The sequence below is a fragment of the Amorphoplanes friuliensis DSM 7358 genome, from assembly GCF_000494755.1.
GTDB lineage: Bacteria > Actinomycetota > Actinomycetes > Mycobacteriales > Micromonosporaceae > Actinoplanes > Actinoplanes friuliensis.
In genome coordinates this window covers 5,001,313-5,054,899 of record NC_022657.1, presented here as the reverse complement: position 1 = coordinate 5,054,899, position 53,587 = coordinate 5,001,313, and the positions used below count along the sequence as shown (strand labels likewise).

The 53,587-nt window shown below is 70.5% G+C and carries 61 protein-coding genes and 2 pseudogenes (1 of these 63 cut by a window edge); 21 read left to right on the top strand and 42 right to left on the bottom strand.

Annotated features, from left to right (window positions below; all coding sequences use genetic code 11):
• Positions 1 to 7: 7 nt before the first annotated feature.
• Positions 8 to 850 (top strand): glycosyltransferase family 2 protein, encoded by an 843-nt coding sequence (locus tag AFR_RS23545; RefSeq protein ID WP_023363517.1) that lies wholly within the window; start codon positions 8 to 10, stop codon positions 848 to 850.
• Here the strand turns inward: AFR_RS23545 and AFR_RS23540 are convergent.
• Positions 847 to 1,236 carry an ATP-binding protein gene (locus AFR_RS23540; protein WP_023363515.1) on the bottom strand — a complete coding sequence of 130 codons (390 nt, stop codon included), beginning with the start codon at positions 1,234 to 1,236 and terminating at the stop codon, positions 847 to 849. The genes AFR_RS23545 and AFR_RS23540 overlap by 4 nt on opposite strands.
• A 159-nt stretch (positions 1,237 to 1,395) precedes the next feature.
• Between AFR_RS23540 and AFR_RS23535 the strand changes: the two genes are divergently transcribed.
• A complete protein-coding gene (locus tag AFR_RS23535; RefSeq protein ID WP_023363513.1) occupies positions 1,396 to 1,761 on the top strand; it encodes an STAS domain-containing protein in 366 nt (121 codons plus the stop codon).
• On the opposite strand, the pseudogene AFR_RS47965 reads toward AFR_RS23535, so the two are convergent.
• The 6 genes and pseudogenes from AFR_RS47965 to AFR_RS23515 form a co-directional block, all read right to left on the bottom strand.
• Positions 1,736 to 2,305: pseudogene (locus AFR_RS47965) on the bottom strand (transposase); the annotation flags it as partial. The gene AFR_RS23535 and the pseudogene AFR_RS47965 overlap by 26 nt on opposite strands.
• Positions 2,306 to 2,536: 231 nt before the next feature.
• Positions 2,537 to 2,716 (bottom strand): annotated as a pseudogene (locus AFR_RS47310) (transposase); the annotation flags it as partial.
• Between the two features lie 154 nt (positions 2,717 to 2,870).
• Entirely contained in the window at positions 2,871 to 3,074 is a 204-nt protein-coding gene (locus AFR_RS23530; RefSeq protein ID WP_023363508.1) for a hypothetical protein, read from the bottom strand.
• A 75-nt stretch (positions 3,075 to 3,149) separates the two neighbouring features.
• A complete protein-coding gene (locus AFR_RS23525) occupies positions 3,150 to 3,737 on the bottom strand; it encodes a hypothetical protein (RefSeq protein WP_023363506.1) in 588 nt (195 codons plus the stop codon).
• Positions 3,738 to 3,864: 127 nt separating this feature from the next.
• Positions 3,865 to 5,997 carry an SEC-C domain-containing protein gene (locus AFR_RS23520; RefSeq protein ID WP_023363504.1) on the bottom strand — a complete coding sequence of 711 codons (2,133 nt, stop codon included), beginning with the start codon at positions 5,995 to 5,997 and terminating at the stop codon, positions 3,865 to 3,867.
• Positions 5,997 to 6,365 (bottom strand): hypothetical protein, encoded by a 369-nt coding sequence (locus AFR_RS23515; protein ID WP_023363503.1) that lies wholly within the window; start codon positions 6,363 to 6,365, stop codon positions 5,997 to 5,999. The genes AFR_RS23520 and AFR_RS23515 overlap by 1 nt, the downstream gene beginning before the upstream one ends.
• Before the next feature lie 223 nt (positions 6,366 to 6,588).
• On the opposite strand from AFR_RS23515, the gene AFR_RS23510 reads away from it, so the two are divergent.
• Positions 6,589 to 6,771, top strand: a complete 183-nt coding sequence (locus AFR_RS23510; protein WP_023363501.1) for a hypothetical protein — start codon at positions 6,589 to 6,591, stop codon at positions 6,769 to 6,771.
• Between the two features lie 58 nt (positions 6,772 to 6,829).
• Here the strand turns inward: AFR_RS23510 and AFR_RS23505 are convergent, their stop codons facing one another.
• From AFR_RS23505 to AFR_RS23485, 5 genes are all read right to left on the bottom strand, one after another.
• Entirely contained in the window at positions 6,830 to 7,054 is a 225-nt protein-coding gene (locus AFR_RS23505) for a hypothetical protein (protein WP_023363499.1), read from the bottom strand.
• A 129-nt stretch (positions 7,055 to 7,183) separates the two neighbouring features.
• Positions 7,184 to 7,864 (bottom strand): SDR family oxidoreductase, encoded by a 681-nt coding sequence (locus AFR_RS23500; RefSeq protein WP_041841073.1) that lies wholly within the window; start codon positions 7,862 to 7,864, stop codon positions 7,184 to 7,186.
• A gap of 19 nt (positions 7,865 to 7,883) precedes the next feature.
• Positions 7,884 to 9,173, bottom strand: a complete 1,290-nt coding sequence (locus AFR_RS23495; protein ID WP_023363495.1) for a glycosyltransferase family 2 protein — start codon at positions 9,171 to 9,173, stop codon at positions 7,884 to 7,886.
• Positions 9,167 to 10,156, bottom strand: coding sequence for a glycosyltransferase family protein (locus AFR_RS23490; RefSeq protein ID WP_023363491.1), 990 nt, complete (start codon positions 10,154 to 10,156; stop codon positions 9,167 to 9,169). Before AFR_RS23490 ends, AFR_RS23495 begins: the two co-directional genes overlap by 7 nt.
• Complete coding sequence (locus AFR_RS23485; protein ID WP_023363489.1) at positions 10,153 to 11,067, bottom strand: WcbI family polysaccharide biosynthesis putative acetyltransferase; 915 nt, start codon at positions 11,065 to 11,067, stop codon at positions 10,153 to 10,155. The genes AFR_RS23490 and AFR_RS23485 overlap by 4 nt, the downstream gene beginning before the upstream one ends.
• Before the next feature lie 171 nt (positions 11,068 to 11,238).
• Between AFR_RS23485 and AFR_RS48465 the strand changes: the two genes are divergently transcribed.
• Genes AFR_RS48465 through AFR_RS23465 form a run of 4 tightly spaced genes read left to right on the top strand, consistent with a single transcriptional unit; the run spans position 11,239 to position 15,258 of the window.
• The gene (locus AFR_RS48465; protein ID WP_023363486.1) at positions 11,239 to 12,327 is read left to right on the top strand and encodes a glycosyltransferase family protein; all 1,089 of its coding nucleotides are present in this window, start codon (positions 11,239 to 11,241) and stop codon (positions 12,325 to 12,327) included.
• A complete protein-coding gene (locus AFR_RS23475) occupies positions 12,324 to 13,469 on the top strand; it encodes a glycosyltransferase (protein WP_023363484.1) in 1,146 nt (381 codons plus the stop codon). Before AFR_RS48465 ends, AFR_RS23475 begins: the two co-directional genes overlap by 4 nt.
• Positions 13,460 to 14,437 (top strand): glycosyltransferase, encoded by a 978-nt coding sequence (locus AFR_RS23470; RefSeq protein ID WP_052359441.1) that lies wholly within the window; start codon positions 13,460 to 13,462, stop codon positions 14,435 to 14,437. Before AFR_RS23475 ends, AFR_RS23470 begins: the two co-directional genes overlap by 10 nt.
• Positions 14,434 to 15,258: a glycosyltransferase family 2 protein gene (locus tag AFR_RS23465; protein WP_023363480.1), complete on the top strand. Its 825-nt coding sequence runs from the start codon at positions 14,434 to 14,436 to the stop codon at positions 15,256 to 15,258. The genes AFR_RS23470 and AFR_RS23465 overlap by 4 nt, the downstream gene beginning before the upstream one ends.
• Here the strand turns inward: AFR_RS23465 and AFR_RS23460 are convergent.
• The gene (locus AFR_RS23460) at positions 15,236 to 16,114 is read right to left on the bottom strand and encodes a hypothetical protein (protein WP_041841072.1); all 879 of its coding nucleotides are present in this window, start codon (positions 16,112 to 16,114) and stop codon (positions 15,236 to 15,238) included. The two genes, AFR_RS23465 and AFR_RS23460, sit on opposite strands and share 23 nt — an antisense overlap.
• A 57-nt stretch (positions 16,115 to 16,171) precedes the next feature.
• Positions 16,172 to 16,969: an SDR family NAD(P)-dependent oxidoreductase gene (locus tag AFR_RS23455; RefSeq protein ID WP_023363476.1), complete on the bottom strand. Its 798-nt coding sequence runs from the start codon at positions 16,967 to 16,969 to the stop codon at positions 16,172 to 16,174.
• Between the two features lie 56 nt (positions 16,970 to 17,025).
• On the opposite strand from AFR_RS23455, the gene AFR_RS23450 reads away from it, so the two are divergent.
• The gene (locus AFR_RS23450; RefSeq protein WP_023363474.1) at positions 17,026 to 19,017 is read left to right on the top strand and encodes an acyl-CoA dehydrogenase family protein; all 1,992 of its coding nucleotides are present in this window, start codon (positions 17,026 to 17,028) and stop codon (positions 19,015 to 19,017) included.
• Here the strand turns inward: AFR_RS23450 and AFR_RS23445 are convergent.
• Genes AFR_RS23445 through ku form a run of 5 tightly spaced genes read right to left on the bottom strand, consistent with a single transcriptional unit; the run spans position 18,978 to position 23,863 of the window.
• A complete protein-coding gene (locus AFR_RS23445) occupies positions 18,978 to 20,591 on the bottom strand; it encodes a phospholipase D-like domain-containing protein (protein ID WP_023363470.1) in 1,614 nt (537 codons plus the stop codon). The genes AFR_RS23450 and AFR_RS23445 overlap by 40 nt on opposite strands.
• A 21-nt stretch (positions 20,592 to 20,612) precedes the next feature.
• Complete coding sequence (locus AFR_RS23440) at positions 20,613 to 21,431, bottom strand: MBL fold metallo-hydrolase (protein WP_023363467.1); 819 nt, start codon at positions 21,429 to 21,431, stop codon at positions 20,613 to 20,615.
• A 41-nt stretch (positions 21,432 to 21,472) separates the two neighbouring features.
• Positions 21,473 to 22,369: a TIGR03619 family F420-dependent LLM class oxidoreductase gene (locus AFR_RS23435; RefSeq protein ID WP_023363465.1), complete on the bottom strand. Its 897-nt coding sequence runs from the start codon at positions 22,367 to 22,369 to the stop codon at positions 21,473 to 21,475.
• A gap of 22 nt (positions 22,370 to 22,391) precedes the next feature.
• On the bottom strand, positions 22,392 to 22,859 hold the full coding sequence (locus AFR_RS23430; protein ID WP_041841071.1) for a hypothetical protein: 468 nt from the start codon (positions 22,857 to 22,859) through the stop codon (positions 22,392 to 22,394).
• Between the two features lie 17 nt (positions 22,860 to 22,876).
• The gene (ku, locus tag AFR_RS23425; RefSeq protein ID WP_023363461.1) at positions 22,877 to 23,863 is read right to left on the bottom strand and encodes a non-homologous end joining protein Ku; all 987 of its coding nucleotides are present in this window, start codon (positions 23,861 to 23,863) and stop codon (positions 22,877 to 22,879) included.
• A gap of 73 nt (positions 23,864 to 23,936) precedes the next feature.
• Between ku and AFR_RS23420 the strand changes: the two genes are divergently transcribed.
• Complete coding sequence (locus tag AFR_RS23420; protein WP_023363459.1) at positions 23,937 to 24,212, top strand: hypothetical protein; 276 nt, start codon at positions 23,937 to 23,939, stop codon at positions 24,210 to 24,212.
• On the opposite strand, the gene AFR_RS23415 is transcribed toward AFR_RS23420, so the two are convergent.
• The 9 genes from AFR_RS23415 to AFR_RS43835 all read right to left on the bottom strand — a co-directional run bounded on the left by AFR_RS23415 (position 24,199) and on the right by AFR_RS43835 (position 31,595).
• Positions 24,199 to 25,572, bottom strand: coding sequence for a PQQ-dependent sugar dehydrogenase (locus AFR_RS23415; protein ID WP_041841070.1), 1,374 nt, complete (start codon positions 25,570 to 25,572; stop codon positions 24,199 to 24,201). The two genes, AFR_RS23420 and AFR_RS23415, sit on opposite strands and share 14 nt — an antisense overlap.
• A gap of 42 nt (positions 25,573 to 25,614) precedes the next feature.
• Entirely contained in the window at positions 25,615 to 26,109 is a 495-nt protein-coding gene (locus tag AFR_RS23410; protein WP_023363455.1) for an SRPBCC family protein, read from the bottom strand.
• The gene (locus AFR_RS23405) at positions 26,106 to 26,483 is read right to left on the bottom strand and encodes a metalloregulator ArsR/SmtB family transcription factor (protein ID WP_023363453.1); all 378 of its coding nucleotides are present in this window, start codon (positions 26,481 to 26,483) and stop codon (positions 26,106 to 26,108) included. The genes AFR_RS23410 and AFR_RS23405 overlap by 4 nt, the downstream gene beginning before the upstream one ends.
• Positions 26,484 to 26,504: 21 nt before the next feature.
• Positions 26,505 to 27,125, bottom strand: coding sequence for a DUF3592 domain-containing protein (locus tag AFR_RS23400; protein WP_158510564.1), 621 nt, complete (start codon positions 27,123 to 27,125; stop codon positions 26,505 to 26,507).
• A gap of 151 nt (positions 27,126 to 27,276) precedes the next feature.
• A complete protein-coding gene (dhaK, locus tag AFR_RS23395; RefSeq protein ID WP_023363446.1) occupies positions 27,277 to 28,272 on the bottom strand; it encodes a dihydroxyacetone kinase subunit DhaK in 996 nt (331 codons plus the stop codon).
• Complete coding sequence (gene dhaL / locus AFR_RS23390) at positions 28,269 to 28,919, bottom strand: dihydroxyacetone kinase subunit DhaL (RefSeq protein ID WP_023363444.1); 651 nt, start codon at positions 28,917 to 28,919, stop codon at positions 28,269 to 28,271. The genes dhaK and dhaL overlap by 4 nt, the downstream gene beginning before the upstream one ends.
• A complete protein-coding gene (locus AFR_RS23385) occupies positions 28,916 to 29,683 on the bottom strand; it encodes an HAD-IA family hydrolase (protein WP_023363442.1) in 768 nt (255 codons plus the stop codon). The genes dhaL and AFR_RS23385 overlap by 4 nt, the downstream gene beginning before the upstream one ends.
• The gene (locus tag AFR_RS23380) at positions 29,680 to 30,540 is read right to left on the bottom strand and encodes a class II fructose-bisphosphate aldolase (protein WP_023363440.1); all 861 of its coding nucleotides are present in this window, start codon (positions 30,538 to 30,540) and stop codon (positions 29,680 to 29,682) included. The genes AFR_RS23385 and AFR_RS23380 overlap by 4 nt, the downstream gene beginning before the upstream one ends.
• A gap of 8 nt (positions 30,541 to 30,548) precedes the next feature.
• Positions 30,549 to 31,595 (bottom strand): LuxR C-terminal-related transcriptional regulator, encoded by a 1,047-nt coding sequence (locus AFR_RS43835; RefSeq protein ID WP_023363438.1) that lies wholly within the window; start codon positions 31,593 to 31,595, stop codon positions 30,549 to 30,551.
• Between the two features lie 195 nt (positions 31,596 to 31,790).
• Between AFR_RS43835 and AFR_RS23370 the strand changes: the two genes are divergently transcribed.
• Genes AFR_RS23370 through AFR_RS43830 form a run of 4 tightly spaced genes read left to right on the top strand, consistent with a single transcriptional unit; the run spans position 31,791 to position 35,617 of the window.
• On the top strand, positions 31,791 to 32,441 hold the full coding sequence (locus tag AFR_RS23370) for a hypothetical protein (protein WP_023363436.1): 651 nt from the start codon (positions 31,791 to 31,793) through the stop codon (positions 32,439 to 32,441).
• Positions 32,434 to 32,790 (top strand): hypothetical protein, encoded by a 357-nt coding sequence (locus AFR_RS23365; RefSeq protein ID WP_023363434.1) that lies wholly within the window; start codon positions 32,434 to 32,436, stop codon positions 32,788 to 32,790. Before AFR_RS23370 ends, AFR_RS23365 begins: the two co-directional genes overlap by 8 nt.
• A 26-nt stretch (positions 32,791 to 32,816) precedes the next feature.
• Entirely contained in the window at positions 32,817 to 33,677 is an 861-nt protein-coding gene (locus AFR_RS23360; protein WP_023363430.1) for a hypothetical protein, read from the top strand.
• 2 nt (positions 33,678 to 33,679) lie between these two features.
• On the top strand, positions 33,680 to 35,617 hold the full coding sequence (locus tag AFR_RS43830) for a S8 family serine peptidase (RefSeq protein ID WP_023363426.1): 1,938 nt from the start codon (positions 33,680 to 33,682) through the stop codon (positions 35,615 to 35,617).
• Here the strand turns inward: AFR_RS43830 and AFR_RS45325 are convergent.
• The 3 genes from AFR_RS45325 to AFR_RS23340 all read right to left on the bottom strand — a co-directional run bounded on the left by AFR_RS45325 (position 35,513) and on the right by AFR_RS23340 (position 38,998).
• A complete protein-coding gene (locus tag AFR_RS45325) occupies positions 35,513 to 35,788 on the bottom strand; it encodes a hypothetical protein (RefSeq protein WP_041841069.1) in 276 nt (91 codons plus the stop codon). The genes AFR_RS43830 and AFR_RS45325 overlap by 105 nt on opposite strands.
• 277 nt (positions 35,789 to 36,065) lie before the next feature.
• The gene (locus AFR_RS23345) at positions 36,066 to 38,090 is read right to left on the bottom strand and encodes a heavy metal translocating P-type ATPase (protein ID WP_023363422.1); all 2,025 of its coding nucleotides are present in this window, start codon (positions 38,088 to 38,090) and stop codon (positions 36,066 to 36,068) included.
• 23 nt (positions 38,091 to 38,113) lie between these two features.
• Complete coding sequence (locus AFR_RS23340) at positions 38,114 to 38,998, bottom strand: helix-turn-helix transcriptional regulator (RefSeq protein WP_023363420.1); 885 nt, start codon at positions 38,996 to 38,998, stop codon at positions 38,114 to 38,116.
• Between the two features lie 135 nt (positions 38,999 to 39,133).
• On the opposite strand from AFR_RS23340, the gene AFR_RS23335 reads away from it, so the two are divergent.
• Entirely contained in the window at positions 39,134 to 40,054 is a 921-nt protein-coding gene (locus AFR_RS23335) for an oxidoreductase (protein WP_023363418.1), read from the top strand.
• On the opposite strand, the gene AFR_RS23330 is transcribed toward AFR_RS23335, so the two are convergent.
• Positions 40,041 to 40,886 (bottom strand): ABC transporter permease, encoded by an 846-nt coding sequence (locus AFR_RS23330; protein WP_023363416.1) that lies wholly within the window; start codon positions 40,884 to 40,886, stop codon positions 40,041 to 40,043. The two genes, AFR_RS23335 and AFR_RS23330, sit on opposite strands and share 14 nt — an antisense overlap.
• A 98-nt stretch (positions 40,887 to 40,984) precedes the next feature.
• Between AFR_RS23330 and AFR_RS23325 the strand changes: the two genes are divergently transcribed.
• Entirely contained in the window at positions 40,985 to 41,686 is a 702-nt protein-coding gene (locus AFR_RS23325) for a VOC family protein (RefSeq protein ID WP_023363414.1), read from the top strand.
• On the opposite strand, the gene AFR_RS23320 is transcribed toward AFR_RS23325, so the two are convergent.
• The 3 genes from AFR_RS23320 to AFR_RS23310 are packed head-to-tail and all read right to left on the bottom strand — an operon-like array spanning position 41,683 to position 44,535.
• Positions 41,683 to 43,404, bottom strand: coding sequence for an acyl-CoA dehydrogenase family protein (locus AFR_RS23320; protein ID WP_023363413.1), 1,722 nt, complete (start codon positions 43,402 to 43,404; stop codon positions 41,683 to 41,685). The two genes, AFR_RS23325 and AFR_RS23320, sit on opposite strands and share 4 nt — an antisense overlap.
• A 35-nt stretch (positions 43,405 to 43,439) precedes the next feature.
• Positions 43,440 to 43,985, bottom strand: a complete 546-nt coding sequence (locus AFR_RS23315; RefSeq protein WP_023363412.1) for a PadR family transcriptional regulator — start codon at positions 43,983 to 43,985, stop codon at positions 43,440 to 43,442.
• 46 nt (positions 43,986 to 44,031) lie between these two features.
• Positions 44,032 to 44,535 (bottom strand): MarR family winged helix-turn-helix transcriptional regulator, encoded by a 504-nt coding sequence (locus AFR_RS23310; RefSeq protein WP_023363411.1) that lies wholly within the window; start codon positions 44,533 to 44,535, stop codon positions 44,032 to 44,034.
• Positions 44,536 to 44,649: 114 nt separating this feature from the next.
• On the opposite strand from AFR_RS23310, the gene AFR_RS23305 reads away from it, so the two are divergent.
• A complete protein-coding gene (locus tag AFR_RS23305) occupies positions 44,650 to 45,303 on the top strand; it encodes an FMN-dependent NADH-azoreductase (protein ID WP_023363410.1) in 654 nt (217 codons plus the stop codon).
• A 24-nt stretch (positions 45,304 to 45,327) separates the two neighbouring features.
• Here the strand turns inward: AFR_RS23305 and AFR_RS46830 are convergent, their stop codons facing one another.
• From AFR_RS46830 to AFR_RS23285, 5 genes are all read right to left on the bottom strand, one after another.
• The gene (locus AFR_RS46830) at positions 45,328 to 45,498 is read right to left on the bottom strand and encodes a hypothetical protein (RefSeq protein ID WP_158510563.1); all 171 of its coding nucleotides are present in this window, start codon (positions 45,496 to 45,498) and stop codon (positions 45,328 to 45,330) included.
• 427 nt (positions 45,499 to 45,925) lie between these two features.
• Complete coding sequence (locus tag AFR_RS23300; protein ID WP_023363409.1) at positions 45,926 to 47,065, bottom strand: alpha/beta hydrolase family protein; 1,140 nt, start codon at positions 47,063 to 47,065, stop codon at positions 45,926 to 45,928.
• 2 nt (positions 47,066 to 47,067) lie between these two features.
• On the bottom strand, positions 47,068 to 47,400 hold the full coding sequence (locus tag AFR_RS23295) for a transcriptional regulator (protein WP_023363408.1): 333 nt from the start codon (positions 47,398 to 47,400) through the stop codon (positions 47,068 to 47,070).
• Positions 47,397 to 48,071 carry a hypothetical protein gene (locus AFR_RS23290; RefSeq protein WP_023363407.1) on the bottom strand — a complete coding sequence of 225 codons (675 nt, stop codon included), beginning with the start codon at positions 48,069 to 48,071 and terminating at the stop codon, positions 47,397 to 47,399. The genes AFR_RS23295 and AFR_RS23290 overlap by 4 nt, the downstream gene beginning before the upstream one ends.
• Positions 48,072 to 48,114: 43 nt before the next feature.
• A complete protein-coding gene (locus AFR_RS23285) occupies positions 48,115 to 48,729 on the bottom strand; it encodes a malonic semialdehyde reductase (RefSeq protein ID WP_023363406.1) in 615 nt (204 codons plus the stop codon).
• 96 nt (positions 48,730 to 48,825) lie between these two features.
• Here AFR_RS23285 and AFR_RS23280 point away from each other — a divergent pair, with 96 nt between their 5' ends.
• Complete coding sequence (locus tag AFR_RS23280) at positions 48,826 to 49,296, top strand: MarR family winged helix-turn-helix transcriptional regulator (protein ID WP_023363405.1); 471 nt, start codon at positions 48,826 to 48,828, stop codon at positions 49,294 to 49,296.
• Here AFR_RS23280 and AFR_RS23275 read toward each other — a convergent pair.
• Both AFR_RS23275 and AFR_RS23270 read right to left on the bottom strand, forming a co-directional pair.
• Positions 49,282 to 50,151: an LLM class flavin-dependent oxidoreductase gene (locus AFR_RS23275; RefSeq protein ID WP_041841068.1), complete on the bottom strand. Its 870-nt coding sequence runs from the start codon at positions 50,149 to 50,151 to the stop codon at positions 49,282 to 49,284. The two genes, AFR_RS23280 and AFR_RS23275, sit on opposite strands and share 15 nt — an antisense overlap.
• Complete coding sequence (locus tag AFR_RS23270) at positions 50,148 to 51,005, bottom strand: alpha/beta hydrolase family protein (RefSeq protein WP_052359792.1); 858 nt, start codon at positions 51,003 to 51,005, stop codon at positions 50,148 to 50,150. The genes AFR_RS23275 and AFR_RS23270 overlap by 4 nt, the downstream gene beginning before the upstream one ends.
• Before the next feature lie 122 nt (positions 51,006 to 51,127).
• On the opposite strand from AFR_RS23270, the gene AFR_RS23265 reads away from it, so the two are divergent.
• From AFR_RS23265 to AFR_RS45315, 4 genes are all read left to right on the top strand, one after another.
• Positions 51,128 to 51,697: a TetR/AcrR family transcriptional regulator gene (locus AFR_RS23265; RefSeq protein WP_023363402.1), complete on the top strand. Its 570-nt coding sequence runs from the start codon at positions 51,128 to 51,130 to the stop codon at positions 51,695 to 51,697.
• Positions 51,698 to 51,702: 5 nt separating this feature from the next.
• A complete protein-coding gene (locus tag AFR_RS23260) occupies positions 51,703 to 52,035 on the top strand; it encodes a glyoxalase superfamily protein (RefSeq protein ID WP_023363401.1) in 333 nt (110 codons plus the stop codon).
• Between the two features lie 501 nt (positions 52,036 to 52,536).
• Positions 52,537 to 52,797 (top strand): DUF4160 domain-containing protein, encoded by a 261-nt coding sequence (locus AFR_RS48715; protein ID WP_084298114.1) that lies wholly within the window; start codon positions 52,537 to 52,539, stop codon positions 52,795 to 52,797.
• A 12-nt stretch (positions 52,798 to 52,809) separates the two neighbouring features.
• Positions 52,810 to 53,587: the 5' portion of an MrcB family domain-containing protein gene (locus tag AFR_RS45315; RefSeq protein WP_084298113.1), read on the top strand. It continues 179 nt past the right edge of the window; the window shows 778 of its 957 coding nt (coding positions 1–778); its start codon is at positions 52,810 to 52,812; its stop codon lies beyond the right edge, outside the window.

Sequence of the window (53,587 nt, the reverse complement as noted above, 5' to 3'; positions counted from 1 at the left end):
CAGCACCGTGACGCTCCTTCCCGACGCCGGCATGGCCCAGGAGACCGACGAGGTCACCGTGGTCGTCGCCACCCGCAACCGCCCCGACCGGCTCCGGGAGACCGTGCCACGGCACCGGGCCCCGGTCGTGGTGATCGACAACGGCTCGGACCACCCGCTCACCGTCGACGGTGCCCGGGTGATCCGGCTGGAGGAGAACCTCGGGGCCGCGGCACGCAACATCGGCGTCGAGCAGGCCCGGACCCCGTACGTCGCGTTCGCCGACGACGACTCGTACTGGGCGCCGGGCATGCTCGCGGCGGCAGTGGAGCTGTTCCGGTCCCATCCGCGGACGGCGCTGCTCACGGCCCAGGTGCGGGTCGGCGCGGAGAACAGGCTCGACCCGGTCTCGGCCGGCATGGCAACGGCACCGCTGGGCACCCCGCCCGGCGGTGCCGGCCCGTCGGTCCTGGGCTTCCTCTCGTGCGCCACCGTCGTCCGCCGGGACGCGTTCCTGGCGGTCGGCGGTTTCGAACCACGCCTGGTCGTCTACGGCGAGGAGGCGCTGCTGGCCATGGACCTCGCCGCGGCCGGCTGGCACCTGAGCTACACACCGGACCTCGTGGTGCACCACTTCCCGGAACCGGCCGGCCGGGACGTCTCCGCGCGGCACCGGCGCGAGATCCGCAACCGGATGCTGACCGCGGTGCTGCGCCGGCCGCCCGCCGTGATCGCTCGAGAGGTCGTCGCCGCGGTGCGCACTCAGCCCTCAGTGGTGGCGGGCCTCGTCCCGGACGTGCCGTGGGCGCTCCGGCACCGCCGCCGCCTGCCCCGCGAGGTCGAGACAGCCCTGCGGACTCTCGGCAACTAACTGCGGGCGCTCGCCTGACTGGTCAGCGGCACATCGGCCCAGACGATCTTGCCGACCCCGTCCGGGCGGGCGCCCCAATCCCGCGAAACCGCGGCGACCAGCAACAACCCCCGGCCGCCGATACGGCGCGGATCCGGCCCGTACGCGCGAGGAAGCGCACTGCTGCTGTCGGCAACCTCGACACGGACGGCGTCGCCGCAGCGGTGCAGCACCAGCTCACCCCCGTCACCGGTGTGCTGGACAACGTTCTCGACCAGCTCGGTGATCACCAGCAGCGTGTCGTCGACCAGGTCGGGGGTCTGCCAGCGGTCGAGGACCTCCCGTGCGTGCTGCCTGAGGCCCGCATAGTCGGTTCGGTGCGCAAAGGACAACCGCAACGAATCCACGGCAGTCTCCTACCCTGCGCCCCACCAACTATGCCGCCTTCCCTCCTTTCGGGAGAGAAAAATCATGAGACGGCGGCGGACGGAGACGAAACCGCGGTCTAGCATGGTGGTGGGTCAAGCCAAGTGCCCGTCGTGTCCCGCCGACGTGAGGCCCTTCCCATGCTGTCTTCCCCGCACCGCACCGTCGTCGCGGCCGTCGTCGGCCTCGACGACGTGGTGATCGCCACCGTCTACACGCACACCGAAACCGACGACCAGGCCCCGGACCTGCACGTCATCACCGTCGACGGCGACGTCGACCGCGACACCGCCCCCTACCTGGAACGCGCCCTGGTAAGAGGCCTGTCCGTCGGCCAGCGGGTGTGCTGCGACCTCAGCCGCGCCGACTTCTTCGGCTCGGCCGGCGCAAAGGTCCTCTTCACCGCGGCCGCCACCGGCGGCGCCTTCCGGGTCCGCGGAGCCCGCGGCATCACCCGCCTGGTCCTGGACGCGGTCGGCTTCAACCGCACCCTGCTCGTCGACTAGGCCGTGCCCTGCCGATCATCGGAGCCAGATCAGAGCGGTAGAGAGCGGCCCGTTTGGCGTAGCGGGTGGCTAATGGTCGCCATTGCTTGAGTCGGTCGAAGCAGCGCTCCACCACGTTGCCGGTAGACCTGTTTGTCGAACTCGGGTGGTCGTCCGCCGTGGCTGCCTTTGGCGGCTCGGCGGGCGACCTGGCCGGACCCGTTCGGGGATGGTGTGGGCAATGCCGCGGCGGCGTAGTCCGCATCGGGTGGGGTCGTGGGCGTAGGCCTTGTCCGCGATCAGCATGTCGGGTCTCTTGCGGGGCCGGCCCGGACCACCGTGGTGCACTCGGATCGCGTCCAGCAGCACGAACGGCTGAGGGTTGTCACCAGATCGGCCGGGCGTGAGCCAAGATTGGCCGCGGCCGTCGACGGCGAGATGAATCTTGGTGGTCGGGCCGCCCCTCGAGCGACCCAGCGCTTCACCATCCGCCGCTGGGAACCACGCTGATGATCCATTCGACCGGTTGACCGTCGTCATGGACCTGGACCTGGACCTGGACCCGGATCCGTTCCTAGGTCCCGTCATCGGTGGAGTGCTACCCAGCACGTACCGAGCCAGTCGTCCGGCCGGCGAGCCGCGGCAGGAACGAGTCCGGTCAGCGGGTCCGCCCCCGCCCCGGCGGCTGCGGCGAGCTCGGTGTCCCAGCCAGGGCCCGCACGGCGTCAGGAAGGCCCAACCTCATTGAAGTTGGGTTCTGCTGAGCCTTTTGCGGGCCCTGGCGCTTGGCCGGCCCCCACTGCCGTAGCCGTTCGTGGCAGGTCTTCCATGGGCCGTAGCCGTTTCGGTAGGTCCCGCCGCGGCGCCCCAGTTCCACAAGATCCGTTGATCACCTGCCGGTGATCCGCCATCGCCCTGACCTGCGGCTCGACTCCGGCAACAGCGGCTCGATCACCGCCCACGTCTTGTCGGTCAGCTCACCTCGCCCAACACCGGGCACATCAACCAGGAACCGATCAACCGATCGGCAGTACAAGGCCCAGGGGCCTCTCCTGCCGATCTTGACGGCCTGCTCTGCGAGGCGAAACCTGGACCTCGCTGCGACCTTGCCAAGATCGGCAGGACAGGCCCTAAGCGGGATCCTCCTCGACGACCCCCATGTTCTCGGGGCGGTTGGCGCGGGTCTCGTTGATGCCGGCGTTGCTGCTGCCGTGGGACGGTGTGTCGCCGGTCGGCTTCTCGTCGGTGGTGAAGGAACCGGTCTCCGGGCTGCCGGTGATGTGCTGGTCGGCACTGCTGCCGGCGTTCCGGACAACCTTGTCGTCGCTGCTCATGCCAGGTCTCCCTCGTCGGACGGTCTACCCCGCCCTAGTACCCAGCGCCGAGCCGCTAACTCCTCACCGGCCCGGCTACAGGCAGGGCGGGGTGTACCGGTGGATACGCAGGCCCCGGAAACTGAGCTCGTTCGCGGTCTTGCCCACGAAGACCAGGCCACGCGCCTCGCTGAGCGCCGACGCGAACGAGTGCGCGGGTGCGCCCAGTTCGGGGACCGCCCCCCACGCCTGCGGCCGGAAGCTGAAGAACCGGGTCACCGTCCGTCCCTGCGTCGACGGCACGGCGGTGGCCCACTGGGCGCCGCCGCTCCAGTGCGAAGCCGGACGCAGCTGCACGTACAGGTCCTCGGTCGCGCTGTAGGTGAGCCAGAAGCCCTTCGAGTCCGCCAGGTCGACCTGCGCCTCGAACTCGTTCGCGAGCCACACGACCACCACGTGCCACTCGGCGTTGACGAAGTCGACCTTCGCGGTGTAGCGGTCACCGTGACGGTTGGGCAGGAGCAGACTGCCCGTCGCCGGCACGGTGGTCCCCTCACCGCTGGCGAGCCACTGCTGCAGCCGATCGATCGACGGCGTCGCGCACTCGGCCGGCCTCGCAGCGGGCCGGGCCGGGGTCGCCACCGCGGCGGCCGGCGTCAGGACCAGGCACGCGGCCGACGCCACCAGGGAAAACCGTACTGCCACCGTCAGTCTGGACACTCCGGACTCCCCGCCTCGGCTCAGTAAACCTTGTTAAAGGTTGGCCTGCGGACGCATCGATGTCAATCTCTGGATGCGACACCGTTTCCGCTCACCCGCGTCCGGAAGCCGCGGGCACCGGTGCATGGCAGTCGCCGTACGCTCGTCCGGAACCACAGGTGCACGGATCGGCGCGGGCACGGAGCCTCAGCTGCGGTGCGGCGTACGCGACGAAGGCCAGGCCGAGCGGATCACCCTCCGCGAGCAGCGAGAGCCGCGCGCTGAGCAGGGATTCGGCGATGGTGCGCCTCCCGGTCACGAACGCGTCCAGGAACTGCTGTCCGAACCGCGCACCGAGCCGCGCATCCGTGGTGATCTCGGTGCCGACGACACCGGAGGCCTTCGCCGTACGGATGAAGGCGTCGACGAAGTTCATCGCGTGCCGGGGCTGCACGGCGGTGGTGCCGCAGCCGTTCAGCACCACCAGTGGACGGCTCCGGCGCCAGTAGACGTTGCCGGTGGCGATCTGCTCGTACTGGATCCCGAGGGATTTGCGCGGTCCGACAACGAGGGCCGGGATGCCGTTCGTCTCCGAACCGTGGCAGAAAAGGTAGACGAGATGGGGTTCGAGAGCAGTGTCGCGCATCGCCTCCAGCAACCGGCCCGCGGTGGTGCAGCGGTGCACGAAGCCGGCGCCCCCGAGCGCCTCCACCCAGGCGACGTGGCCGCCCAGGTCGGTGAAGTCGTCGGCGACACCGAGAATCATCCGTGGCCGTTCCTCGGCGTCGATGAAGTGAGTGGCTTCGACGTCGGCCGACGGTGCGACCCCGGCTGCGTCGCCGACGCTGAACGCGGACGCCTGCGGAAGGGTGACCCCGTGCCGGAAACCCCAGAATCCGCTCGGGCACACCACGGTCTCGGCGTGCTCCACGGCACCGAGGAAACAGGGCTGCCGGGACAGATCCGCACCAGTCCGGATGGCGTCGAGGGCCTCAGGACAGACACGCCATTCCCGTACGGGCACCGTCGTGTCCAGGTCGTAGTCGTAGAAGAGCCCGGCCGGAACGGTGAACGACGCGTCCACCTTGTTGGCGAATTCCACCATCCCCGGTCGGCGCATCAGGTCCTGCAGTTCCTTGATCCGTGAGCGCGACACGTCGGGCAGCGCCGGGGCTGCGCCGTCGGCCACGCGACCGGCCACGTGCGCCCACAGCCGGTGCCCGGAGATCGCCAGCTGGATCAGATCGTCGCTGAACGACCGTGCCGTCCGCGGCCGGCCGTACTTGAACCCGGCGCCGTCCCGATACTCCGGCGCACCCCAGGCGACCGTGGTGAGTGTTCGGCGCGCGCGGTCGATGTGGTCCTGGATCTGGTGTTCGCTGACGGACACGGTCGCCGTCAGCGCTTCACCGCCGAAGAATCGGAAGCTGTGGGTGCCACGACCGTTGTTGTTCGCGAAGACCGACAGCTGGAGGGGCTGGATCTGAGCGAGCGCCGCCGGCTCGAAATCGGTGTCGACCGCGTAGTCGACGACGACCTGCAGGGCGTCCTCTCGTTCGGCAGCGCCCGCTTCGACCGTCACCGACAGGACGCGTGACTGGAGAAGAGTGCCGCGGCAGTACACGTTGCACCGCAGGCGGTGGATTCCGGGCTCCTCCGGGGTCCGGATCGGGAACAACAGACGATCGGGCGCGGCGAGGCCGACGGTGGGCGGGCGGCCCGGGGTGATCCGCCCGTCGCTCCCGAGAGTCAGCGTGCCGACGTTTGTCCCCGGAGTGAGGATCAGCTCTCCGGGATAGTCGAACAGGGCGACGGTGATCGCATCGCCGGCCACGGCTTCGTCGGGGAGCCGCAGCGCCCGCGGGACATCGTCGAGGGCACCCTCGACGGGCGTGGCCTCGATCGCGAACCAGAAGAGGTAGGCGCGGCCGGGCTCCAGGCAGCGATCCCGGCTCGAGGGCTGCAACGGGAGTTCGGGCCGGGCGAGGCCGGTGCTGACAATACGACCGGGCTCCTCGTCGTCAGTTCGCCCGAGAGCCTCCAGGATCGCTTCGACGAGCGCATCCCGCCTCTCGGCCGAGGTGGGACCTTCGAACTCGACGGGGAGTTCGGCCCCGATCTCGACGCTGACACCCGGTGAATGCTGCCGGTGTGACAACCAGCCTTTGACAGCTGTGACTGCTCCCAGCGCCGCCATGGCCACGACGGGAAAGAAGGTCAGAAGTTTGTCCAGCAGGTCCAGCACTAGAGGCCCTGGCTGCCGCTGTCACCACTGACCATCGGGAAGCTTCCGTCGGTCTTCTCGTCCGTGCCCAGCGCGGGCCGGCGCCCGTCGAGGAAGTAGGCCATGGACCAGCCCTTCGAGCGGTTGATCAGAATGAAAATCACCAGAAGCAGGAAGTAGCCGAAGAACCCGGCCGCCAGACCGATCCCGTACAGAGCGAACATCACCGTCTGCTCCGGGAACAGCGACAGGACCGCGGCGCCGCCGAGAGCGCCGATGATCGACAGCAGGTCGGCGATCTTCACCACGTCGCGGTGCCGGTTGACGAAGTAGGTGTTCCAGCCGATCACGGCGCCGAAGGCAAAAGCACCCCATTCGAGCAGTGTCACAGAGGCTCCGAACTCGTGTGGTCGTCTGGTCCGAGGGTGGACCAGAGACTCTAGTGCAGCTGACGAGCGCCACATCGGACAAGCGGCAGCTCGCCGCCCGGCAGCTCTCGGGTGGTGAGGCATCCGTTACCGAAAGGTTCACGTGGAGGGAGGCGGGGTGTGGCGTTCTGCTGGCCGGGCGGCGCCACGATCGATGCCCCTCCCTCGTACGGAAACGACGGTCATGATTGCCCTACCGATCCTTCTCCTCGCGGCGGTGATCGGAGTTTTTCTCGCTGCGGCCGACGGTCCCTACGAGCACGACAAGGTACGCCTCGAGCGGGTCAGCGTGGTGCTGATCGCGGCGGCCGCGGTGATCGCGGCGGCGGGTGTGGTGGTTGTCGTCCGTGACTGGGTGCCCGGCTGAACCCGGGAACACGACAGCGCCCGCCCCGGAGGACAGGCGCTGTGGATGCCGCGGTGTGTCAGGCGGAGATCGCGGCGAGGTCCGCGATGGCGCTGGCGGTGCGGAAGTACTTGTTACCGGCCAGGTCGCCGATGGTCTTGATGTTGAAGGCCTTCTGCAGCAGCTCGGCGTCGCTGTCGCTGACACCGGCCAGTGCGGCGACCGGTGCGTTGACGAGCTCCGAGGGGGTGCTGGACTCGTACGCCTTGTCGAGGACCTTGTCGAGGTTTGCGGAGACTGCCATAGGGAGTTCCTTCCGTCCGTCGGATCCCGCGGCCGTGGTGGCCAGGCGGCCCATCGAGGGTTGCACATCCATGATCGTGAGCGCCGGGCGGGCTTCCGTATTGAGGGGCCGTGTCGGAATCGCGCCGATCTACAGCGACGTCACGCCGCGGACGCGGTGACCGACCGCGATCGATTCGCCGGAGATGGCGCCGGCCAGGGGTGAGACCAGGAAGGTGATGAGGTCGGCGATCTGCCGGGGGCTCGACTCGCCGCCGCGGCCGGGCTCGACAGCGGCCGCCGGGGTCTCGGAGACGATCCCGGGGTTGACCGTGTTGACGGTGATGCCGGTCCCGGCGACCGAGTCGGCGAGATTCTTGGCGGTGATGATCAGGGCGGCGTTGCGGACCGAGCCCGTCACGTTGCCCGTGAGGAAGGCGTTCTGGCCGCTCACGCCGACGATCCGGCCGTACCCGGCACGGCTCATGATCGGCAGTGCCGCGTTGGCCAGGCGCAGGAAGGACATCGCCTTCGCGTCGATCGCGCCGAGAACCTGTTCCGGGTCGGCGTTGCGGGACGCGTCCAGGGTCTGGGCGCTGGGTGCCGCCGCGATGACCACGGCGTCGAGCCTGCCGTGCTGCTCCAGCACACCGTCGAAGGCCGCCTGCACCGAGTCCGGATCCTGGGCGTCGAGGACGATGCCGTCCTCGGCGTGCCGTGAGGCGGCGAGGGTGGTGGCACCTTCCTCGCGGAGCCGTTCGACGACGGCCCGGCCGATCAGCCCCGTGCCGCCCACGACCACGACGACCCGTCCCTCAAGCTCAAGATCCACGTGACCGACGGTACCAGCCTCAGGCCCAGCCTCCGAGATAGCCGGCCAGGCCCGGGTCGGCACCGAGGACCGTAAGGTCGGCGTCCGGGAGGACGGTGGTCTCGAAGACGTCCTTGCCCCAGGCCGCGCGACGGGCGGCGGCGCGAGCGGAGTCGACGCGCAGCAGGGGCGCCTCGGCCGGTCCGAGCAGCACGGTCCCGACAGCACCGGCGCCGACCGTCGACACCGCGTCCCGGAGCAGGTCGGCGGCCCGGTCGGCGCGGACGGCCGCCGGCACGTCGATCACCACGCGGGTACGCGGGTCGAGCAGCGACGACGCGGTCGTGACCCGCTGATCCGCGCTGAAAACGCCCTTGAAGTCGCCGGGAACCTGCACCACTGCCTCGGGCAGGGCGGCGAGCAGCGAATCCACGCAGACGAACGCCGCCGCCGGTGACAGTGCCGCGGCGAGCCTGATCACGACGTCGGGGCTTGCGCTGCGCAGGCCGTGCCCGCGGGATCCGGCGACCGGGATGTGGTCGGCGAGGAGCAGCGTCTCGCCGTCCTTGCGCGCCCGGCGCTCCGGGTCGTCGGTGCCGCGACCGGCCCAGTCCGGCCCGTCGTGCCAGGCCACCGCGTCACGGACGTGGGCGAGGATCGCGCCGCCGAGCCAGGCCCGGTACGTCCACTCCCAGTCCTCACCCCCGTACGCGCGGAACTGTTCGTCGAATCCGCCGGTGCGCTCGAAGAACCAGCGGGAGCAGGCGAACGCGGCGCCGATCACGTACCGGTAGGCCCGGTCGTCGGCGTCGAGCAGGTTGCGGGTCTGCCGGTACGCGTCGATCAGCCACTGTGGTTCGGGCAGCTCAGCGGCCGGCCCGGCGTGTTCGACAGGGGTGTCGGCGGGCAGCCCGGCGAGCGCCGCGTGCCGCCGCCGGCCCACGACGACGGCCTCGGGCGCGAGCGCCGGAAGCCGGGCCATGCGGGTGAGGTACTCGGGCTCGGGCGAGGTGTCGGCGTCGAGGAAGCAGAGCACCTCGCCGGTCGCGGCCGACGCGCCGAGGTTGCGGGCCGCCGCAGCCCGGAACCCGTCGTCGGCCTGGCGCAGGAGCTGGACCCCGTCCGGCACGCGGGGCGGTTCGGGGGATCCGTCGTCGACGACGATCACCTGCGTCCGGCCGGCGGGATGCGTCTGGCGGCGCAGCGCTGCGAGCGTACGGTCGAGCTCCGCCTGCTGCCGGTAATGCACGACGATGACCGAGACGGTGGGTGGCTCGGTGGGTTCGAGCCCGTCGAGGAGGTCCCACCGGTTGCCGGGGACGGTCACCATGCGACGTCCTCGGTCCACCAGCGGAGGTAGGAGGCGGCGGTGTCGTCGAGGTGTGGACGCGTGACCGCGTCCGCCGCCAGCCAGGTCGACGCCGGGTCGGCGAGGGCGTCGGCGATCGCCGGCGCGACCTGTCCGGGGGCGACCAGGTGCACGGTCTCGGGGCGCAGCGCCGCCATCTCCCGGGCGTAACGCCCGTCGGCGACGAGCGGCCGGCGACCCGCCGCGATCCAGGTGGCCAGCGAACCGGAGGCCGAGAAGTGCCGGTGCGCCACGACGGGCACCGCCACCGACCTGCAGCGCGCGATGAGCTCGTCGTCGGGGACGTAACCGGTCACGTTCACCTCGACTCCCTGGGCCGACGCCTGTTCGGTGAGGCTCGACAGGTCGGCCTCGTGACCTGCGGACGCGCCGCCGAGCACGGTCACGCACGGGCGGTCGGAGAGGGTGGCAACTGCTTCCACGACCTCGGCGTGGCCCTTGCCCGGATAGAAGAACCCCAGCACGGCGACGTCGGGAGTGCCTGCGCTCGGCCGCGGTCCCGGCGGCGCGGGCGTGACGGGTAGCGGTACGACACCGAGTGCGTGCGGCGCGATACCCGCTTCCGCCAGGTGCGCGGCCTCGTGCCGGCTGTTGACGACAACGCCCCGCGCGACCCGGGCGATCCGCGCGTAACAGTCGGTCCGGCGCGGCAGGTTCCGCGGGCCGTCGGAGGCCTGCGGTACGTCATGCAGCGTGACGGTCAACGCGGTCCGCGCCGCGATCCGTTCGACCGTCGCGGCCGCCTCCTCGGGCGACCCGGCCCAGAGCCGGTCGGTGAAGTGCAGGTGGGCCCGTGCCGGTGGCCGATCGCCGAACAGGTCGTCCGCGGCCATCCGCAGCCGGAGACCGGTTGTCGCCTCGACGGCCGTGGCCAGGTCACGGGCCGCGACGGTCACTCCGTGACGCTCGGTGGCCGTGACGGCGAGAGCGGGCAGCCCGCTCATGCGAGACCCAGGATCCGGAAAGCATCCGCGTGCCGCAGCAGGCCGGCCTGGACCGCGTCCGGGTGGCGGGAGTACCAGGCGAGGTGAGCCTCACGGACGGCGCCGGTCTCGATGATCTTGCCGTCGACAACCCAGTACGGCCGTTCGTCCCCGTCGAGCCCCCACGTCTCGAGGACCGCTGCCTCGCGGGGCGCGTGGACGGAGTCGAGGAGCGGCCGGCCCGGATCGACCGGGTGTTCCGGCAGGCCGAGCGCCGCGCGGACGCGGGCGGCCAGTGCCGAGAAGACGAGGTTGCCGGGATGGTTCAGCGTGCGCATCAGCGTGAACGCCGGTGCCGTAAAAAGGTCCGAGATGACCACGGTGCCGTGGGCTGCCTCTCGTGTGCGGAGTTGGGTCAGGGAATGGTCGGCGATCGCCCGAACCGTCGTCGGGTCGAGTTCGGTGCGGGTGGTGAGCCCCGCGGCCTCGGCCAGCACGCGGAGATCGTGGTAGCCGACGATCGGCGGCGCGAGGCCCGGATCGGACGGGGGACGCACGATCGCGTGTGTCGGGTACAGCCCGGCGAACCGGATCACCGGCACCCGTACCGTCCGGCCACCGGTGGCGATGCGACCCGCGAGCTGGGCCGTACCGAGGGGGAGGCCGTGGTAGTCGTCGCGGATCGGCTGAGAGATCAGCAGTGTCGTCCGGGCCAGCCAGCGGTCGAGGTGCGGAAGGTCACCGGTGACCAGTTCGTGCACGGCCGGCATCCGGACGGTCCGCAGCCCGGCGCCGTCAAGCATGATCCGCAGCGACTCCGCCTGGCAGTTGCCGACCACCAGCGCGACGTCCCCGTCGCCGGTCGGTTCGTCCAGGCCGTAGAACACACCGAAGTGCCTGGTCCGCGGGTCGGGCCCCGCCGTCTCGATCATGATCCCGGCGGAATGCCCCCTCGCCGGTCCCGCTACACCACCCCCGACGAAGTGTTTGTGTCGGCAAACTCTCTGTGAATCTTGGCCGGAAGTGGGCACTCTCCCTCCGGCGCGTACCCGTGGTCCGCGCAGGTATTCGTACCGATCCACCGACATTGTGAAGAGGCATCGATGACGCTCGCCGTACCCGCACCCCGAGTGGCCTCGATCCCGTCCGCCCACCCGTACGTGCGGCACACCCTGGCCGGTTCCGGCGCCGAGCTGCTGGCCGATCCGCCGCCGCCCGGCGCCTCGGACGGTCGCTGGTGGCCGCCGGTCATGTGCGACGCCGCGTGGGTACGAGCACAGCACGACCGCTTCGACGTCATGCACGTGCACTTCGGGACCGAGTCGTACTCGACGGCCCACCTGCGGTCGTTCGTGCGTGCCCTGCGCGCCACGGGCCGGCCGCTGGTCTACACACTCCACGATCTCGAGAACCCGCAGCTGACCGACCAGGCGCCGCACCTGGAGCACCTCGACGTGCTCGTCCCGGCGGCCGACCAGGTGGTGACGCTGACCGAGGGGGCCGCCGCCACGATCTGGCGCCGCTGGGGCCGTGTCGCCGAGGTCGTCCCGCACCCGCACGTGCTGGCGTTCGACGCCGAACTCCCCGCCGGCCGGCCCTCGGACGCCTTTGTCCTGGGCATCCACCTCCGGGACATCCGGCCCAGCATCGACGCCGTGCGAGCCGTCGCGACCCTGCTGGACGCCGTCGACCGCCTGCGTGCCCAGGGTGTCCCGGCGGTCGGCCGCGTCCAGGTGAACGAGCGCGTCCGCGACGAGGCCGCCCGGGACCAGGTCGCCGCGCTGGTCAGCGCGCATCCGGCGGCTGAGCTGCGCCGGACCGAACGGCTCGGCGACGCCGCCCTCGCCCGGTCCATCGCCGACCTCGACGTGGCCGTGCTGCCGTACCGCAGCGGGACACACTCCGGCTGGGTCGAGCTGTGCTGGGACCTCGGCGTCCCCGTCGCCGGCCCGCGTGTCGGCCACGCGAGCGAGCAACATCCTGAAGATTTCGCCGTCTTCGACGCCGGCGACGGCGACGCTCTGGCCCGGGCGGTCCAGCGCCTCCTCGGAGCACCCCGCCCCGGTACGCCCGGACGAGCAGCCCGCCTGGCCGAGCGCCGCCGCGAGCGGATCGCCGGGGCCGCCGCCATCGCCGCCGCGCACACCCGCCTCTACGACTGTGTCCGTACGCCCGTCGAGCAGGCCGCGTGAACGCCCGCCCCCGCACGATCGTCGTCATCGCACCACTGCGCCATCCCATCCGCGAACCCCACGCCGGTGGTCTCGAGGCCACCGTCTGGGACCGCGTACGCGTGCTCCGCGACCGTGGTCACCGCGTACTGCTCTGTGCCGTCGAGGGTTCGCAGTTCCAGGAGGACGCACCGCCGGAGTTCCGGCTGCCGGCCGTGGTGTGGCCCGACGAGACCGAGGCGACCGACTCGACGTTCCCGCCGGGGCACCTCGAACGCGCCGTCCCGGCCCTGGAGGACGCGCTCGACTACATCCGCCGCAACGCGGACACGATCGACGTCGTCGACAACCACAGCCTGCACCCGCAGCCCCTGACCTGGGCCGAGAGGCTCGGGGTGCCGGTCGTGACGACGCTGCACACCCCGCCGCTGCCCCGGCTCGTCGAGGCGGCACGAGCGGCAGCCGACCCCGGTCGCTTCCTCGCCGTCAGCGCCTACACGGCCGCCGAGTGGCGCGAGCACGGTGTCGGTGCGCTGGTGATGCCGAACGCGATCGACGGCAACCGCTGGCTGCTCGGCCCCGGCGGCCGCGACCTCGTCTGGTTCGGGCGCATCGTGCCGGAGAAGGGCCTGCACCTGGCCGTGCAGGCCGCGCGGCTCACCGGCCGGGTCCTGCGCATCGCCGGGCGCGTCGGCGACATCCCGTACTTCCAGCAGCACATCCGCCCGTTCCTCGGTGACGGCGCCGACTACCTCGGACCGCTCGGGCAGCCGGAACTCGCACGGCTCGTCGGCGGCAGCGCGTGTGCGCTCATCACCCCGCTGTGGGAGGAGCCGTTCGGACTGGTCGTCGCCGAGGCGATGGCGACGGGAACACCGGTTGCCGCGTTCGACACCGGCGGCATCGGCGAGGTCGCCGGTACGGCGTCAGCGGTCCGGCTCGTCCCGATGGGTGACGTCGAGGCCCTCGCGGAGGCGGCCGAACAGCTCGCGAGCGACCGCGGGCGGCACCGGCAACGCCGCCGGCAGGCGCGGGCGGCAGCCGTCGCCCGCTTCTCGCTGGACCGCCGGGCCGCGGAGCTGGAAACCGTCTTCGACCTGTCCGCCACCACCTTTGACCTGTCCGCCACGACCGCACGACCGGGAGCCGACGCATGGGTATGACCGGCTGGTACGTCCACCACCACGGTGCCGGACACCTGACACGCTTCCGCGCGGTGCGGCCGCACCTCGCGGGGGAGGTGGTGGTCTTCAGCTCGCTGCCGGAACCGTCCTCGCTGCCCCCGCAGACGAGCTGGGTGCACCTCGGCCGCGACGACGACCGGCCCGCGGGCGCTCCTGACCCGGCCGACTCGGACCCGACCGCCGGTGGCCTGCTGCACTGGGCACCCCTGGGCCACGCCGGCCACGCGCGGCGCCTCGCCGTCATAACGGACGCGATCGCGACCCGGCGCTTCGACCGCTTTGTCATCGACGTGTCGGTCGAGGTGGCGCTGCTCGTCCGGCTCCTCGGCGTCGCCACCGTCGTGGTCACCCAGCCGGGTGATCGCAGCGACGACCCGCACCGGCTCGCGTACGCCTCGGCGACGCGGGTGCTGGCGCCGTGGCCCGGGGGAGCGCACCGGTCCCAAGGCTTCGTCGAGGTCGGCGGCATCTCCCGTTTCGACGGGCGGGTCCGCGACGCCGAACCCGACCCCGGCACGGTCCTCGTGCTCGGCGGCGGCATCGTCGAGGGGGACCTCACCGAACGCGTCGCCCGTGCCGCCGCCGCCAGCCCGGGCACCCGCTGGCAGGTCGCCGGAGGTCCGACGTGGATCGACGACCCCTGGCTGGCGTTGCAACGAGCCGAGGTGGTCGTCGCGGCCGCGGGGCAGAACAGCATCGCTGACCTCGCCGCGGCCGGCGCGCGGGCGGTAGTCGTCCCGCAGCCGCGGCCGTTCGACGAGCAGGCGGCGACGGGCCGCATCCTGCTCGACCGCTCCCTGGCCGTCGTCGAGCCCGCCTGGCCCGCCGACGACGCCTGGCCGGCCGTGCTCGACCGCGCCCGCTCCCTGCAACCCGACTGGTCACTGTGGGGTGTCGCCGGCGCCGCGCGCCGGGCCGCCGACGTGATCGCGGAGGTGGGCGCGTGACCGCCGTCATCACCCTCTGCTCAGCGTCCCGCCTCGATCACGTACGCCGCCAGCAGCGCCTGCTCGCGTCCGCGCCCGTACGCCGCATCATCGTCTGGCTCGACGCCGACGCGCCACCACTGTCCGAATTCCCCGGGGCCGACATGGTCCACGTACCGCCAGGCCAGCTGGGCCTGCGCCTCGCCGCCGGCCGCGACCGGGGTGCCGAACGGGCGCTGGCCGCGGGTGAAGACCTGCTCGTCTTCCTCGACGCCGACTGCCTGCCCGGTCCGGACCTGCTCAGTCGCTACCGCGCCGCGGCGGACGCCCACCCGGGTGCCGTGCTGTGCGGCCCGGTCACCTACCTGCCGGAGGGCATCCGCCCGGAGAACGCCGACGCGCTCCCGGCCCTGACCGCACCGCACCCGGCCCGCCCGGCCCCGCCCGACCATCAGAACGTCGTCGCCGGCCCGGACGACCACCGCCTGTTCTGGTCACTCTCCTTCGCCGTGACAGCACAGACCTGGCGTACGGTCGGCGGCTTCGACGAGGCCTACGAGGGCTACGGCGGCGAGGACACCGACTTCGGCTTCACCGCCCGCGCCCGCGGCGTCCCCCTGGTCTGGGTCGGCGGCGCGCACGCCTACCACCAGTACCACCCGACCTCGGCCCCGCCCTGGCAGCACCTCGACGACATCCTGCGCAACGGCAAGCTCTTCGCCGACCGCTGGGGCTCCTGGCCCATGGAAGGCTGGCTCGAAGCCTTCGCCGCCGCCGGCGCCATCGAACGAACCCCGGAAGGCTGGCAGCGCACCCCCGTCAGAGCCGCAGGACCGGCTTGATCGCCGTGAAGTCGGGCGACAGCTCGGCGCCGTCGGCCAAGAGGCGTACCAGGGTCGCGCTGTTGTCCTTCATGCACGCGAGAATGCGGTCGCGGTCGGGGACGTCGTCCACGTTGATCTCACCGCTGTCGTACATCTCGCTCCAGAAGTAGCCGTCACCGTCGCTCGGGGCCATCGGCACGGCCACCACGGCCGTGCCGGCGGGGAGCCTGGTGGTGTCGCCGTCGGCTTCCAGCTCGAACCGCAGCCGGTAGAGGTGCAGCATGGTCGGCGACTCGCGGGCCGGCGTGCCCAGTCGCAGGGCGAAGCGGTCGGCCTCGTCGCTGCCCTGCTGCTGACTGACCGGCACGCGCACCTCGGTGCCGGTGGCCGGTCGCAGCGGCAGGGTGACGTCGTAGGTCGCGGACACGCCCACGGGGCCGCCTTGTGAAGCGCACTGCTTCATGACCGCCGAGTCCTCGACCGTCACGACAACGCGGGTGACGACCGTCCGCCGGGCGTTCCGGTTGTGCACCGTGATCTCCACGGCGGGCGGCGAGAACGTCGTGTCCACATCGGCCGGATCTCCGTCCGGGGCGGGATCCCGGACGACCAGGTCGATGGCCTCCAACCCGGGCCCGAGCGAGGCACTCGGCACAGGCACCGCCGAAATGGTGCGGACCGGCGCCGGAGCGGCCGGAGTGTCGTCGCCGGTCAGCATGTCGCGCCAGTCCGGCACCGCGGCCAGCACGCCGACCAGCAGCGCGGCAAAAGTGGCCAGCGCGACCAGGGCGGACAACCCGTGACGCTGCTCCAGCCGTCTCAGAAAGCTGTCCCGCGGGACAACCTCCTCGTCCACGCCCTCGTCCTCCGGCATCGACTCAGGCTAGTGGCGAACGTCGATTCGCGAAGCCCCGTCTGCCGCGGCGGCGGGCTAGAGCCCGACAAGTTCGAGGCTTCGGCGGCGGAGTTCGGAGCGGGCGGCGGCGTCGTAGGCCTGGTTGTGGGCCCGAGCCTCGCGCTGCCGGTCGTAGAACTGGCCGGTCACTCCAGCGACGTCAGTCCCGACCGCCAGTCGGCGCACGGCCGCCACCCCGGTTTCGAGGTCGTCGATCTGGTGGCCGACCTCCTGCAGCACCATCTTCGTCGGCATGTAGGTGGCCGGGTGCAGGCTGGTGACGGTCACCTCGGCCGCCGGCACGCGCCCGGCCAGTTCGAAGCCCGACATGATCTGCGCCAGCTTGCTCTGCCCGTACGCGCGGGTGCCCGAGTAGCCCCGCGTCAGCATGAGGTCGTCGAAGTCCAGCGGTGCCTGCCCGAGCGAGGCCACGTTGACGATCCGGGCCGATCCTGTACGCCTCAGCAGCGGCAGCAGCTTCTCGGTGAGCAGGAAGCCCGCGAGGTAGTTGACCGCGAAGCGCAGCTCGTAGCCGTCCGCGCTGACCCGGCGTTCGCGGCCGTCGGGCTCGCCGGAGCCGATGCCGGCGTTGCTGATCAGGACGTCCAGCCGGTCGGTGGCCGACTGGACCTCGTCGGCGAGCCGGGCGACCTGCGTGAGGTCGGACAGGTCGGCGAGCAGCGTGACCGGCTTGCCCCCGACCGCCTCGGCGACGGCGTCCAGGCGGGCGCGGTCACGGCCGTGCAGGAGGAGGTCGTGGCCCTCGGCGGCCAGGCGTTCGGCGAGGCCACGGCCGAGCCCGTCGGTGGCGCCGGTGATCAGAATCGTGCTCATGACCTCATTTTTACACCGCGCGGGACGACGGCCCCGGCCGTTGTTACTGTCGAGTAATGAAGGCTGATTCCGTCGATCCGGCTCGTGTGCAGGATGTGCTCGACGGGCGGTGGGGACACGTCCGGCGGGCGGCGCGGACCCAGCTCGCCGGGGACCACTTCGTCGCCGTGCCGGGTGAGACCCTCGAGCAGGCCCGCGAGCGGATCACCCGCTTGTTGCGCGAGCTCCCCACCGACCTGGGCGCCGCTGCGATGTTCCCGGACGAGCACGGTGGTGCTTTCGAGCCGGGAGCGGCCGTCACCGCGGCGGAGATGCTGGCCCAGCTCGACCTCTCGCTGATGGTCAAGGCCGGCGTGCAGTGGGGGCTGTTCGGTGGTGCGGTTGCGGCCCTGGGCACCCGCCATCACCACGAGACGTACCTCAAGGAGATCATCTCGGCGGATCTGCTCGGCTGTTTTGCCATGACCGAGACCGGCCACGGCTCCGACGTGCACCGGCTGCGGACCGTCTGCGAGTACGACCCCGCGACCGGGACGTTCGACCTGCACACGCCGCACGAGGCCGCGCGCAAGGACTACATCGGCAACGCGGCCCGCGACGGCCGGATGGCGGTGGTGTTCGCCCAGCTCGTCACGCAGGGCGAGGGCCGCGGCGTGCACGCGTTCCTGGTGCCGCTCCGGGACGACGACGGGGCCGCGCTGCCGGGTGTGACCATCGGCGACGACGGACACAAGGCCGGGCTGCTGGGTGTCGACAACGGCCGGCTCTCCTTCGATCACGTCGCGGTGCCGCGCGAGATGCTGCTCGACCGGTACGGCCAGGTGGCCCCGGACGGCACCTACACCAGCCCGATCGACAACGACGCGCGCCGCTTCTTCACGATGCTCGGCACGCTGGTCCGCGGCCGGGTCACCGTCGGCGGCGCTGCATCCGCGGCCACCCGGCAGGCGCTGACCATCGCGGTCCGCTACGGCGAGACCCGCCGCCAGTTCACCGCACCCGGTCAGGACCGCGAGGTGGTGCTCAACGACTACCTGGCCCACCAGCGCAAACTCCTGATCGCCCTGGCCCGGACGTACGCGTTCACCTTCGCCCAGGAGGAGCTGGTCACCACGCTGCAGGAGGTGCAGACCGCGGACGGGCCGGTCGACGAGCACCGGCAGCGTGAGCTGGAGTCCCGGGCGGCGGCGCTGAAGGCGGCGCAGACCTGGCATGCCACCCGCACGATCCAGACCTGCCGTGAGGCGTGCGGTGGCGCCGGCTATCTGGCCGAGAACAGGCTGCCGGGCCTGAAGGCCGACACCGACGTGTTCACCACCTTCGAGGGGGACAACACTGTCCTGCTCCAGCTGGTCGCCAAGGGGCTGCTCACCGGGTACAGGGACAATTTTGAATCTCTGGACGGCTGGGGGCGGGGCACTTTTGTCGCGGAGCAGGTCCGCGAGATGGTCCTGGAACGCACCGCGGCCCGGTCACTGATCCGGCGGCTGGTCGACGCCGCGCCGGGCGGCAGTGACGCGGGTGCGTTCACCGATCGTGGCTGGCAGCTCAAGATGCTCGAGGACCGCGAGAAGCACGTCCTGGAAGGGGTGATCCGGCGTCTGCGCAAGGGCGCCGCGACCAAGAAGGACCGGCCGTTCGACATCTTCAACGATGTCCAGGACCACGTGCTGGAGGCGGCGAGCGCGCACATCGACCGTGTGGTGCTCGAGGCGTTCGTCGCGGGCATCGAACGCGCGACCGACCCGGCGGCCCGGGAGCTGCTCGCGCGGGTGTGCGACCTGTTCGCGCTGAGCACGATCGAGGCCGGCAAGGGCTGGTTCCTGGAGCACGAACGGCTCACGCCGGGCCGTTCCAAGCTGCTCACCTCTGCGGTCAACGGCCTGCTCAAGGAGCTGCGTCCGCACGCGGCGACGCTGGTCGACGCGTTCGGGATCCCCGACGCCTGGCTTGCCTGCGCGATCCTGCGGGAGGAGCCGGGCCGCCAGGAGGAAATGGCCCGCGACGATCAGCGCCGGGACTCGCGGCGCAGCACGAACGACGAGTAACGGGCCGGGATCAGGGCCCGCTCGGACGGGTGGAAACCGCCGGGCGAGCCGGCCCGGCGCCAGGTCTCCGGCGGGTGACCGTCCGGCAGCCATTCGGTCCGCCAGATGCCCAGCGCGGTGTCCAGATCGGACAGGACGGGCGTGACCTCGTCGTTCAGGGGTGCCCGCAGGTGCTCGGCCCACAGCTTGACGCGCAGGTCGCGCACGGCGTGCCCGGTGGTGACCATGGTCGAGGTGATCTCGCTGTCGGTGCCCACCATCGACCGGCTGAAGAAGTTCGCGGAGCCGATGCTGATGAACACGTCGTCGACGAGCATCAGCTTGGTGTGCACGGTGAGGTTGTCGACGCGGTACATGACCACGTTGCGCCGCGACTCCGGGGAGAGCTGGTCCAGCACCCGCCGGCGCAGATCGCGGGTGATCACCGGGCGTACGGTGCTGTCCCCACCGTCGGCCGGGTCCCGCCGCCCGGACCCGATCAGGATGATCTTGACGCCGCGGCAGGCGGCGGCACGCAGCTCGCCGTAGAGCTGGAACCGGGGATCACCGCCCGGCGCCTCGTGGAAGTACTGGTCCTCGAGGTAGATGTAGCGCTCGGCCCCCCGGATCGCCGTGACCAGGGCGCGGTAGACCTCCTGGATCCCGGCCCGCGTGACGTTGGCCCGGCGCATCCGGCGCAGGCCCCGGTGGCGATAGAGCGACCACGGCCGGTACGACCGCAGCACCTGCACCGCGGTCCCGTCGGCCGGACGGTCCGGCTGCTCCGGCACGGGTGGCAGGGTCAGCGGGGTGTCGGGCGGATTGATCACCGTCAGGCCGCCACCGCTCGGCAGGCGGAAGTACTGCGCCGGCAGGTTCCGGGCGATCTTCCGCGGCGGCAGGATGGCGGCGTTCTCCCACCGCGACCGGAACGTCTCCCGCACCCGCACCGCCGCCGGGCCGTGCAGCCTTGCGGCCGCATCGTGCCAGCCCCACCGGTGCACCCCGAGCCGCAGATGGTGATGCGGCGACTTGTCGAAGCGGGTCGGGGACAGATCAAGACCGCCGACGTACGCGGTGAGCTCACCGTCGTGGCAGAACACCACGAATTTCTGGTGGTTGGACCCGATCAGCGGCCCGGACCAGTCGAGCAGCACGCGGTCGTGCAGCGGTGGCTCGGCGACCTCGCGGTTCGACGGCAGCCACGCCCGCATCACCCGCGCGGCCAGGGTGTTCGCCCGGAACGGTCCCACCGGCAGCCACGGCACCCCGCCGGAGAACTCGGCCGCGCTGAGCACGATCCGCACGTCGGTGCCATCCGCCGCCTTCTCGGCCAGCACGTCGGTGAACGGCCTGTACCCCGGCTCGCCGGCCACCCGCCCGGACAGGTCGAGCTGCGGATCGGCCTGGTAACCGGCGATGTAGACGGCGTCGCCGGGGCCGAGCGCGTCCATCTGCTCGGCGAGCGCGCTGAAGTAGGTGACGCCGTCGATGATCGGCTCGTACACGGAGTTCTCGGTGAAGGTCGGGCACACCTCGGTCGCCGGCGGCAGGTACCGGTCGATCAGTTCACTCAAGGTCAACGCGTGCGGCATGCGGTGATTAGACCGGTGCCCTCAGCTGCGATGCAACACGCGAAGACGCTCGGCCTGCCCGTCGTGCATGTCGCTGACCCATTCCCAGCCCGGCTCGGCCGCCGGACCGATGCGCGGGTCGTCGGGAGTTTCCCCCTTGCGCAGGGCCAGCACGTACGCGCGGTCCCGCTCGATGCGGGCGCGGACCTCCCCGGCGCCGCCGGGCGACCCGTGACCGGGGACGACAACGTCGACGTCGTCCGCCACGCTCTCCAGCAGCCGCAACGCCGCCAGGTAGTCCTCGACGGGGTCCGCCGTGCCGTCCAGGTCGAGCATCGGGATCAGGACGTCGGACAGCATGTCACCGGCGATCAGAACCCGGCGTTCCCCGATGATCAGCGCCGCGTGGCCCGGTGCGTGCGCCTGGTGCTCGATGATCCGGGCCCGCGGGCCGTCCCAGGGAATCTCGGACGCTCCGGCGGGCAGCCCGGTGATCTCGCCGAGCAGGTCCATCGGAACGTGCTCGGCGATGCCCGCGGGCTCGAGGTGCTCGGTGATGCGGGCCTTCGCCTCCGGGTCCGTCAACTCCTCGCGGATGGTGGCGGCGCAGCGGGCCGTGCCGTACCGCGGGGCCGTGCCGAGCCGGGCGTGCCAGAGCACGTGGTCCCAGTCCGCGTGTGTCGAGAAGCCCGCCACCACGGGCCGGTCCGGCCCGAGGTCGTCCGCGAGGCAGACCAACTCGTGCTCCTGCAGCCCGGCGTCGACGAGCAGCACACCGGTGCGGCCCTCGACCACCACGGCATTGCTCTTCAGGAACTCGCTCTCGTGGACCAGCACACCCTCGGCGACCTGTGTCAGCACGTGCGGCCTCTTCCCCGTAGTGGTTGCAGACTGCAACCACTTTAGCCGACGCGCTCCCGCAGCTCGGACATCAGGCGCAGGTGGCTCTCGATGCCGTCCGGCGCCACGTTGTAGAAGAGCACGTGGTCGAGGCCGGCCTCCGCGAGACGCGCGAGGTCGCCGGCGATCTCGACGGGGGATCCGCCGAGGTAGGGCCGGCCCTCACCGATCGGATCCGCCGTGATCGGTACGTTCGCGCGTGCTGTCACGGTGAGTGTGGACGCGTCCCGCCCGTTGTCGGCCGCGGCCGTCCGGAAGGTCTGCACCGACGCGACCAGTTGCTCGTACGAGAAGGCATTGGGATTGATCCCGTCAGCGATCCGCGCCGCGCGTTGCTGGCCGGCCTCGGTGTTGGCGCCGACGATGATCGGCAGGTGCTGCTGCACCGGCTTGGGATTCACCTCGGAGGCCTCGATCGTGTAGAACCGGCCCTGGTACTCCACCGGGTCCGGCCCCCAGCAGGCCCGCATCGCCGCGACCATCTCGTCGAAGCCGGCGCCGCGCCGCTTGAGCGGCACGTTGGCCGTGGCGAACTCCTGCGGCATCCAGCCCTGACCGATCCCGGCGATGACCCGCCCGCCGCTCAGCTGATCGAGCGTGGCGAACCGCCGCGCCAGCACGACCGGCACGTGGAACAACGCGTCGATGATGCTGGTGCCCAGCCTGATCCGGTCGGTCAGCGCGGCGACGTAACTGAGCGTCTCGAGCGGCTCGTAGGTCTCCCTGTACTCGGCGGGGATCCGTTCCAGAGCCCCGTCCGCCCCCGGCACCATCTTCGCCATCGGCCGGAGCAACCTCTCGTACGTCCACAGTGCGGCGTACTCGAGACGCTCGGCCTCCTGGGCCACCCGCCTGATGTTCGGCACGGACGCCAGTGATCCCGACGTCGGCAGTGCCATCCCCAGCTCCACAGTCAGCTCCTCAGCTCAGCCGTTGCAGTCGCGCCGTGACGGACCTGTCCACCTGGCCGCGGTCGTAGCCCCGCCACGTCACCGCAAACCGGGTGTCCCGCAGCGCATCGCGTGCCGCTGCCCGGGCGAACTCGCCGTCTGTCTCCAGGGCCGCATCGGCGGCGACCAGGGCGCGATCGACCTCACCCCGGTCGTACCCCCGAAGAACGACCGTGAAGTCGTCCGGCTGAGGCTCCGCCGGGGTGTGGCTCACCGCGCCGTCGCCGAGCGCGGCCCGGAGCCGGCCGACCTCCTCGTCGACCTGGAGCCGGTCGTAGCCGCGGAGAGCTACGGCGAAGCTGGCATCCTGCAACGCGCCCCGCGCTGCGGCCTGCACCGACTCGTCGGCGGAGGCTGTCGCGGCCTCGGCTTGATCGAGTAAAGCGTCGACGGCGGCGGGCTCGTAGCCGCGCAACACCATTGTGAGGTCCCGTGCCATGGACGCCAGACTATGCGTCAGGCCGCCTTTTTTGTGGCCCTCTTGGCAGCGGTTTTCTTGGCGGGCGCCTCGGCTTTCTTGGCGGGTGCTTTCTTGGCGGGTGCCTTCTTGGCAGTTGCCTTCTTGGCCTTCGTGGCCGGCTTCTTGGCAGGTGCCTTCTCGGCGGGCGCTTTTTTGCCCTTGGCCTTGCTGCCCTTGTCCTTGTCCGTTGCCGCCGCGCTGCGGCCGCTGCGGGCGCGCTCGACGCTGGCCTGCAGCGCCGCCATCAGATCGGTCACCTTGGTGGCGTCGGGTGCGGGCTCCGCGACGGTGACCTCCTTGCCCGCCTTCTTCTCCTCGATCAGCGCGTTGACGCGGTCGGTGAAGCTGTCGCGGTAGTCCTTCGGCTTCCACTTGGCCGACATCGAGCCGATGAGCTGCACGGCCATCTTCATCTCGGCGGGCTTGGCGGTCGAGCGGGGCAGATCGTCCAGTTCCTTCGCCGGGTCGCGCACCTCGTCGGCGAAGTACATGGTCTCCAGCACCAGCAGTTTGCCGTCCGGCCGGATCGCGGCGAGGTATTCCTTGCCCCGCATCACCAGCGTGCCGATGGCCGCGCGGTTGGTGTCGGCCATGGCGTCACGCAGCAGGGCGTACACCTTGGCGGTCTCCTCGCTGCCGGGCGCGAGGTAGTAGCTCTTCTGGTAGAAGATCGGGTCGATGTCGTCCAGGTCGACAAACGCGTGCAGGTCCAGGCTCTTGGACCGCCCGGGCGCCACCGAGTCGAGCTCGTCCTGGTCGAGCAGGACCAGCTGCCCGCCACCGACGTCGGTCCCCTTGACGATGTTGTCGTAGTCGACCTCCTTGCCGGTGCGCTCGTTGACCCGCTGATAGCGGATCCGGTCGCTGGTGCCCTTCTCGTACTGATGGAAGGACACCTCGTGCTCGTGCGTGGCGGAATACATCGCCACGGGCACCGAGACGAGCCCAAAAGTGATCGCCCCGGTCCAGATCGGTCGCGCCATACCCGCTTTCTACCCCATTCCGGCGCGTTCTCACCGCCAGCCGGCACTCACAGCACCCTTGTAGCCTGAACCCGTGAGCACGGACATCCGGTTCCGGACCACTCGCAGCCTCGAGGACGTCGCTGCCGCTCTGGGCGCGCCGGTTTCCCTCGAGGACGCCGAGGATCACTGGGAGTGGGTCCTCGCCGACCTCGACGGCGTGATCATCGACATCACCAGGACCCACACCGTCCCGGCCGGCGACACCGACACCCGCATCTTCCGGTACGACAATCAGCCGTTCTCCGCCGAGCTGAGGCAGCACCTCGTCGACCGGCTCACCGCCGCCGGACTCCTCACGGGGCGGTGACGCGGTAGATGGACCCGGACAGGTCGTCGCTGACGTAGAGGGCGCGGTCGGGGCCCTGGACGGCCATCACCGGGCGGCCCCAGCGGGAGCCGTTCTCCGCCTGGAAGCCGGTCAGCAGCGTCTGCTGCGGGCCGAGCGCGCCGTCACGCCACGCGAAGAAGGACACCTCCGGCGCGCGGGGCGGGGTGCGGTTCCAGGAGCCGTGGACGCCGACCAGGGCACCCGGGCCGTACTCGCCGGCCAGGCCGGGCTCGGTGGCGAAGCTCAGGCCCAGCGGCGCCGAGTGGGCACCCATGCCCTGCTCGACCGGGGGCAGTGCCGCGCAGTCGAGCTTCGAACCGTCGGCGTTCTTCTGGATGTCACGGACGAAGGGCCGCTCGGTGTAGCTCAGCGGCGAGTCCGGCGCGCCCGGCTGCAGGTCCGGGTCCGGGTTGCAGTAGGGCCAGCCCAGGTCGCGTCCCTGTTCGAGACGGGCCAAGGGCTCCAGCGGGTGATCGTTGACGTACTCCTGCAGGACCTCGCCCTGGTCCGACTCGCCGTCACCGTCGTAGTCCCCGTCGTACGGGTATTCGGTGTTGTCCCGGTTGTTGACCGCCGTCCACACCGCGCCGTCGGGGTCGACCGCGAGGCCGGTGCCGTTGCGGACACCGCGGGCGAAGGTCGTGGGCTCGCCGCCCTCGGCCGGGGCCCGCAGGATGGAGGCGCGTTCCGGGTCGGCGTCACGGTCCTCGGCCGAGACGTTGCCGGTCGAGCCGACGGACACGTAGATCGTGCCGTCCTTGCCGACCGCGACACTCTTGAGCGCGTGCGCGTAGGCGCCACCGAGCTCCGGGCTCTTCGCGTCGGGCAGGTTGTCGATCACGACCCGCTTGTCCGACAGCACCCCGGCCCGGTAGGTGAAGGCGTCCACCTGATCGCTCTCGGCCACGTACAGCGTGTCGTCGGTGAACGCGAGCCCGTGCGGCTGATTGAGCCCGGCGACGAGCGTGCGCTGCGTGGGCGGACTGTCACCCTGGCCGGGAACCAGCTCGACCACATCACCCGACTTGGGGCGCGACACCAGCAGCCGGTCGTCCGGGGTCCACGCCAGCAGTCGCGCCGAGGGCACCCGCGCCCACACCGTGACGGTCCAGCCGGGTGGCGCCTGCACCTGCCGCTCCTGATCGAACGGCGACGCACCCGTCCCCGCGAGCGGCCGCACGGTGGTGGCAACGAGCGCCGGAACCGCAGCCGACGACGACGGCTCGGCCGCCGCGGACGCACTCCCGGCGGGCGCCGGCGCGGCCGGCTGGTCGGACGAACAAGCCGCCAGAGCAAACCCGAGCCCACCGGCCACCACCGCACGCGCCACACGTCTCATGCAGCATCTGTACCCACGCATCCGCCCCACATGCAAACTGACTCAGTCGGTCAGGGCCTCGAAGTAGCCCTTCATCGACGGGTAGTAGTCGTTGAAGTCGGGCAGGGGTGTTTCCTCGCGGGCGGCGACGAGGTTGTCGAGGTAGTACTCCCAGCCGGGGCCGACCTCGCCGAGGCCTTCCGTGGTCTTCAGGTGTTGCACCAGCTGGAGTTCGGTGCGGCCGTCGGTGCTGGTCAGCAGGAGTTCGAGGTGCCAGGCTCCGGCCTCGTCTACCGTGGACACGGCGAGCCGGTGCGGCGGGTCGCAGACCTCGACCCTGGCTTCCATCCAGGGCGTCTCCTCCTCGAACGCCATCTGCACCTTGATGGTGCGGCCCGGTGCGGCGTCGCCGGTCCACGTGCCGAACCAGCGGGCGGTCCGGCCGGGCTCGGTCACGCTGGCCCACACGTCCTCGATGCCGGCCTTGAAGGTGCGGCTCAGGACCAGGTCGCTGCCGGTGGCCGTGGGTACGAGCCGGCCGGTCGGTGGGTTGGTCATGCGGTGTTCTCCTGTCGGTCGGTGGCGGTGGTGTCCCGGCGGTGGTCGCGGCGGGTGCGGTGGACCTCGGTCTCGAGCGCGTCGAGCCGCCGGTTCCAGGCGCCGGCCCGATCGGCCCCGGGCGCCGCGAATCCAGCCAGCCACTCGGTGAGCTGCGTGAACGGCGACGTGTCGAGCCGATAGTGGCGTTCTCGGCCGGACGGGGTGTCCTGGACCAGGCCGCACTCCCGCAGCACGCGGAGGTGCCGGCTGACGGCGGGCCGGCTGATCGAGAACCGGTCCGCGATCCGCTGGGCGGGCAGGGGACGCTCGCGCAGCATCTCGAGGATCTCCCGGCGGACCGGGTCGGCTATGGCCGCGGCGACGTCATCCACTCGTGAAGCGTAACCTACCGGTTACGCGTTAGCGCGGGTGGACCGGAGGCGCCGGACCGCGGACACGATCAGCACCGTCGGGAGCAGGATGCCGAAGGCCAGGATCACGACCGGGAAGAACGTCCAGCCGGACCAGCCGCGGACCAGCCGGGCGTCCCCGGGCGCCGACGGCCGGTACGAGACCTCGGCGGTCGTGCCGACGTCGGGCTGGTCACCCGCGGAGATCGGATCGTCGAACGAGATCTCCTGCCCGTCCCGCGTCGTGAACGTGTACGTGGCGGTCGTGTACCGGCCACCGTCGGCGTTGCTGGACAGCGTGGCGGTGGTGACCACACCGTCCGGGAACGGTTGCTGACCGGCCCGGACGTGGAACGCCGCCCAGACCAGGACCACCGCGAACGCCAGCGCGCCGACCGTCCCGGCCAGGCTGTTCACGCCCTTGACCAGGTTGATCCGGCGGTCCTGCCGGGCCACGTCGACGGTCAGCTGCACGACTACCACCGCGGCGGTGATTCCCGCACCCATGAGGAACGTCTGGCCGGTGCTGAGGTCCCAGCCCAGCAGAGCGTTGGCGAACCCGAGCAGAACCGTCGACATGATCATCGTGCCGATGGTCTCCACGACCAGGCTGCGGCGTCTCATGGCGGACAGCATCCGATCACGCGGCCCGGGCGGCAAACAGCTCTGCCCGTTCGGGCAGCACCGACCCGGTCGCGGCGGCAGATCGACAACCTCCCGGAAGAACGCCGCCGCCTGGCTTCCGCTCTGGCTCACGGGCCGTGACGCTAGCAGCTCAGAAGATGCGGACTGCTGCTTCGGCGCGGGCGGCGAGGAGGTCTTCGATCTCGTCGTCGAGGCGGACCAGGGTGAGGGACGCGCCGGCCATGTCGAGGGATGTGCAATATTCGTTGACGTAGCTGCGGCCGACCGTGAGGCCGCGCGCGGCCAATTGCTGGTGGGCGTGGCGGTAGAGGATGTAGAGCTCGCTGATCGGTGTGCCGCCCAGGCCGTTGATCATCAGGGCTACGCGGTCGCCGGAGGTGTAGGGCAGGTCGCCGGTCACGGCTTCGAGGAGGTCGTCGACGATGGCGTCCGCTTCCTTGATCTTGCGGCGTTCGCGGCCGGGTTCGCCGTGGATGCCGACGCCGAACTCGATCTCGTCGGCGCCCAGTTCGAAGAGGGGTGAGCCTTTCGCCGGCGGTGTGCAGGCGGTCAGGGCGACGCCCATCGTGCGGGTCACGTCGTTGACCTTGCGGCCGATGCGCAGGACCTCGTCCATCTCCGCGCCGCGTTCGGAGGCGGCGCCCACGGCCTTGATGACGAAGAAGTTTCCGGCCACGCCGCGGCGCCCGACCGTGTACGTGGAGTCCTGGACCGCCACGTCGTCGTTGATCGTGAGGATCTCGGCGCGGACACCGTCGGCCTCGGCCATCTCCTTGCCCATGTCGAACGCCATACGGTCGCCGGTGTAGTTGTTGACCAGCAGCAGGACACCCTTGGGGGAGGCGAGGAGTTTGGCCGTCTCGTAGACGTAGTCCATCGGCGGGGCGGCGAACACGTCACCCGGGCACGCCGCGTCCAGCATGCCGCGGCCGACCGCCATGACGTGTGCCGGTTCGTGACCGGAGCCCGAGCCCTGGACGATCGACACCTTGTCCTCGCGGGGCGCGTCCGTACGCATGATCAGGTTGTAGGCCGGCACGTACTTCAGGGTGCCGGGGTTGGCCAGGGCCACACCTTCGAGCATCTCGGCCACGTAGTTCTTCGGGTCGTTGACGAACTTCTTCACGACGTCGCTCCTCGCTTCTGCCAGGTCTCGTTGATCCGCTCGACGATGACGGCCACGGCGGTCGCGCCCGCGTCGACCGAACCCCTGCTGCGCTCACCCGTGTACGCGGCCCGCCCGCGCTTGGCGACCATGTCCTTGGTGGCCTCGGCCGACTCCCGGGCGACGGTCGCCGCTGCCTGCACGGCCTGTCCCGCCGGGGCGCCGGCGGCGAACTCCTGCGAGAGGCGGTCGGTCATCGGCACGAGGACGTCGAGCAGTGTCTTGTCGCCGACGTCCGACTGGCCGCGGGCCTTGATGCCCTCGATGGCCGCGCGCAGCATGGCGACGACCTGCTCACCGGTCAGGTCCTCGGTGGATCCGGCGGCTGCTCCGGCGCGCAGGAAAGCCGTGCCCCACAGGGGGCCGGACGTGCCGCCGATCCGCGAGGCGATCACCATGCCGCTGCGTTTGAGGAACGTCCCGGCGTCGGCGCGGTCGATCGTGTCCCAGCCCTCCAGGACCTTCTCGAAGCCGCGGGCCAGCGAATAGCCGAGGTCACCGTCGCCGACGACGGCGTCGAGGTCACCGAAGTACTTCTCGTTCTCGACGGCCGTCTCGGCGATCGTGCGGACCACCAGTTCGGCGCCGGGCAGCGCGTTGCCACTCATCGGGGTTCCTCCAGGCAGGCGCGCAGGTCGTCGAGGGTGAGGTAGGCCTCCGGGCGCGCGCTGCTCCGGTTGGCCAGCACCTCGATCGGGGGCCGGCCCGGGTCACCCAGCTCGGAGACGACCAGTGCGGCCTCACCGAAGTCCTCGTCACGGGTGTACGAGCTGACGGTCACCAGGCAGCGCAGACCCGCACCGGTCGCCGCCAGCAGTCCGTTGCGGGAGTCCTCGATCACGAGCGTGTCCGCGGGGTCCAGGCCGAGCCGGTCGACGGTCAGCCGGTAGATCGCCGGGTCCGGCTTCTTCGCGGGTACGACGTCACCGGCGAACACCGGTATGCGTGCGGCTGTGGTGGCTCCGACGGCGTTGGTCAGCACCGCGCGTACCGAATCCTCGGCCGAGGTGGACGCGACCGCGACCGTCCACCCGGTGTCGAGGGCCGCGCGGACGATCCGGGCGACGCCCGGACGGGCGGGGATCTTGCCGAGCGCGACCAGCTGCTTGAACGTCGCGGTCTTGGCCCGGTGCCAGGTCAGCAGCAGCTCGGCCCGGTCGCCGTCACCAGCGGCCGCGGCAAAAGCAGGATCGGCGAACAGCGAGGCCATGCGTTCCTTGCCGCCACCGATCTTCAGCTTCTCGGCGTAGTCGTCCTCGCTCCACCGCACCGGCAGGCCGAACTGCTCGAACGTGGAGTTGAACGCGGGCAGGTGCCCGTCACGTTCGGTGTCGGCCAGCACGCCGTCGCAGTCGAAGATCAGGGCGGTCACCAGGCACGACCCGAGCCGCCGAAGAGCCGGATGTGACTGCGCGCCATCTCGACGACCGCGGCCCGCTGGTGCCGGAACAGCGACGGCGGGTCCCACTTGTCCCGCTCAGCGGCCTCCCGGAGAAACTCCAGGCTCGCCTTCAGGTACGTCTCCTTGAGCGCCGTGGAGATGTTGACCTTCGCGCAGCCGCGGGCGATCAGGTCGGTGAACTGTTCGTCGGACAGCCCCGTGCCACCGTGCAGGGCCATCGGGATGCCGGTCGCCGCGACCAGATCGCTGACGCGCTGCGCGTTCAGGACAGGCGCCTTCTTGTACTGGCCGTGGGCGTTGCCGAGGGCGGGGGCAAAACAGTCGACACCCGTGCGCTTGATGAAGTCGACGGCGACCTCGAGGCTCTGCACCACCGACGCGTCGTCGGAGCCGACGTCGTCCTCGACACCCTGGATGCCCTCGATCTCACCCTCGACGTGCGCCCCACGCCGCCGCGCCTCGACCACGACCTCGGTGGTCTGCCGCAGATTCTCCGCCACGTCCAGCTCGTGCGCGTCGAAGAGGACCGAGTTCCAGCCGCCCTCCAGGCAGTCCGAGATCACCGACCGGTCCGGGCAGTGATCCAGATGCAGGCTCACCGGTACGGGTGTGTCGCGCGCGAGCGTCGTGAAGATGTCGAACAGGTGGCGCCGGCCGTACATGCGGACCGTTTTCACGGAGGTCTGCAGGATGACCGGCGCGCGCTCCTCCACCGCTGCGGCGAGCACGGCTTCGATGGTCAGGTCGTTGACGATGTTGAAGGCGGCCACCCCGTACCGGCCGGCCAGGGCACGGTCGAGGAGGTCCTTCAGGGGAGCGACGGGCACAGAGCCAGTCAAGACCCCTTCGTGTACGCCGCGGTATGGGGGAGATTCCCCATCCAGCCGTTGTCGAGCGCCGTGACCACCGCGGTCGTCCGGTTCGAGGCGCCGGTCTTGCGCAGGATCGCCGCCACGTGTTTCTCCACGGTCTTCGCGGACAGCCCGAGCCGCCGTGCCATCTCCCGGTAGGTCAGCCCGTCGCGCAGCAGCTCCAGCACCTCGGCTTCCCGCGGGGTGAACGGCGCCGGTGCGGCCGGTGCTGCGTACGGAAGGTCGGCCCGCACCACCACACCCCAGCCGTGCACCTGCTCGACGGTGACACCCCCACCGGCCGTCCGCAGGAGCTGGTCGTACGCGCCCGGTGCCGGCGCGGCGTGCACCAGCACCCGGACGCCTTCCTGCCGGTAGACGATCGCCACGTGCAGGGTCGGCGCCGCGCGTCCCGCCTCGGCCACCAGGTCGGCGGCCACCCGGGCAACCTCGGGGGAGACCGGGCGGACCAGACCGGCCTCGGTGACCACCGCCCGGGCCGGTGTGTCGCCGAACCGCCGCCTGATCACCGCGGCCAGCGACGGATGGCGCCGCCCGCACTCGACGATCGCGGCCGCCGCGGACTGCGTCAGCGCCTCCAGCTCGTCGACACCCCGCGTCGTCAGGGCCCCGGCATCGGGTCCGAACGCGACACTGACGGCGATGACCTCACCGCGCCACCAGATCGGCACCGCAGCCGCCGGACCCTGACGCGCTGGGTGCGCCGCGGCCAGATGACCGGCCCTGAGCTGCCCGTAATCCGGGATCACCACCGGCCGCCGGCTGCCGAACGCCCGCCCCGTGGCCCCCTCGTCCAGCGGGAACGAGTGCCCGAGCCGGCACGAGGCGCCGTACTCGGCCGCCTTGACGTACCGGCCGTGGTCGGCGTCGATCAGCGACACACTGCCCGCGACCGACCCGGTGAGCCGGCCGGTGTGCCGCAGCAGGCGGCGCAGGACGGGCGCCAGCCGCAGGTCGCCGTAGACGTCGGCGACCGCCTCGTCGAGCCGGAACTCCGTGTGCGGCGGCATCCTCCGAACCTAGGACTTCGGCGCGGGATCGATCGCGGCCGACCGCTCCCTGCGTGATCACGCAAGTCCGATTTGCCGGGCGGCAACGGCGGGTCACCGCGTGCTACCGTCCGCGGTGAGCTGGCGGTTCATCGATGTTCCAGCCCGCTGCTGACAGTGATCGAAACACGGCGTCGAGGATCAGGGGGACCCGTGATGTCGCAGGCGAACTCGTCGGTGACCGTCGAGCAGGCCGCGCAGATGCGGGGTTTCCTGGAGGACGTCGAGGGCCTGGCCCGTTCCGTGTCCGACGGGGTCTGGCCCCGCCTCGGGCAGATCGAGGGAACCGATGCGACAGGCACGGTGTACTTCTCGGTCGACGACGACGGAGCCTTCGCCTCGGTCTATCTCGATCCACACTGGTGGACGGCCCTGGGCGTCTCCGGTCTGCCCGGTGCTCTGCTCGGCGCACAGCGCATCGCGCGGGACAAGCTGACCGCGGCCCGGCTGATCTTCCGCCGGGTGATCGGGCCGCCCCGCCGCCGCGGGCCCGCCGACCTCGGTGAGCCGGGGTTCGAGCTGATGCACGGCCTGTCGGCGAGCCGGGACATCGGCGAGCTGCTCGGCAGGTGGCACGCCCTGACGGCCGAGTCCTACCAGCGCATGTACGAGTTCGACCGGCGCCAGGCCGACGGTTCCCCGCTGCGGGTGCAGGGGCCCGAGGAGCTCGTCACGTTCACGCTCGACGGCCAGGTGATCACCGGTGTCGAGGTCGACGGGTGGCGGCTGAACGCCGGCTCGACCGACCGGCTCACCGCCGACATCCGGGCGGCGCTCCACCACAACACCGGGGGACAGCATGGGTGAGTTCGACTACTACGACGGCAAGATCCTGCACGTCGCCGGCGACGCCATCCGGGCCGAGGGCGACAAGTGGAAGGACATGTCCGGGGACATGGCGAAGGTCGCCGAGACCACGAAGACGCTGTGGCTCACGCCGGGAGCGTTCATGGTCGCCGACCCGTGGGCCGGACCGGCGGTCAGCGTCGACCAGTTCAAGATCTACGACGACGTCCACCAGCTGCTGTGCTCCCTGTTCGACGGGGCCACCGCCGAGTTCGCGCAGCTCGACAAGGCACTGCACAAGCTGGCCAAGGAGTACGAGGAGTCGGACGAGCGCACGTACATCAACATCAGCGACATCTACAAGGCCTGACGGCCGGACCAGAGAGGAACCGGCCGGTGAGCCCGAACGAACCGCTGCCCACGCCCAGTGAGGCCGGCGCCATCCTGGCGCAGTTCCGCACCAGCAAGCAGCTCTTCAACGACCTGGTCATGAAGGTCGAGAAGGAGTGGGAGAACCTCTGCAAACAGGTCGACGCGATGCTGGCCCGCGGCGTGCACCGGGTCAACAGCGACAGCGCCTGGGACAGCTTCACCGGGTGGATCGCGGACGTCAACCCGTTCCAGCAGGCGCTCGTCGAGCTGCTCGAGGACATCCGCACCGCGTTCAACAAGGTGCGTGACATCGTCAACAAGCTCCTGCCGATGCTCCGGAAGGTCGTCGAGCGGTCCGTGCCGGTGCTGTCGCTCTGCGAGCACGCGTTCATCTACCTGTCGAACGTCAACAGCCCGCTCGGCGACCTGTACACCGCCTCCGACAGCCTGGTGCCGGACGCCTACTACTGGGGCGGGCCGACCAAGGAGCACTACGTCAAGGAGGTCGTGGGCGACCAGCAGGGCGCGCTCGACCGGGTCACCGAACACGTGCAGGGGCTCAGCACCTGGCTGGCGCAGACGGCGTCCAAGAACACCGACTACATGGCCACGATCGTGCACAACATCAGCCCGATCCCGAACGCCCTCTCAGCCGCGGCGGCCAACGCGACAGCGGCCACTGTCGACTTCGCGTCCGCGTTCTTCGCGATCGACAACCTGGCCGAGGCGCTGGGCAACACCGTGCAGGCCGTGCTGGACCAGACCGCGGACCTGATGAGCTATCTCGTCGGCGTGGTCGCCGGCATCCAGGAGCTCACGGTCATCAAGACCGAGCGCCGCGACCTCGCCGGTGGCAAGTGGCCGCAGTCGGTGGCGGACGCGTAAGCATGCTCGCCCGCCGCATCCGTCTCGTCACGGCGGCGCTCGCCGGTGCCGCCGTGAGCCTGAGTGGCGTGGTCGCCGCCGGTGCCGCACCCGCCGCGCCGCCCGCGGCCTGGCATGTCCGTTCGCTGCACCTCGCCGAGGCCCACCTGATCTCTCGGGGCGCCGGTGTCACCGTCGCCGTGCTCGACAGCCGGGTCAACCCCCACCGCGATCTGCGCGGTGCGTTGCTGCCGGCGGCCGACGTCGCCCCCACAGGTACGCGTGACGACGCCGCCCGGGGCACCCAGCTCGCCGGGCTCATCGCTGCCCGCGGGGACGGGCGCACCGGCCTGCTCGGAGTGGCCCCCGAAGCCAGGATCCTTCCCGTACGCGTCAGCGGCCGAGGATTCGACGCGCGTCCCGACTCGGTGGCCGCGGGTATCGACCGTGCGGTGTCCGGCGGGGCGGAAGTCATTCTCACCACGTACACCCGGCCCGAGATCACCGACGCGCTCGCCGCGGCCGTGCGGCGGGCCGTCGCCGCCGACACGGTGCTGATCGCGCCGGCAGGCCCGGGGACGCCGGCCGCACCGACCCTGGCCGACCTGCCCGGCGTCATCTCCGTGGCCGGCGCCGGCGAGGACGGCAAGCCCGAGCGGGAGACGGTCCGGGGCGTCCGCCTCGACGTCGCCGCGCCCGCGGAGCGCCTGGTCGCACCCGTGCGGGCGAGCCTCGGTGACGCCTACGCGGAAGTCAGCGGCGCCGATTACGCGGCGGCCCTGGTCGCAGGAACAGCGGCGCTGGTGCGGTCGAAATTTCCCCGGCTGGCTGCCGCCGACGTGGCGCGGAGGCTGGAGCGGGAGGACCGGCGCAGTATGGCTCTCGGCTGGGGCGTCGTCGATGCCGAAGCCGCCCTCACCCGTCCGCTCACCGACCTGCCCGTCGTGCCTCCGGCTGCGGCCCGCACGGGCGCGACACCGCGCGACCGCCAGTGGTACCTGGACGCCATCGCGGTGCCGGACGCGCAGCGGCTCACCCGGGGCGACGGAGTCACGGTGGGCCTGCTCACGGGAACGGTCGACACCACCCGTTCCGACCTGACCGGACGCGTCACCCGGCAGGTGTGGCTGAACGACGACGGCGACGAAGGAAAAGCCCCGGCCACGGCACCGCGACCCGCCGACACAGCCGCGGCCGTGCTCGTCGGCGGCTCCGGTGGCGACGGATATCTCGGTGTCGCCCCGGCCGCCGAACTGATCACGGCCGCCGCGACGCGCCCCGAGGTGGCCGTCCGCTGGCTGGTGGACAACGGTGCCGAGGTGATCCTGGCGGCCGACGGCACCGCGCCCCTCACCGCCGCCGCGGTCGCCTATGCGTTGTCCCACGATGCCGTGGTGGTGGCACCGCACTCGCCGGACGCCCCGGCGGTCCCAGGTGTGCTCACCGTGCGGGGCGTGCGCCAGGACGACGCACTCACCCCGGCGGCCTCGCCCGCGATCAGCGCACCCGGCGAGCTGAACCTGCTGCTCGGCGCGGGCCAGGTCGCATCCGCGTCGCCCGACGAGTCCGCCGCGGCCCTCGTCGCCGGTGTCGCCGCGCTGGTCCGCGCCCGGCACCCGGAGGCGGACGCGGGCACGACCGTCCAGCGCCTCCTGACGACCGCGACCACCGTCGACGGCGACGGCTCCGTCGCGTACGGGCGTGGCATCGTCGATCCCGTGGGGGCACTGACCGCGGACGTGGCGACCTCAGCGAATCCCCTCGGTGGCCCGGGTCCCGCGCAGGATCAGCAATCCGCCGGCGGGCCGCCGTGGCTGATCGTCGGCGCCGCGGCGGGCCTGCTTTTCCTGGCCGGCCTACTGGCCGTGGTACTGCGCCGGCGGCGCCGCCGGACGGTGCTCGCGGCGCAGAAAGGCCAGGCGCCCCTCGTCGGCGAAGTTGACCACCCGCCAGCCCTGTGACTCGAGCAGCTCGGCCGCGGCGAAGGTCGTCTGCAGCGCCTGCAGGCCTTGCATCGTGCGCGGCGACCCGACCGAGACGAACGTCAGCGGGTACATGTGCAGCTGCACCTGTCCGGAAAGGACGTCGGCGGCCTGAAACCAGCGGGGCGGCGGAGGCGGCTGCATCGTCATGACCACAGAGTAGACGTCACGACCTTCACCGGCCGCTGCTCCCACCGTCGTCGAAGGCTGCCGATCCCAGCCGCGCCAGGGTCGCCCGAACCGCTCGATGGCGATGGGCGTTCCCAGGTCGTGAACCTGAACCCACAGCCACCTCAGGGACTGCGCGTCTTGTGGCCTACACACGACGGATTTCCTTGCTGTCCCGGCCCGAGGCCGCGCCGGCGCCCTGACGTCGGGCTTCGACTGCTCTCCACCCTGGCCCGGCCGGCCTGCGACCACCGGAGTATCAGTCGGAAACGAGCCGGACGCGGCGCAGGAGCTGGGCGTTCAGGGCGACCACGATCGTCGACGCCGACATGAGGATCGCGCCGACTGCCGGGCTCAGTGTGAACCCCGTCCAGGCGAGGACCCCCGCGGCGAGCGGGATCGCGACGACGTTGTAGCCGGCTGCCCAGCCGAGGTTCTGGATCATCTTGCGCCAGGATGCTTTCGACAGCCGGATCACGCCGGTCACTGCGCGGGGGTCCGAGGAGGCCAGGACCACGCCGGCGGATTCGATCGCCACGTCCGTGCCGGCGCCGATCGCGATGCCGATGTCCGCGCGGGCCAGGGCGGGTGCGTCGTTGACGCCGTCGCCGACCATCGCCACCGTCAGGCCGCGGGCCTGCAGGTCCGCCACCGCGCGGTCCTTGTCGGCGGGCAGGACCTCGGCGAAGACCTCGTCGGTGCCCGGGCGGAAGCCCAGCTGCGCGGCGACGGCCTCGGCCACCGGGCGGGCGTCCCCGGTGATCATCACGATCTTCGCGACGCCCTGCTCCCGCAGCTGGGTGATGGCCGCCCGGGCCTCGGGCCGGATCTCGTCCTCGAGGGCGAACGCGCCGATGACCTCCGGGCGGGAGTCCGTGAGCTCGAGCAGGTGCAGGACGGCGGCACCTCGCCGGGACCACTCCTCGGCGGCGCGCGCGAGCTCGCCGGGAACCTCGGCGTCGAGCTCGCGCAGCAGCGACGGCCCGCCGACCGCGTAGGTGGTGCCGTCGACCGCGGCCCGGACGCCCCGGCCGGTCAGCGACCGGAAGTCCGTCGCCGACAGTCGCAGCTCGCGCCGGTGGGCGGCGGCGACGATCGCCCGGGCCAGCGGGTGCTCGCTGTCCGCCTCGACGGCGGCGGCAACACCCAGGACCTCCTCCTCGGTACGCCCACCGCCGGCGGCGACGCCCGTGACAGTGGGGGCGCCTCGGGTCAGCGTTCCGGTCTTGTCGAAGAGCACGGCGTCGACAGTGCGCATCCGCTCCAGCGCGAGCCGGTCCTTGACCAGGATCCCCGCTTTCGCCGCCACGGCGGTCGACAGCGCGATCACCAGGGGGATGGCCAGGCCGAGGGCGTGCGGGCAGGCGATGACCAGCACCGTCACGGTACGCACGACAGCCCCGTCGAGGTCACCGAGCAGCCACCACACGACAAAGGTCAGCGCCGCCGCCGCGGTGGCGATGAAGAAGAGCATCGCGGCGAAGCGGTCGGCGAGGACCTGCGCGCGCCCGCCGGCGGCCTGGGCCTGCGCCACCAGGCGTCCGATGCCGGCGAGCGCGGTGTCGTCGCCGACCGCGTCGACCCGGATGCGCAGGGCGGAGTCGGTGGCGACCGTGCCGGCCACCACGCGGTCGCCGGTCGATCGTTCCACCGGTCGTGACTCACCGGTGATCATGGACTCGTCGAGCTCGGCCGTGCCGTCGACGATCCGCCCGTCGGCGGGTACGCGGGCACCGGAACGCACCAGCACGGTGTCACCCACCCGCAGGTCAGCGACCCGGACGCGCACGGTGTCGCCGTCCTCGATGCGGTCCGCCTCGTCGGGCAGCAGGGCCGCGAGGGCAGCGAGGGCGCCCTGGGCCTGGCCGATGGCCTTCATCTCTTGCCAGTGCCCGAGCAGCATGACGGTGACGAGCGCGGCGAGCTCCCACCAGAAGTCGAGGTCGAACGCGCCGAAGCTGGTGGCCAGCGAGGCCGCGTAGGCGACGGTGATGGCCATCGAGATCAGCAGCATCATCCCGGGCGCCCGGTCGCGGACCTCGGTGACGGCACCGGCGAGGAACGGCCATCCGCCGTAGAAGAAGACGACCGTGCCGAGGACCGGACCGACCGCCTCCAGGCCCGGGAACGACAACGAGTAGCCGAACCAGTCCATCACCATGTGGCTGGTCACGACGATCGGCACGGTCAGGGCAAGACTGAGCCAGAACTTGCGCCGGAACAAGTCCGGATCGTGACCGGCGTGCTTGTCGTGACCGGCGTGGTGATCATGCGCAGCGTCCATCGCTGTCACCTCCGCCGCCGAACTTATACCCCTGGGGGGTACCCGGCAAGGCGCTGTGACGTGGTCGCCTGGAGGGAGGCCAGGAGCTGGATCCGGTCGGCGCTGGGTGTGCCCGGCTCGGCGGTGTAGACGAGCAGGACCGGACCGGGGCTGCCGGGCAGGGGATAGGTGTCCCAGTCGAGGGTGATGTCGCCGACGGCGGGGTGGCGGAACGTCTTGCGTCCGCTGACCGCCTCACGCACGTCGTGCCGGGCCCACATCTCGCGGAAGTCCGCACTGTGGATGCTCAGCTCCCCGATCACCGTCGTGGCGCGCGGATGGGTCGGGTCGGCGGCGACGGCGGCCCGCATCATGCCGATGTACTCCACCGCGAAGTCCTCCCAGCCCGCGCAGCGTTCGCGGGCCTCCGGATCGGTGAACATCGCGATGAGCATGTTGCGCTGCCCGGCGGGCACGGTGTCCGGGTCGCCCAGCAGCGCCGCCGCCAGCGGGTTCCAGGCGAGCACGTCCAGGTGTCGTCCGAGCACCAGCGCGGGAGTCGCCATGATCTGCAGCATCCGCCGGGTGCTCTCCGGTACGCGTTCAGGGGCGCGCCTGGTCCGCGCGGGCACGGGCCGCCGGGCCGCACGGGCGAGCGTGACGAGGTGCCGGCGCTCCTCGTCGTCGAGGTCCAGGGCGGTGGCGAGGGCGTCGAGGACCTCCTCGGACGGGCGCATCTCCCGGCCCTGTTCCATGCGCTGGTAGTAGTCGGTGCTCAGCCCGGCCAGCAGGGCCAGCTCCTCGCGGCGCAGGCCGGCCACCTTGCGACGGCCGCCCGGCTCCAGCCCGACGTCCTCCGGGCGCAGTTGACCGCGTTTCGCCCGCAGGAAGTCGCCCAGCTCGCGCGCGTACGGATGCTCGGTAGCCATGCCGACCAGTGTGCCGCCGCGGACCGCCGGCGAAGGTAGGTCTGCTATTCCTAGGGAACCGGGTGCGACGGAATCGTACCGATCTGTCCGTAACGTCGGCGCGGACAGTTCAGTTCGAGATCCCAGGAGCTCACCATGGCCGTTTGGACCGCCGACCAGATTCCCGACCAGCGGGGCCGCATCGCCGTCGTGACGGGGGCGAACTCGGGCCTGGGCCTGAGCACCGCCACCGAGCTGGCCCGGCACCGGGCGCGGGTCGTACTCGCCGTGCGCAACGTGCGGGCGGGCGAGGAAGCGGCCGCGTCCATCCGCCGGACCGTCACCGGTGCGCAGGTCGAGGTGCGGGAGCTGGACCTGGCCTCGCTCGCCTCGGTCCGCGAGTCCGCCAAGGCGCTGGCCGCCGACTTCCCCGTGATCGACCTGCTGATCAACAACGCCGGTCTGGTGCTGCTCGGTCCGGCCCGGACCACGGCCGACGGCTTCGAGATGCAGCTGGGCACCAACATGCTGGGCCACTTCGCGCTCACCGGCCTGCTGCTCGACAACCTGGGCCGCGCCGACGCGGCGCGGGTGGTCAGCCTCAGCTCGGTCACCCACAAGAACGCCCACCTGGACTTCGACGACCTGATGTCCCGGCGTGACTTCGCCGCCGCCCGCGCCTACGGAGCGTCGAAGCTGGCCACCACGGTCTTCGGTGTGGAGCTTGACCGCCGGCTGCGTGCCGCGGGTTCCCCGGTCCTGAGCGTTCTCGCCCACCCGGGGATCTCCCGGTCCAACCTGACCCCGCGGGCCTGGGAGCACCGCGGCCGGGCCGGCCGGATCCTGGCCTCGGTCGGCCTGCTGATGACCCAGCCGACCGCCAGGGGAGCCCTGCCGCAGCTGCACGCCGCCACGGCACCCGGCGTCCGCGGCGGCCAGTTCTTCGGCCCGTCCGGCTTCCGCGAGATCCGCGGCAACGTGACCGAGGTCCGCCCCAGCACGGAAGCCGCCGACCCCGCGGTCGGCCGCCGCCTGTGGTCCGCCGCCGAATCCCTGACCGGCGTCACCTACCTGTGACCCCGAATGCCCTGTCCCGCCGCGCCTCCACAGTGGAACCGGACTCGTGGCGGGCCATGCGGCGCAGCACGATCGGGGCGACGATCAGACCGGCCACTGCCCAGGCGCCGAGCACTCCGGCCGTCTCCAGCTGCTGCCAGGAGCCCTCGCTCTCGGCAGCGGCCAGAGCATCGGGAAGCAGCGCCGACCGCATGCCGAGACCCAGCCAGTAGATCGGGAAGACGTGGGCGACGGCCTGCAGCCACTCCGGAAAGCCGGTGATCGGGTAGAAGATCCCCGAGATGGCGACCAGGCCCATCAGCGGCGCCGTGACCAAGCCGGTGGTTCGCACGCCGTTCAGCAGCGAACCGAGGATCGCGCCGGCGGGCAGGGCGGCGAGCAGGCCGAGCACGAGGACGCCGAGGAGCGTCAGCCAGGACGAGACGCTGCTGGTCCGGAGACCGTCGAGCAGGAACAGGCTCGGGACCAGCACTACGGTGATGTTGACCAGCGTCACGGAAGCGGCCAGAAAGATCTTGCCGACCAGGTAGCCGGCCAGGCCGCGCGGCAGCGTCCTGGCTCGCAGCAGGGTGCCGTCCTCGCGCTCCACGACGAGCGCCAGCATCATCGTGGTCACACCGGTGAACACCACGATCGTGCCGAGCAGGCTGGGCAGCGTCCGCGACGCGAGAGCGAAGTCGGTGCCGGGGACCGTCTTGCCGCGGGTGAAGAAGAGGACCGCGAGGTAGATCAGGCTCGGGAAGACGCTGTTCCACAGGTCCTGCGGCGTGGTCAGCAGGTGCCTCAGCTCGATCCGGCCCCGGTTCAGGCCGGCGACGACCGCGTTTGTCATCGCTGTCTCCTGTCAAACAACTACCTCCGGTGATAGCAGGAATGCTACACAGAAATACTCGGTCGCGGTGTCCCCGGCGGGTGCTTAAGCTCCCGGGGATGGGCAGCCACCTCTCCGCGATCTGTTTCCTGGCGAACCAGCCGCTGACTCTCGGACGCTTCTGGTCCGGACTTCTGGGGCGCGAGCTGGTCGACGACAACGGTGTGGTGCTGCTGCCCGACGACACCGCAGGCTTCCGGATCCGCTTCGTGGAAACGCCGGAGCGCAAGGGCGGGCAGAACCGCGCGCACTTCGATCTGACCAGTCAGTCCTCGGAGGAGCAGCAGGAGACCGTGGCCCGGGCGCTGGAGCTGGGCGGGCGGCACGTCGACGTCGGCCAGCTCCCGGAGGAGGGCCACGTGGTGCTCGGTGACCCCGAGGGCAACGAGTTCTGCGTGATCGAGCCCGGCAACAATTTCCTCGCCGGCACCGGGGTCATCGGCGCCCTGGCCGGCGACGGCACGCACGCGGTCGGCTGTTTCTGGAGTGAGGCGCTGGGCTGGCCGCTGGTCTGGGACCAGGACGAGGAGACGGCGATCCAGTCACCGCAGGGCGGTTCGAAGATCACCTGGGGTGGCCCGCCGCTGATGCCCCGCCACGGCCGGGACCGGGTCCACTTCGACCTGGCCCCCGACGGTGACCAGGAGACGGAGGCCCCCCGCCTGCTGGCCCTGGGCGCGACGCGACTCGGCACCGCCGAGGACGGCCGCCTGCTCCTGGCCGACCCCGACGGCAACGAGTTCTGCCTGCTGGCTTCCTAGGGCTGCATCTCGTAGGTCCCGCTCAGGGCGACGACCTGCTGCCAGACCCCTTCGGTACGCCCGGAGTCCCACACCGGCCGGCGGATGTGGGCCAGTGCCCACGCGGCCTGCTCGTCGGTGGTGGCCGCCTTGCCACCCAGCTCCGTGGCGTACGCGGAGAAGTCCTGGATCAGGATCGCGAAGATCTCGTCGAGCAGTCCCCGGTCCAGGCCGGTCAGCTCGGACTGTTCCAGGATGAGCTGGCCGTAGACCACGAGGGCGAAGAGCTGGCCGAGTGCGAGCAGGAAGTCCAGATCACTCTGCTGGGCGTCGTCCGGGGCGTGCTCGCGCAGCAGCGTGCACAGCCCGTCGGCCTGCTCGCGGAAGCGCGCCACGTTGGGCAGGTCCGCGTGGGCGTCGTAGGCCGTACGCCAGTCGTGGAACCGGATCGTGCCGAGGCCGCGGGCCGGGCCCTGCCGGAACAGGAACTCGTCGTCGGTGGCGTCGTGGCGTTGCGGGACGGGTGCGTACTCCGCCGGCTCGAAGAGGTAGTTCGGCATGAACTTGAGGATCAGCGCGAGGTTCACGTGGACGGTGCCCTCGAGCTTGGGCAGCCCGCGGATGTCCTTGGCGGCCTTGTCGAAATAGGTGTCCGCCTCGAAACCCTTGGCCGCGATGACGTCCCAGAGCAGGTCGACGACCTTCTCGCCCTCGGTGGTGACCTTCATCTTGGTCATCGGGTTGAAGAGCAGGTAGCGGCGGTCGTCGGGGCCGGCCGACCGGAAGTAGTCCACCGCGCGGTCGCTGAAGAGCTTCATGGCGACGAGCCGGGCGTACGCGTCGGTGAGCTCGCGCCGCACATGGGGGAACGCCGTGACGGGCTTTCCGTAGAGCATCCGCCGGTGAGCGTGCGTGACGGCCTCGTACATCGCGTGCTCGCAGATGCCGATGGCGGCGGTGCAGAGGTTGAACTTGCCGACGTTGACCGTGTTGAGCGCGGCGTCGAACGCGGCGCGGCCGGTGTGCAGGACGTCCCGCTCGCGGACCGGGTAGTCCTCGAGCCGGAACTCGCTGACGAACATCTGGCCGTTCACCACGTTCTTGACCAGGTGGTACGCCGGGTGCCGGCTGTCTGCGGCGAAGAACACGTACCCGTCGGGGCCTTCGACGTCGGCGCGGCGGCCGAACACCGACACGAGCCCGGCGACGTTGCCGTTGCCGATGTAGTACTTGGAACCGTTCGCCCGGAAGCCGCCGTCACCGTCCGGGGTGAGCACCAGGTCGGTCGCGTAGATGTCGGCGCCGTGACCGCGCTCGGACAGCCCGAACGCCATCACGTGCCCGTCGGTGAGCAGCTGCGCGGTGTGGGCCCGGACGGCCTGGTTGGCGCTCTGCCACACCGGGCCCAGACCGAGAACGGTCACCTGCCACGTGTACCAGTAGCCGAGGCCGTAGAAGCCGAGGATCTCGCTGAGCGCGGCGTTGCGGGCGGTGTCCCAGCGTTTCCCGGGATCACCATCGCCGTCGGCCGCCGGGGTGAGGAACGTCGCGAACAGCCCCTCCTTGGCGGCGAAGTCCAGGAAGTCGGCGTACCAGATGCCCTGGTTGTAGGTGTCGACCAGCACCTTCTTGCCGCGGTTCTCGAAGAAGTCCACCGTGGCCCGCAGCAGCCTGCGGCTCTCGGCGTCGAGGTGCGCCGGGTCGTAGGTGCCCGGGTTGAACAGCAGCGGATCCGCCATGACGGCGTCCCCTTTCTCTTCGGAGCGGGTACGGGTCAGCGGTCGAGGCCGCGCAGTGTGTCCAGCACGTCGCCGAGCCAGTCGAGCACCATCCGCTCGTACGCGATGCCGCCGCGCAGAACGGTGTGCTGCAGGCGTTGCTGGGTGTTCTCGACGGCGGGGAAGTCCCGGCGCTCGCCGATCAGGTACCGCTCGAGGGTCGCCTCGTGGGTGGTGCGGTAGCGCTCGACCTCCGCGATCAGCGCCGTGCGCCCGGCGGCGTCGTCGAAGGCAGCCCCGCGGATCTTCACGGCCAGGTCGTGCCGGACGGCCTCCGGCTGCACGGGGTCGCGCAGCCAGCTGATCAGCACGGCCCGTCCGGTCGCGGCGACGGAGTACGACCGTTTGTCGGGGCGCCCGTCCTGACCGATCTCTTCCGGGGTGACCCAGCCGTCGGTCTCCATGCGTTTGAGGACGCGGTAGATCTGCTGGTGTGTCGCGGTCCAGAAGCGGCCGATGGACCGTTCGAAGCGCCGGGCCAGCTCGTATCCGCTTCCGGGCTGCTCCAGCAGGGAGACCAGGATCGCGTGTTCGAGGGCCATGGGAAGCCATCCTGCTATGCAACGAGTTGCATAGCAAGGCGGTGACTCAGGCGGTGGCGGTCAGCTCCGCCGCGGCCGTGCAGGCGTCGATCGGGTGATTGCCGTTGTCGGCGTGCAGCGCGGCCCGTCCGAGCAGTCCGCGCAGTGCCTCGACCTCGGCACCGCTCAGTCCGCCCAGCACGTGCCGTTCGGCGTCCGTGATCCGCTCGCGGAGCCGGGTGTGGGTCTGCTTGCCCTTTGCGGTGAGCAGGACCTGGCGCGACCGGCGGTCCGCGGGGTCGGGGCGGCGCTCGACCAGTCCACTGCGCTCGAGGTCGTCGATCAGATAGGTCATGACCGTGCGGTCGACCGCGAGGAGCTCGGCGATCGCGGCCTGGTTGCGGCAGTGGCCGCCGGCCGCGGCGTTGAGCACCTGATAGCCGCGGGGACCACCGGGCACGTCCGAGACGGCCGCGCCGACCGCGTGCAGGTAGTTGCGCAGCACGGTGGTCAGCGCCCAGCCCAGATCCTGAATGCCCGGGTCTCCGGGCGGGGCAGCTGACTCCGACATGAAGCAGATCTTACAACGGTGCCGTCCATCACCGGAGACGACGATCGCTTGACAAGATAGTCTTCACCAAAGACTATCTGTCACGACGACGATCCGTTCGGCCTAGGAGTTTTTATGAGCACCGTGTTCCGGCTCGACTCGAGCATCCGGGGTGAGGGGTCCGTGACCCGCGCCGTCGCCGACACCCTGGAGTCGGCCCTGGTGGCGGATCTGGACGGCGCCGCCGTCCTCCGCCGCGAGATCGGCCTCACCCCGCTCGACGCGGCGGCCTGGGGGCTCAGCGCCTTTGCGGGGTACGTCCCCGAGGACCAGCGTTCCCCCGAGCAGGTCAAGGCGATGGCCCTCGCCACCGAGCTCGCCGACGAGCTGGTCGCCGCCGAGGCCTACGTCTTCGCGGTCCCGTTCTACAACTTCGGCGTCTCCCAGCACGTGAAGGCGTGGGTCGACCTGCTCATGACCGAGCCCCGCTTCGCGCCGGGCACGCAGTCGATCGCCGGCCGCCCGGCGTTCCTGGTGATCGCCCGGGGTGGTGGTTACGGCGCGGGCACACCCCGCGAGGGCTGGGACCACGCGACGGCCTGGCTGACGCGCGTCTTCTCCGACATCTGGGGTCTCGACCTGCAGATCATCGAGAGCGAGCTGACCCTGGCCGACGTCAACCCGGCGATGGCCGAGCTGCGTGAGCTGGCCGCGACCAACCTCGAGGAGGCCCACAACGCGGCCCACAAGCACGGCAAGCGCCTCGCCGTCGTGCTCAGCGCCGCCTGATCACCGCCCGGCGGATGCGCCCGGTCAGTTCTCCGCCCCCAGACGCATCCGCCGGTTCGTCACCCTGTCCACCGCGTACGCGACGACGAGCGCCGCCGCGACCAGCAGCCACACGCCGGTCCGGGTGCGGCCGGCGATCCCGGCGCTGAACGCGTCCAGACCGAGCGCCGGGGTGCAACACTCCCGCCTGGTCACCCGCGGTGAAGGCCAGCACGCCATTGACATCGCCGCGGGCCTCGTCGCCTGCGATTCTCAGCGCTTCGGCCGAGAAGCCGTCGCCCGTAGCGAGGCCGTGAACACCCCCGTCGTCACGGCGACGACCAGGAACGCGACCGGGCCGACGTTCACCAACGCCCGGCGTTCGGCCCGTGCCGGAGCGAGGAACGGCACGACACCCCGGGCCCTCGCGCTGATCAGGCCGACCTGCAGTAACGGCCACGGCAGCAGGCGTACCGAAAGAAGGGCCGGTCATGGTCGCCGGGCGTTGTGACTAGGAAGGTGAACGATGACTTCGCTGCGAAGGCCCAACTTCACCGAAGTTGGGCCCGGGCGGGTCGACGCCGCGCTCGAGCGGCACGCGATCTCCGCTGTGTGATTCCCGACCGCTCAGCCGGCTTTCGGGTCAGGGGATGAAGTGGACCTCGGGGAAGGCGGGGCTCGGGCCGTCGAGGAGGTGGCCTCGGTGGCGGAGGTGCAGGTCGAAGAACGCGAGGGGGTACGCCTGCTGGATGCGTACCGCGCGGGACGGTTTGAGGGTGCCGACCCAGCCGGCGAGTTCTTCGTCGCTGAGGTCGGTGAGCTCGGCGAGTTGCGGGATCAGCCACTGCTGGTCGTTGTAGGAGCCGTGGGCGGCGCCGCAGGCCTGGAGGTTGAGGCGCCAGCCGCGCAGGAGGGACCAGAAACGGGCGACGCTCTCTTCGGTGGCGCGGGGGAATTCCGCGCTCATCACCAGGAACGGGCGGTCGATGCCGGTGACCGGGGGCTGGGACTGCATCTCGCCGTCGAAGCCGATGCCGGCGCGGACGCGGCGGTCGACGTTCATGACCAGGGCGGTGGAGGTGGCGCCTTTCGACCAGCCGAACATGCCGATGCGGCGCAGGTCGAGGGCCGCGCCCAGGCCGGCCGGCAGCGGGCGGTGCTCGGCGTCGGGGTTTCGGCCGGCGGCGAGGTCCTCGAGGCGGTCGAGGACGAAGGTCATGTCGCGGGCGTAGTCCCACGGGGTGAAGGAGTTCTCGGTGGGCACGGTGACGCGGCCGTCGGGGAATTCGCTGAACCCGTCGTCGGTGTGGTCCACCGTGACCACGACGTAGCCGTGGCTGGTGAGTTCCTGGACCACGATGGTCGTCTCGGCGCGGCAGGAGCCGTTGCCGTGGGAGTACAGCACGACGGGGAAGCGGTCGCGGCTGCGGAGGACGGGGGCGCCGACGCGGCCGGCCGTGAGCGGGGCCGCGGCGTCGGTGGCCATGCCGATGGCTGCGACCAGGGCGTGCCAGGACGCGTCGGGCATCCACGGGGCGACCGGATGGCGCCGGGTGTCGCGGGCGGCGGGATACCAGATGCTTGCCATCAGCTCGCGCCGGCGGGACCGGTCGACCAGGTGCAGCGCCACCGTGCCCACGCGGTAGGGGCCGGTGGGCTTGGGCAGCGTGATGCGTGCCTGTCCGGGTGCGGCCGCTGCCCCGCGAGCGACGCCGAGAGGTACGGCGGCTCCGGTGGCGAGGGCGGCGGTGAGCAGGTGGCGGCGGGAGAGTGCGGTGGTCATCGTTACTCCTGGGTGCCGGTGGTCTCGACCCGTGCGATGAGCTGTTTGAGCCTGCCGATCTCCTCGGCGAGCGCCTTGTCGCCGGCGGAGGTCAGGGTGATCCAGGTGCGGCCCCGTTTGCCCTCGTATCCCTTCTCGACGTCGACGAGGCCCGCTGTCTCCAAGACGGTGAGATGCTGCGAGAGGTTGCCCGCGGTCAGCTGCAGCTGGGTGCGCAGGTATCCGAACTCGACCCGGCGCGCCTCGTGGGTGATCGTCAGGATGCCCAGCCGGACACGCTGGTGGACGACGTCGTCGAGGCCGGTGACCGGGTGCGCCGGGTCCTCGGTGGTCATCGCTGGCGCCGGCGGGCCAGCGCGAAGCCTGCCGCGCCCAGCAGGAGCGCGACGGCCGCGATCAGCTGCGGAATGGCGAAGCCGGCCCGGATGCCGCCCGAGGACAGGCCGTCGTTCATGGGCAGCACCAGCACCACGAGCACCAGGTACGCGAGGGTGAACACCAGCAGCGCCACGTTGCGTTCGAGGCGGGCCAGCACCAGCAGGGCGACGCCGATCGTGCCCCAGGGGGCGATCAGCCGGTCGATCAGCAGCACCCACTGCGAGAACTCGATCGGGTGGTCGGGGAAATACACCGCCGCGGCGATCCAGGCCGCGGTGAAGACCACGGTGGTGGCGGCACCGGTGATCGCGTACGGCAGCACCCGGGCACCGACTCCCCGGGCCCGGGTGGTCCGCACGTACGCGACGGCGATCGCGCCGTAGGCCAGTAGCAGTGCCGGTGGCCAGTAATAGAGCACACCCCGGCGGGCGAAGATGCAGCTGCCGTCGGGGGCGCAGTCCAGCTTGATGCCGAACCAGTCGAACGGGATGCCCACCAGGGTCACCACGCCGAGCACGAGCAGCGCGACCCAGGTCAGACGCTGGTCGAGGCGCACCCGGTGCGCCAGGGACTGCACGTCGGAGAGCAGGCGGCGTGGGTCGTCACCGCGTACCGAATCGGTTGTCATGCCAATAGGTTTCCATAACAAACCGATTGGCGCTAGTGCTCTCTCAGATCCATTGCACGACGTCGTCGTGGGGGAGGCGGGGCAGCCGGCCGAGCCAGGGGTCCTTGCCGGGGTGGCCGATGTTGACGACCAGGATCGAGCGGTGGCGCCCGTCGGGGAAGAACTCGGCGTCGACGCCGGCGGCGTCGAATCCGCTCATCGGCCCGGCGGCCAGACCGTGGGCCCGCACGGCGAGGATGAAGTAGCCCGCCTGCAGGGTGGCGTTGAACGTGGCGGTCGAGGTCCGCATCGTGTCGTTCCCGGCGAACACGTCTTTCAGCTCCGGCCGGAACGGCAGCACCGTCGGGATGTGCGTGTGGAACTCGGTGTCCTGGGCGAGAACCGCCACCGCCGGCGCGGATGCCGTCTTGGCGCGGTTCCCCTCGTTCATGTGCTTGACGAGCCGGTCACGGCCCGGGCCGGGACGGACAAAAAGCACGCGCAACGGCTGGGAATTGGCGGACGTCGGCGCCCACTTGGCCAGCTCCCAGATGTCCGACAGCTCGGCGTCGGTGACCGGGGTGTCGGCGAAGGTGTTCGCGGTGCGCGCGCCGGTGAACAGCAGATGCTGCGCCTTGGCGTCCAGGCGGTCGAGAGTCGGCTCGCTGCGGGTGTCCATGGTGATCCCTTTCGGGTCGGCCCGGTTGGTTAACGTGTTAACCAGACCGTAGGCGGCGGCTGGTTCACATGTCAACCAAGCGGTAGAGTGACGCCCATGACCGAGGCGAGGTGGCTGGACGAGGGTGAGCAGCGGGCCTGGCGCAGCCTGATGGTGTTGCAGGAGGAGCTGATGGAGTTCCTCGATCGGCAGCTGCGGACCAGGTGCGGGCTCTCCAGCGCCGACTACCGGGTGCTGGCCCATCTCTCCGAGACACCCGGCGGCCGGCTGCGGTCGTACGAGCTCGGGGGTCTGCTGGGCTGGGAGAAGAGCCGCCTGTCGCAGCACCTGGGCCGGATGGAGAAACGCGGGCTGGTGACCCGCGAACGGTGCGAGACCGATCAGCGTGGCGCGTTCGCCGCCATCACGCCGCAGGGCGCCGACCTGATCAGGGCCGCCGCCCCGCAGCACGTGGTGGACGTCCGCGCCGCCTTCATCGACCAGCTCACACCGGCCGAACTGCAGACCCTCACCGTGATCGGCGACAAGGTGCGCGCCCGGCTGGGCGACCTGTCAGCGCCGGAGTGACGGGGTGATGAGTTCGTCGGTCACCCAGCGGGCGACACTTGCCGGGTAGGGCGAAGGGAGCCCAAGAACCACGTGGGTGAAGCCTGCGTCGAGGGCCAGGCCGATTTCGGTACGCGTGGAGCCGGGCTCGTCGTACGACACCTGCAGGTGGATCGAGCGGGTGATCGTGGCCGGGTCGCGGCCGATCTCCGCGCAGTAGCGGTCCAGCAGGGCGCTGCGGCTGGCGGCGTCGGTGAGATCACCGCCGGGGATGTTCCACAGGTCGGCGTGCTCGGCGACGATGCGCAGAACCTTCGACGACCGGCCGCCGATGAGGATCGGCGGGTGCGGGCGCTGCACCGGCTTGGGATTGCCGAACGCACCCGTGAGCTGGACGTACGTGCCCGGGAAGTCGAACGGCTCGGCCTCGGTCCACAGTCGCCGGATCACCGTGCAGGCCTCGGCGAGGCTTCCCACCGCGTGATCGGCGTCGTGGAAGGGCAGGCCGTGGGCGGCGTATTCGCGCCGGGCCAGGGGATGGCCGGGGCGCGAGCCCGCGCCGATCCCGAAGTCGAGACGCCCACCGGAGACGATGTCGACCGTGGTGGCGATCTTGGCGAGCAGTGCCGGCGGCCGGAAACGATTGCTGGTCACCATCACGCCGAGACGTATCCGGCTGGTCTGCGCGGCAAGGGCCGGGAGCAGCGTCCAGCCCTCCAGCGCCGGTCCGGCGGGGTCGCCGCCGATCGGCATGAGGTGATCGAAGAGCCAGGCGTGCTCGATCTCCGGGATCGTGTCCGCCTCGCGCCACACCCGCAAAATGTCCTCGTACGCGACCTGCATCGGCGCGGTCATGATGCCGAAGCTGGGCCTCATTTCGACTCGATGCGGCCCAGGCCGCCGGCGCTCAGGCCGGTGTCTTCCTTGTCGAGGACACCCCGCAGGTACGCCGTGGTCAGCTGCTGGATCAGCGCGACACGCTCGGGGCTCTCGTCCGTGGTCTCCGTGACCGCGTACCCGGAGATGCCACCGAGCGAGTGCTCCGCCCCGAACAGCGTCAGCAGGCTCTTGGGGCCGGGGCTGAGGAAGTACGGGTCGGTGAACCAGTCGGGGCCGCGTACCGAAAGGGCTGACTTGTCCTGATCGCCCGCGACGACCAGGGCCGGGGTGGTCATGGCCGTGAAGTCCGGGCTCATGAACGGGAAGTGCTCGGCGGCGAACGGGCTCAGGTCCGCGCCGCCGGTGCCCGTGGTGGCGAGCAGCACGCCGGCCTTGATGCGCGGGTCGGACATGTCCTCGCCCGGCACGCCGTCGGCGTCGAGGACCCGCGCGCCCAGCAGGGTGCTAGCCGTCTGGCCGCCCCAGGAGTGCCCGGCAACGGCGGTGCGGTCTCGGTCGACGCGGCCGGCAAGACCGGGGACGGCTGCCTCGAGCACGTCCAGGTGGTCGAGGACGTTCGTGAGGTCGTCGACGCGGATACGCCAGATCCGGGCGTACCGGGGATCCTCGGGTGTGACCTTGAGGGTCCGGGAATCGAGGTGGGTGGGCTGCAGGACCACGAAGCCGTGGGCGGCCCAGAAGCCGGCCAGCGGGGCGTAGCTGTCCATCGACTGCCCGAAGCCGTGTGAGAAGACGATGATCGGCAGGTTGTCGCCGGTGGCGGGGGCGGACACCCGCACCTGCAGGTCCTCGCCGCGGCCGGAGGACGGCGGCAGGATCACGGGGCTCATGCTGAGGACACTGGGCACGACTGATCTCCTTGGTTATGCTGAGCAAGCGGAGCGTTGTTCCGCTACTGACCATACGGAACAACGTTCCGTTTGCCAAAGAGTGTGACGGAGGTTGCAAAACGGTGGTCGACGACGGTGGAGCGCCGCGCAAACGGGCCGACGCCCGGCGCAACGAGAAAACTCTCCTGGACGCGGCGGCAGCAGCCTTCGTGGCATCCGGCGTCGACGTGCCCGTCCGCGACATCGCCGCCCAGGCCGGCGTCGGCGTCGGCACGATCTACCGCCACTTCCCGACCCGCGCAGACCTGATCGTCGCGGTGTACCGCCACCAGGTCGAAGCCTGCGCCGAGGCGGGCCCGGTGCTGCTGGCGAACAACGACTCGCCGCACACCGCGCTGACACAGTGGATCAACTTGTTCGTCGACTTCCTGGTCACCAAACGCGGGCTGGCAGGGGCGTTCCAGTCCGACGATGCTTCGTACCACGCGCTGCACGCGTACTTCCTTGATCGGTTGGTCCCGGTTTGCGCCGAGCTGCTCGAGGCCGCTGAGGCGGCGGGGGAGATCAAGCCGGGGATGGAGGCACTGATGCTGATGTGGGGCATCGGCAACCTGTGCATCGGCGCGGACAACCCGCGCTACGACGCCCGCGGCATGGTCAGCCTCGTGACCGCCGGCCTGCGCCTACCGTGACGCGTATGGACGAGAAGATCACGCCTATCCTTCGTGCGGAAAACGCCGAAGTGTCGGCGGCCTGGTACGCCCGGCTCGGTTTCGCCAGGCAGTGGGAGCACCGCTTCGAGCCCGGCTTTCCCTTATTCCTGTGCATCTCGCGCGGGCCGATACAGATCTTCCTGTCCGAGCATCGCGGTGATGCCCGGCCCGGGACCCTCCTGTATCTGCACCTCGAGGATGTCGAGGTGGTGGCGGCGGAGTTCGATGTCGCCGTCGAGGACGCTCCGTGGGGTCGTGAGGTCCACTTGCGAGACCCGGACGGCAATCGCCTACGTATCGGCAGCGCTCAACAGTGACTCTGGCGGCGTTCTGCCGCACGCCGGCGAGCCGTACCGCGATGAGAGGTTTCCACCGCCCGCCGTCGCGAATGAAGTGTGGCGAAACGGCTGATAAGAGTGATACCTCGAGTTCGCCAGCGTAAATGTCCTGGTGCCCGTCGGTCACGAGACCGGCCTGGCGCCGTGCGAGATCCCACATTGGACGCGTCGGAAAGAGCGTCATCGATGCCTCGCGCCCTCACTGATGGCAACCCGATCGTGTTGGCTCCAGCGACGCTGGCTTCAGCCCCGGCCGGTTGGAACTCCTAACCTCCCGTCGGGGCGACGTCCATCACGCGGCGTGATGTCGATCCGGCGGCTCCGTCACTTGAACGCATTCTCATGCCGAGAAGAGTACGCCTGAGCCGGCCGCAGGTCTTCAAAAGATCTGACGGATGAAATCGCTGAATTATCTCACCGCAGAAAAGTCGAGCAGCCAAATTCTCGAATCTCGGCGACGATAGCTTAAGTATCTCTAATATGTCCACCATGCCAAGGCTTGGCTTTGTGGATGGGTCTCCACGCTTCGAGGCGTACATGTACTCAGAGGATCATATGCCGCCGCATTTTCACGCAATCAGAGCGGAAGGGAATGCGGGAATAAAGATTAGTAGCGGCGATCGAATGAAGTTCAAGGGTTTGGAGCCGAGCTCCAAATGCTATAAGCGAATAGAGGGATGGAGGCGCAAAAATATTTCTCTACTCCGCAAGGAGTGGGGCAATGTAATAACTAATTCCTAAGTTAGGACTTCTATGCCGCGTCTTTCTGAAGTGCGGGTCACTGATGCCCGCAGCGGACTTCTACTTCTGACCTCTGACCGCGGCGAGAAGTTTGAGGTTTCATTGTTGAGGTTATTTGGGGCTGAGGTTTTTGCCGAGAGATTCGAGGGGCAACTGGGTGGCGTCGCCACCCTCTCGGAGGCGGGATTTGGGATCGTTCTTCCGAACGGAGTTGAGCTCCCTGAGGACATTCTCATCCCCGACTCCGACGATGGGTCAACTGTTGGTGAGGCAGTCAGGCTGGCGAGGAGAAGCCCGCTCGCCTCATCTATCGGAAGGCGCCTGGAGCACATCATGGCAACCTACGCGATGGAACGTAGAGAAAAATTTTTAGGAAACCCGCTAGCTTCCTATATCCGAACCGGAATGTCGGGAGTTCTAGAAAGTGCGTTTCCCGGATATGTAGTCGTTGGTAGCGCGGGATCTTCGGGCTGGGCCGAAACTCCTTGGATCCGTCTTTGGCCAAAGGCGGCAACGGGTCCGATAACCTTCCCTGTCGTTTTCTTTTTTCGCAAAGACGGCGCGACGGTATTCTTATCTCTGACTAGAAACGCCGTCGCGGTGTCTCGTGGGCTCTATGCTCAAAAAAAGATCGACATTGGTAGAAAAGGCGATTCAGGGAAGCTCCCGTCGACTGCCGAAATTAGACGGCAAGCCGGGCTATCTAGGAGAAAACTAGTTGAACATCCTGTCGCTGAAAAATACGACAGAGGGATGTTGGATTTAGATGCTAAAGGCAGGCTTTCTCGAT

What these genes read in the sequence shown, in the direction of transcription:
- AFR_RS23535 (WP_023363513.1), top strand. Translation starts at nt 1,396, where the DNA reads ATGCTGTCTTCCCCGCACCGCACCGTCGTCGCGGCCGTCGTCGGCCTC.
- AFR_RS23530 (WP_023363508.1), bottom strand. Translation starts at nt 3,074, where the DNA reads ATGAGCAGCGACGACAAGGTTGTCCGGAACGCCGGCAGCAGTGCCGAC.
- AFR_RS23510 (WP_023363501.1), top strand. Translation starts at nt 6,589, where the DNA reads ATGATTGCCCTACCGATCCTTCTCCTCGCGGCGGTGATCGGAGTTTTT.
- AFR_RS23505 (WP_023363499.1), bottom strand. Translation starts at nt 7,054, where the DNA reads ATGGCAGTCTCCGCAAACCTCGACAAGGTCCTCGACAAGGCGTACGAG.
- AFR_RS23495 (WP_023363495.1), bottom strand. Translation starts at nt 9,173, where the DNA reads ATGGTGACCGTCCCCGGCAACCGGTGGGACCTCCTCGACGGGCTCGAA.
- AFR_RS23490 (WP_023363491.1), bottom strand. Translation starts at nt 10,156, where the DNA reads ATGAGCGGGCTGCCCGCTCTCGCCGTCACGGCCACCGAGCGTCACGGA.
- AFR_RS23485 (WP_023363489.1), bottom strand. Translation starts at nt 11,067, where the DNA reads ATGATCGAGACGGCGGGGCCCGACCCGCGGACCAGGCACTTCGGTGTG.
- AFR_RS48465 (WP_023363486.1), top strand. Translation starts at nt 11,239, where the DNA reads ATGACGCTCGCCGTACCCGCACCCCGAGTGGCCTCGATCCCGTCCGCC.
- AFR_RS23470 (WP_052359441.1), top strand. Translation starts at nt 13,460, where the DNA reads ATGGGTATGACCGGCTGGTACGTCCACCACCACGGTGCCGGACACCTG.
- AFR_RS23460 (WP_041841072.1), bottom strand. Translation starts at nt 16,114, where the DNA reads ATGCCGGAGGACGAGGGCGTGGACGAGGAGGTTGTCCCGCGGGACAGC.
- AFR_RS23455 (WP_023363476.1), bottom strand. Translation starts at nt 16,969, where the DNA reads ATGAGCACGATTCTGATCACCGGCGCCACCGACGGGCTCGGCCGTGGC.
- AFR_RS23450 (WP_023363474.1), top strand. Translation starts at nt 17,026, where the DNA reads ATGAAGGCTGATTCCGTCGATCCGGCTCGTGTGCAGGATGTGCTCGAC.
- AFR_RS23445 (WP_023363470.1), bottom strand. Translation starts at nt 20,591, where the DNA reads ATGCCGCACGCGTTGACCTTGAGTGAACTGATCGACCGGTACCTGCCG.
- AFR_RS23435 (WP_023363465.1), bottom strand. Translation starts at nt 22,369, where the DNA reads ATGGCACTGCCGACGTCGGGATCACTGGCGTCCGTGCCGAACATCAGG.
- AFR_RS23430 (WP_041841071.1), bottom strand. Translation starts at nt 22,859, where the DNA reads ATGGCACGGGACCTCACAATGGTGTTGCGCGGCTACGAGCCCGCCGCC.
- ku (WP_023363461.1), bottom strand. Translation starts at nt 23,863, where the DNA reads ATGGCGCGACCGATCTGGACCGGGGCGATCACTTTTGGGCTCGTCTCG.
- AFR_RS23415 (WP_041841070.1), bottom strand. Translation starts at nt 25,572, where the DNA reads ATGAGACGTGTGGCGCGTGCGGTGGTGGCCGGTGGGCTCGGGTTTGCT.
- AFR_RS23410 (WP_023363455.1), bottom strand. Translation starts at nt 26,109, where the DNA reads ATGACCAACCCACCGACCGGCCGGCTCGTACCCACGGCCACCGGCAGC.
- AFR_RS23400 (WP_158510564.1), bottom strand. Translation starts at nt 27,125, where the DNA reads ATGAGACGCCGCAGCCTGGTCGTGGAGACCATCGGCACGATGATCATG.
- dhaL (WP_023363444.1), bottom strand. Translation starts at nt 28,919, where the DNA reads ATGAGTGGCAACGCGCTGCCCGGCGCCGAACTGGTGGTCCGCACGATC.
- AFR_RS43835 (WP_023363438.1), bottom strand. Translation starts at nt 31,595, where the DNA reads ATGCCGCCGCACACGGAGTTCCGGCTCGACGAGGCGGTCGCCGACGTC.
- AFR_RS23370 (WP_023363436.1), top strand. Translation starts at nt 31,791, where the DNA reads ATGTCGCAGGCGAACTCGTCGGTGACCGTCGAGCAGGCCGCGCAGATG.
- AFR_RS23365 (WP_023363434.1), top strand. Translation starts at nt 32,434, where the DNA reads ATGGGTGAGTTCGACTACTACGACGGCAAGATCCTGCACGTCGCCGGC.
- AFR_RS43830 (WP_023363426.1), top strand. Translation starts at nt 33,680, where the DNA reads ATGCTCGCCCGCCGCATCCGTCTCGTCACGGCGGCGCTCGCCGGTGCC.
- AFR_RS45325 (WP_041841069.1), bottom strand. Translation starts at nt 35,788, where the DNA reads ATGACGATGCAGCCGCCTCCGCCGCCCCGCTGGTTTCAGGCCGCCGAC.
- AFR_RS23345 (WP_023363422.1), bottom strand. Translation starts at nt 38,090, where the DNA reads ATGGACGCTGCGCATGATCACCACGCCGGTCACGACAAGCACGCCGGT.
- AFR_RS23340 (WP_023363420.1), bottom strand. Translation starts at nt 38,998, where the DNA reads ATGGCTACCGAGCATCCGTACGCGCGCGAGCTGGGCGACTTCCTGCGG.
- AFR_RS23335 (WP_023363418.1), top strand. Translation starts at nt 39,134, where the DNA reads ATGGCCGTTTGGACCGCCGACCAGATTCCCGACCAGCGGGGCCGCATC.
- AFR_RS23330 (WP_023363416.1), bottom strand. Translation starts at nt 40,886, where the DNA reads ATGACAAACGCGGTCGTCGCCGGCCTGAACCGGGGCCGGATCGAGCTG.
- AFR_RS23325 (WP_023363414.1), top strand. Translation starts at nt 40,985, where the DNA reads ATGGGCAGCCACCTCTCCGCGATCTGTTTCCTGGCGAACCAGCCGCTG.
- AFR_RS23320 (WP_023363413.1), bottom strand. Translation starts at nt 43,404, where the DNA reads ATGGCGGATCCGCTGCTGTTCAACCCGGGCACCTACGACCCGGCGCAC.
- AFR_RS23315 (WP_023363412.1), bottom strand. Translation starts at nt 43,985, where the DNA reads ATGGCCCTCGAACACGCGATCCTGGTCTCCCTGCTGGAGCAGCCCGGA.
- AFR_RS23310 (WP_023363411.1), bottom strand. Translation starts at nt 44,535, where the DNA reads ATGTCGGAGTCAGCTGCCCCGCCCGGAGACCCGGGCATTCAGGATCTG.
- AFR_RS23305 (WP_023363410.1), top strand. Translation starts at nt 44,650, where the DNA reads ATGAGCACCGTGTTCCGGCTCGACTCGAGCATCCGGGGTGAGGGGTCC.
- AFR_RS23300 (WP_023363409.1), bottom strand. Translation starts at nt 47,065, where the DNA reads ATGACCACCGCACTCTCCCGCCGCCACCTGCTCACCGCCGCCCTCGCC.
- AFR_RS23295 (WP_023363408.1), bottom strand. Translation starts at nt 47,400, where the DNA reads ATGACCACCGAGGACCCGGCGCACCCGGTCACCGGCCTCGACGACGTC.
- AFR_RS23290 (WP_023363407.1), bottom strand. Translation starts at nt 48,071, where the DNA reads ATGACAACCGATTCGGTACGCGGTGACGACCCACGCCGCCTGCTCTCC.
- AFR_RS23285 (WP_023363406.1), bottom strand. Translation starts at nt 48,729, where the DNA reads ATGGACACCCGCAGCGAGCCGACTCTCGACCGCCTGGACGCCAAGGCG.
- AFR_RS23280 (WP_023363405.1), top strand. Translation starts at nt 48,826, where the DNA reads ATGACCGAGGCGAGGTGGCTGGACGAGGGTGAGCAGCGGGCCTGGCGC.
- AFR_RS23275 (WP_041841068.1), bottom strand. Translation starts at nt 50,151, where the DNA reads ATGAGGCCCAGCTTCGGCATCATGACCGCGCCGATGCAGGTCGCGTAC.
- AFR_RS23270 (WP_052359792.1), bottom strand. Translation starts at nt 51,005, where the DNA reads ATGAGCCCCGTGATCCTGCCGCCGTCCTCCGGCCGCGGCGAGGACCTG.
- AFR_RS23260 (WP_023363401.1), top strand. Translation starts at nt 51,703, where the DNA reads ATGGACGAGAAGATCACGCCTATCCTTCGTGCGGAAAACGCCGAAGTG.
- AFR_RS48715 (WP_084298114.1), top strand. Translation starts at nt 52,537, where the DNA reads ATGTCCACCATGCCAAGGCTTGGCTTTGTGGATGGGTCTCCACGCTTC.